48 protein-coding genes and 5 pseudogenes (2 of these 53 only partly in view) are annotated in these 57,671 nt (G+C 56.7%); 24 read left to right on the top strand and 29 right to left on the bottom strand.

Annotated elements, in window-relative coordinates:
* The 8 genes in view from C4J86_RS13505 to arnC are tightly spaced (at most 3 nt apart) and all read right to left on the bottom strand, a layout consistent with a single transcriptional unit that may run on beyond the window.
* Positions 1-1,387, bottom strand: the 5' portion of a protein-coding gene (locus C4J86_RS13505; protein ID WP_124370762.1) for a glycosyltransferase family 39 protein. The gene continues 236 nt to the left of window position 1, outside the view; only the first 1,387 of its 1,623 coding nucleotides appear in the window; its start codon is at positions 1,385-1,387; the stop codon falls past the left edge of the window.
* Positions 1,388-1,390: 3 nt separating this feature from the next.
* Positions 1,391-2,770, bottom strand: coding sequence for a UDP-glucose/GDP-mannose dehydrogenase family protein (locus tag C4J86_RS13500; protein ID WP_124370761.1), 1,380 nt, complete (start codon positions 2,768-2,770; stop codon positions 1,391-1,393).
* Positions 2,767-3,180: a 4-amino-4-deoxy-L-arabinose-phosphoundecaprenol flippase subunit ArnF gene (gene arnF, locus C4J86_RS13495; protein WP_124370760.1), complete on the bottom strand. Its 414-nt coding sequence runs from the start codon at positions 3,178-3,180 to the stop codon at positions 2,767-2,769. Before arnF ends, C4J86_RS13500 begins: the two co-directional genes overlap by 4 nt.
* Positions 3,177-3,524 (bottom strand): 4-amino-4-deoxy-L-arabinose-phosphoundecaprenol flippase subunit ArnE, encoded by a 348-nt coding sequence (arnE, locus tag C4J86_RS13490; protein WP_124370759.1) that lies wholly within the window; start codon positions 3,522-3,524, stop codon positions 3,177-3,179. The genes arnF and arnE overlap by 4 nt, the downstream gene beginning before the upstream one ends.
* Complete coding sequence (gene arnT, locus C4J86_RS13485; protein WP_124370758.1) at positions 3,521-5,176, bottom strand: lipid IV(A) 4-amino-4-deoxy-L-arabinosyltransferase; 1,656 nt, start codon at positions 5,174-5,176, stop codon at positions 3,521-3,523. Before arnT ends, arnE begins: the two co-directional genes overlap by 4 nt.
* A complete protein-coding gene (gene arnD / locus C4J86_RS13480) occupies positions 5,173-6,057 on the bottom strand; it encodes a 4-deoxy-4-formamido-L-arabinose-phosphoundecaprenol deformylase (RefSeq protein ID WP_124370757.1) in 885 nt (294 codons plus the stop codon). Before arnD ends, arnT begins: the two co-directional genes overlap by 4 nt.
* Complete coding sequence (gene arnA / locus C4J86_RS13475; protein ID WP_124370756.1) at positions 6,057-8,048, bottom strand: bifunctional UDP-4-amino-4-deoxy-L-arabinose formyltransferase/UDP-glucuronic acid oxidase ArnA; 1,992 nt, start codon at positions 8,046-8,048, stop codon at positions 6,057-6,059. The genes arnD and arnA overlap by 1 nt, the downstream gene beginning before the upstream one ends.
* Positions 8,045-9,079: an undecaprenyl-phosphate 4-deoxy-4-formamido-L-arabinose transferase gene (gene arnC, locus C4J86_RS13470; RefSeq protein ID WP_124362926.1), complete on the bottom strand. Its 1,035-nt coding sequence runs from the start codon at positions 9,077-9,079 to the stop codon at positions 8,045-8,047. Before arnC ends, arnA begins: the two co-directional genes overlap by 4 nt.
* Before the next feature lie 412 nt (positions 9,080-9,491).
* Between arnC and C4J86_RS13465 the strand changes: the two genes are divergently transcribed.
* Together C4J86_RS13465 and xerC are read left to right on the top strand one after the other, a co-directional pair.
* On the top strand, positions 9,492-10,304 hold the full coding sequence (locus C4J86_RS13465) for a M949_RS01915 family surface polysaccharide biosynthesis protein (RefSeq protein ID WP_124370755.1): 813 nt from the start codon (positions 9,492-9,494) through the stop codon (positions 10,302-10,304).
* 108 nt (positions 10,305-10,412) lie between these two features.
* On the top strand, positions 10,413-11,327 hold the full coding sequence (xerC, locus tag C4J86_RS13460) for a tyrosine recombinase XerC (protein WP_124370754.1): 915 nt from the start codon (positions 10,413-10,415) through the stop codon (positions 11,325-11,327).
* Between the two features lie 3 nt (positions 11,328-11,330).
* Here the strand turns inward: xerC and C4J86_RS13455 are convergent, their stop codons facing one another.
* On the bottom strand, positions 11,331-12,527 hold the full coding sequence (locus C4J86_RS13455) for a multidrug effflux MFS transporter (protein WP_124370753.1): 1,197 nt from the start codon (positions 12,525-12,527) through the stop codon (positions 11,331-11,333).
* A 134-nt stretch (positions 12,528-12,661) separates the two neighbouring features.
* On the opposite strand from C4J86_RS13455, the pseudogene C4J86_RS27410 reads away from it, so the two are divergent.
* From C4J86_RS27410 to C4J86_RS13435, 5 genes and pseudogenes are all read left to right on the top strand, one after another.
* A pseudogene (locus tag C4J86_RS27410) lies at positions 12,662-13,417 on the top strand (HAMP domain-containing protein); the annotation flags it as partial.
* Positions 13,412-14,275: a methyl-accepting chemotaxis protein gene (locus C4J86_RS27405; protein ID WP_372238019.1), complete on the top strand. Its 864-nt coding sequence runs from the start codon at positions 13,412-13,414 to the stop codon at positions 14,273-14,275. The pseudogene C4J86_RS27410 and the gene C4J86_RS27405, both read left to right, overlap by 6 nt.
* 191 nt (positions 14,276-14,466) lie before the next feature.
* Entirely contained in the window at positions 14,467-15,387 is a 921-nt protein-coding gene (rbsK, locus tag C4J86_RS13445) for a ribokinase (RefSeq protein ID WP_124370751.1), read from the top strand.
* A gap of 26 nt (positions 15,388-15,413) precedes the next feature.
* Positions 15,414-16,745: an L-fucose:H+ symporter permease gene (fucP, locus tag C4J86_RS13440; RefSeq protein WP_124370750.1), complete on the top strand. Its 1,332-nt coding sequence runs from the start codon at positions 15,414-15,416 to the stop codon at positions 16,743-16,745.
* Positions 16,742-17,788: an aldose 1-epimerase family protein gene (locus C4J86_RS13435; RefSeq protein WP_124370749.1), complete on the top strand. Its 1,047-nt coding sequence runs from the start codon at positions 16,742-16,744 to the stop codon at positions 17,786-17,788. Before fucP ends, C4J86_RS13435 begins: the two co-directional genes overlap by 4 nt.
* Here C4J86_RS13435 and deoR read toward each other — a convergent pair.
* Positions 17,785-18,543, bottom strand: coding sequence for a DNA-binding transcriptional repressor DeoR (deoR, locus tag C4J86_RS13430; protein WP_124362918.1), 759 nt, complete (start codon positions 18,541-18,543; stop codon positions 17,785-17,787). The genes C4J86_RS13435 and deoR overlap by 4 nt on opposite strands.
* Positions 18,544-18,671: 128 nt before the next feature.
* Here deoR and deoC point away from each other — a divergent pair, with 128 nt between their 5' ends.
* Entirely contained in the window at positions 18,672-19,355 is a 684-nt protein-coding gene (deoC, locus tag C4J86_RS13425; protein WP_124367085.1) for a deoxyribose-phosphate aldolase, read from the top strand.
* A gap of 105 nt (positions 19,356-19,460) precedes the next feature.
* On the opposite strand, the gene C4J86_RS13420 is transcribed toward deoC, so the two are convergent.
* Positions 19,461-19,949 carry a trans-aconitate 2-methyltransferase gene (locus C4J86_RS13420; RefSeq protein ID WP_372239239.1) on the bottom strand — a complete coding sequence of 163 codons (489 nt, stop codon included), beginning with the start codon at positions 19,947-19,949 and terminating at the stop codon, positions 19,461-19,463.
* A gap of 359 nt (positions 19,950-20,308) precedes the next feature.
* Between C4J86_RS13420 and C4J86_RS13415 the strand changes: the two genes are divergently transcribed.
* From C4J86_RS13415 to C4J86_RS13405, 4 genes are read left to right on the top strand one after another with little or no spacing between them, the layout of a single operon-like run.
* On the top strand, positions 20,309-21,562 hold the full coding sequence (locus tag C4J86_RS13415) for a site-specific integrase (protein WP_124370748.1): 1,254 nt from the start codon (positions 20,309-20,311) through the stop codon (positions 21,560-21,562).
* Positions 21,563-21,573: 11 nt separating this feature from the next.
* A complete protein-coding gene (locus tag C4J86_RS27060) occupies positions 21,574-21,963 on the top strand; it encodes a hypothetical protein (RefSeq protein WP_164487775.1) in 390 nt (129 codons plus the stop codon).
* A gap of 26 nt (positions 21,964-21,989) precedes the next feature.
* Positions 21,990-23,093, top strand: coding sequence for a tyrosine-type recombinase/integrase (locus C4J86_RS26915; protein ID WP_256681700.1), 1,104 nt, complete (start codon positions 21,990-21,992; stop codon positions 23,091-23,093).
* Complete coding sequence (locus C4J86_RS13405; RefSeq protein ID WP_124370747.1) at positions 23,080-25,194, top strand: hypothetical protein; 2,115 nt, start codon at positions 23,080-23,082, stop codon at positions 25,192-25,194. Before C4J86_RS26915 ends, C4J86_RS13405 begins: the two co-directional genes overlap by 14 nt.
* A gap of 667 nt (positions 25,195-25,861) precedes the next feature.
* On the opposite strand, the gene C4J86_RS13395 is transcribed toward C4J86_RS13405, so the two are convergent.
* Complete coding sequence (locus tag C4J86_RS13395) at positions 25,862-27,016, bottom strand: Shedu immune nuclease family protein (protein ID WP_124370745.1); 1,155 nt, start codon at positions 27,014-27,016, stop codon at positions 25,862-25,864.
* A gap of 337 nt (positions 27,017-27,353) precedes the next feature.
* Entirely contained in the window at positions 27,354-28,889 is a 1,536-nt protein-coding gene (locus C4J86_RS13390; RefSeq protein WP_124370744.1) for a hypothetical protein, read from the bottom strand.
* A 261-nt stretch (positions 28,890-29,150) separates the two neighbouring features.
* Between C4J86_RS13390 and C4J86_RS13385 the strand changes: the two are divergent.
* Positions 29,151-29,918, top strand: a pseudogene (locus C4J86_RS13385) (IS3 family transposase); the annotation flags it as partial.
* A 152-nt stretch (positions 29,919-30,070) separates the two neighbouring features.
* On the opposite strand, the gene C4J86_RS13380 reads toward C4J86_RS13385, so the two are convergent.
* The 5 genes and pseudogenes from C4J86_RS13380 to C4J86_RS13355 all read right to left on the bottom strand — a co-directional run.
* Complete coding sequence (locus tag C4J86_RS13380) at positions 30,071-30,541, bottom strand: Mov34/MPN/PAD-1 family protein (RefSeq protein ID WP_124370743.1); 471 nt, start codon at positions 30,539-30,541, stop codon at positions 30,071-30,073.
* Positions 30,532-32,130, bottom strand: coding sequence for a ThiF family adenylyltransferase (locus C4J86_RS13375; protein ID WP_164487774.1), 1,599 nt, complete (start codon positions 32,128-32,130; stop codon positions 30,532-30,534). Before C4J86_RS13375 ends, C4J86_RS13380 begins: the two co-directional genes overlap by 10 nt.
* 4 nt (positions 32,131-32,134) lie before the next feature.
* Positions 32,135-33,280 (bottom strand): cyclic GMP-AMP synthase DncV-like nucleotidyltransferase, encoded by a 1,146-nt coding sequence (locus tag C4J86_RS13370; protein ID WP_124370741.1) that lies wholly within the window; start codon positions 33,278-33,280, stop codon positions 32,135-32,137.
* 256 nt (positions 33,281-33,536) lie between these two features.
* Positions 33,537-34,229, bottom strand: coding sequence for a hypothetical protein (locus C4J86_RS13365; RefSeq protein ID WP_124370740.1), 693 nt, complete (start codon positions 34,227-34,229; stop codon positions 33,537-33,539).
* Between the two features lie 740 nt (positions 34,230-34,969).
* A pseudogene (locus tag C4J86_RS13355) lies at positions 34,970-35,238 on the bottom strand (integrase core domain-containing protein); the annotation flags it as partial.
* 626 nt (positions 35,239-35,864) lie between these two features.
* Between C4J86_RS13355 and C4J86_RS13350 the strand changes: the two are divergent.
* Positions 35,865-36,983 (top strand): hypothetical protein, encoded by a 1,119-nt coding sequence (locus C4J86_RS13350; RefSeq protein WP_256681699.1) that lies wholly within the window; start codon positions 35,865-35,867, stop codon positions 36,981-36,983.
* Positions 36,984-37,910, top strand: a complete 927-nt coding sequence (locus tag C4J86_RS13345) for an HNH endonuclease (RefSeq protein WP_124370738.1) — start codon at positions 36,984-36,986, stop codon at positions 37,908-37,910.
* Between the two features lie 426 nt (positions 37,911-38,336).
* Here the strand turns inward: C4J86_RS13345 and C4J86_RS13340 are convergent, their stop codons facing one another.
* Together C4J86_RS13340 and C4J86_RS13335 are read right to left on the bottom strand one after the other, a co-directional pair.
* Entirely contained in the window at positions 38,337-38,702 is a 366-nt protein-coding gene (locus C4J86_RS13340; protein WP_124370737.1) for a hypothetical protein, read from the bottom strand.
* An 819-nt stretch (positions 38,703-39,521) separates the two neighbouring features.
* The gene (locus C4J86_RS13335) at positions 39,522-40,616 is read right to left on the bottom strand and encodes a hypothetical protein (protein ID WP_124370736.1); all 1,095 of its coding nucleotides are present in this window, start codon (positions 40,614-40,616) and stop codon (positions 39,522-39,524) included.
* 100 nt (positions 40,617-40,716) lie between these two features.
* On the opposite strand from C4J86_RS13335, the gene C4J86_RS13330 reads away from it, so the two are divergent.
* Positions 40,717-41,211 carry a hypothetical protein gene (locus C4J86_RS13330; protein WP_124370735.1) on the top strand — a complete coding sequence of 165 codons (495 nt, stop codon included), beginning with the start codon at positions 40,717-40,719 and terminating at the stop codon, positions 41,209-41,211.
* A gap of 297 nt (positions 41,212-41,508) precedes the next feature.
* Here the strand turns inward: C4J86_RS13330 and C4J86_RS13325 are convergent, their stop codons facing one another.
* The 6 genes and pseudogenes from C4J86_RS13325 to C4J86_RS13305 form a co-directional block, all read right to left on the bottom strand.
* A complete protein-coding gene (locus C4J86_RS13325) occupies positions 41,509-42,627 on the bottom strand; it encodes an HNH endonuclease (RefSeq protein WP_124370734.1) in 1,119 nt (372 codons plus the stop codon).
* A gap of 124 nt (positions 42,628-42,751) precedes the next feature.
* A complete protein-coding gene (locus C4J86_RS13320; protein ID WP_124370733.1) occupies positions 42,752-43,930 on the bottom strand; it encodes a PD-(D/E)XK nuclease family protein in 1,179 nt (392 codons plus the stop codon).
* Between the two features lie 436 nt (positions 43,931-44,366).
* A pseudogene (locus tag C4J86_RS27400) lies at positions 44,367-44,843 on the bottom strand (methyl-accepting chemotaxis protein); the annotation flags it as partial.
* A gap of 111 nt (positions 44,844-44,954) precedes the next feature.
* Positions 44,955-45,632: pseudogene (locus tag C4J86_RS27395) on the bottom strand (PAS domain-containing protein); the annotation flags it as partial.
* 207 nt (positions 45,633-45,839) lie between these two features.
* On the bottom strand, positions 45,840-46,205 hold the full coding sequence (locus tag C4J86_RS13310; protein WP_124367081.1) for a response regulator: 366 nt from the start codon (positions 46,203-46,205) through the stop codon (positions 45,840-45,842).
* Positions 46,202-48,385: a PAS domain S-box protein gene (locus C4J86_RS13305; protein WP_124370731.1), complete on the bottom strand. Its 2,184-nt coding sequence runs from the start codon at positions 48,383-48,385 to the stop codon at positions 46,202-46,204. The genes C4J86_RS13310 and C4J86_RS13305 overlap by 4 nt, the downstream gene beginning before the upstream one ends.
* A 267-nt stretch (positions 48,386-48,652) precedes the next feature.
* On the opposite strand from C4J86_RS13305, the gene C4J86_RS13300 reads away from it, so the two are divergent.
* Positions 48,653-49,243, top strand: coding sequence for an acyl-homoserine-lactone synthase (locus tag C4J86_RS13300; RefSeq protein WP_124370730.1), 591 nt, complete (start codon positions 48,653-48,655; stop codon positions 49,241-49,243).
* A 47-nt stretch (positions 49,244-49,290) separates the two neighbouring features.
* Here the strand turns inward: C4J86_RS13300 and C4J86_RS13295 are convergent, their stop codons facing one another.
* Positions 49,291-50,016, bottom strand: a complete 726-nt coding sequence (locus C4J86_RS13295; protein ID WP_124372428.1) for an autoinducer binding domain-containing protein — start codon at positions 50,014-50,016, stop codon at positions 49,291-49,293.
* A 402-nt stretch (positions 50,017-50,418) separates the two neighbouring features.
* Between C4J86_RS13295 and C4J86_RS13290 the strand changes: the two genes are divergently transcribed.
* From C4J86_RS13290 to phzG, 7 genes are read left to right on the top strand one after another with little or no spacing between them, the layout of a single operon-like run.
* On the top strand, positions 50,419-50,910 hold the full coding sequence (locus C4J86_RS13290) for a PhzA/PhzB family protein (RefSeq protein ID WP_124362895.1): 492 nt from the start codon (positions 50,419-50,421) through the stop codon (positions 50,908-50,910).
* A 25-nt stretch (positions 50,911-50,935) separates the two neighbouring features.
* A complete protein-coding gene (locus tag C4J86_RS13285) occupies positions 50,936-51,424 on the top strand; it encodes a PhzA/PhzB family protein (RefSeq protein WP_124370729.1) in 489 nt (162 codons plus the stop codon).
* Between the two features lie 23 nt (positions 51,425-51,447).
* Positions 51,448-52,668 (top strand): 3-deoxy-7-phosphoheptulonate synthase, encoded by a 1,221-nt coding sequence (locus tag C4J86_RS13280; protein WP_124370728.1) that lies wholly within the window; start codon positions 51,448-51,450, stop codon positions 52,666-52,668.
* The gene (locus C4J86_RS13275; protein WP_124367074.1) at positions 52,665-53,288 is read left to right on the top strand and encodes an isochorismatase family protein; all 624 of its coding nucleotides are present in this window, start codon (positions 52,665-52,667) and stop codon (positions 53,286-53,288) included. Before C4J86_RS13280 ends, C4J86_RS13275 begins: the two co-directional genes overlap by 4 nt.
* A 20-nt stretch (positions 53,289-53,308) precedes the next feature.
* Positions 53,309-55,198, top strand: a complete 1,890-nt coding sequence (locus C4J86_RS13270; protein ID WP_372239269.1) for an anthranilate synthase family protein — start codon at positions 53,309-53,311, stop codon at positions 55,196-55,198.
* A gap of 2 nt (positions 55,199-55,200) precedes the next feature.
* Entirely contained in the window at positions 55,201-56,037 is an 837-nt protein-coding gene (locus tag C4J86_RS13265; protein WP_124367072.1) for a PhzF family phenazine biosynthesis protein, read from the top strand.
* Positions 56,034-56,702, top strand: coding sequence for a phenazine biosynthesis FMN-dependent oxidase PhzG (phzG, locus tag C4J86_RS13260; protein WP_124370726.1), 669 nt, complete (start codon positions 56,034-56,036; stop codon positions 56,700-56,702). The genes C4J86_RS13265 and phzG overlap by 4 nt, the downstream gene beginning before the upstream one ends.
* Positions 56,703-56,748: 46 nt before the next feature.
* On the opposite strand, the gene C4J86_RS13255 is transcribed toward phzG, so the two are convergent.
* On the bottom strand, positions 56,749-56,964 hold the full coding sequence (locus C4J86_RS13255; protein ID WP_124367070.1) for a 4-oxalocrotonate tautomerase family protein: 216 nt from the start codon (positions 56,962-56,964) through the stop codon (positions 56,749-56,751).
* Positions 56,965-56,983: 19 nt separating this feature from the next.
* A protein-coding gene (locus C4J86_RS13250; protein ID WP_124370725.1) for an SDR family NAD(P)-dependent oxidoreductase crosses the window boundary here: on the bottom strand, positions 56,984-57,671 show its 3' portion. 53 nt of this gene lie beyond the right edge of the window; only the last 688 of its 741 coding nucleotides appear in the window; its start codon lies beyond the right edge, outside the window; the stop codon is at positions 56,984-56,986.

Genomic DNA, 57,671 nt, shown 5'->3' with positions numbered 1-57,671 from the left:
TGCCCAACGCATGCAAGACCAATGGCGCCGGTTGTTGCAGGATCTGCTCCTTGGCCGCCAGGGTGAACGTACGGGTGTCGTAAAGGCTGCGCTCCAAGGGTTCGACCACCATGATGTAAGTCGTCCAGAGTGCCATGACTGCGGCGAATGCCGGACCGACCGGGCGCAGTCGAGCCTGGAACAGTGCCAGCAATGCCAATACCTGCAGCACCGCCAGTACGCCAAACATGAGCCCGAGATCGGCCAGCAGTTGCGGGTAACGCCGTCGCGCAACGATCAGGCCCACCGCCAACAGCGCCGGCAGCAGCGTCCACAGCGCCAGCATCAAACCGCGCAACCCGCTGAACAGCCGGCCTTGGGCGACCTGAAACGGATACGCGGCAATGATCGCCGCCATCGGCAGCATCGGCAGGATATACCGCGCCTTTTTTGCCTGGGGTACCGACAAGCCAAGCATCACCAGCACACCCGCCGCCGCGCAGTACAGCACCAGCTTCAACGCCGGGTCTGGCGCTCGGCGGCCGCCGCTCAGCACGGCCAGCAGCACCAGCAGCGCCACCGGATAGGCCAGGGCGTAGTTGCCGAGGGAACTGGTGAAGTAATACAGCACGCCGCCAGAGCCTTCGCTGCCATCCATGCGCCCCAGAAACTGCATGCGAATCACCTCACGCATGAAGTCTTCGCCACCGCTGAGCTTGGCCAGCAGCAACAGCAGACCGATACACGCCGCCAGCAACGCCAGCGCCAACAGCCCGAAGCTGAACAACTGACGCCATTGACGGTTGATCAGGTAATAGCTGCACAGCACCCCGGTAGGAATCACCAGGCCGATCGGCCCGCGAATCGCAAACCCCAGCATCAACAGCGCAAACACCCAGTGCAGGCGTTTGGCCGCAGCAAAATGCTCATGGGCATAACCCAGGTAGAACACCGCCAGGGTCACGGCCGCGAGCATCTGGTCCAGAGAGACGGCGCGGGTTTGGCTGATAAAGGTGCTACTGAGCAGCAACATTGCGATGCTCAGCAGACCCCAGCGCGGGGAGTAGGGCGCGGTGAGCCGATAGACCAGCACCACGATGGACGCCGAAGCCACAGCGCTGGGCAGCCACGCGGTGAAGCTGGTGACCTGGCCGATAGGCAGGGAGAGCAGCCAGGTCAGCAGGGTCGAGGTGGCCAGGTAATCGGCATACGGCTGGCCGTAAGTGGTGGGAAAGAAGCCCGGCCCATGGCGCAGCATCTCCTGGGCAAATACCACGAAGCGCGAGTCGAAGCCGATAATCGCCTGGTGCCAGCTGCCCGCGATGAACAGCAGCAGCGCCAACAGCCCCAAACCCAGTGACTGTCGACGGAGCGTTAGCGTGAGCAGGGGCGGGTGAACCTTGTGCACTGATCAGCCTGCCTTGGCCTGTTGCACCCAGTTTTGCTGGGGGATCGGCAACTCGCACGAGTCACCACGGCCAATCGGGAAGTATTTGAAGCCTTTGCGCGTCAGGCGCTCACCGTCGTACAGGTTGCGGCCGTCGAAGATCACCGGGGTTTTCAGGCGCTGGTGGATCAGGTCGAAATCCGGCGCCTTGAATTGCTGCCACTCGGTGCAGACGACCAGCGCATCGGCGCCGCCCAGGGTGGACTCCGGCGTGCCCATCAGCATCAGTCGTGGGTCGTCACCATAGATGCGCTGGGTTTCCTGCATGGCTTCGGGGTCGAACGCACGTACATTGGCGCCGGCGGCCCACAAGGCTTCCATCAGTACGCGGCTCGGCGCGTCACGCATGTCGTCGGTGTTGGGCTTGAAGGCCAGGCCCCACAGGGCGAAGGTCTTGCCGCGCAGGTCGCCTTTGAAGAACGCGTTGATGCGCTCGAACAATTTGCTTTTCTGGCGCTGGTTGATCGCTTCCACGGCTTCCAGCAGGTCGCTGGAACAGTTGGCCTGCTTGGCGCTGTGGATCAGGGCGCGCATGTCTTTGGGGAAACAGGAGCCGCCGTAGCCGCAACCGGGATAAATGAAGTGGTAGCCGATGCGCGAGTCGGCGCCAATACCCAGGCGCACGGCTTCGATGTCGGCGCCCAGGTGTTCGGCCAGCTCGGCGATCTGGTTGATAAAGCTGATCTTGGTGGCGAGCATGCAGTTGGCGGCGTACTTGGTCAGTTCGGCGCTGCGCACATCCATGAAGATGATGCGGTCATGGTTGCGGTTGAACGGCGCGTACAGGTCACGCATGATCTCCCGCACTTCTTCGCGCTCGCAGCCAATGATGATGCGATCCGGGCGACGGCAGTCGGCCACGGCAGAGCCTTCCTTGAGAAACTCCGGGTTGGAGACGATATCGAACTGCAGCTCACGGCCCGCTGCGTGCAGCTTTTTGTGCATATGATCGCGCAGGGTGTCGCCGGTCCCCACTGGCACGGTGGACTTTTCCACCAGGATCACCGGCGCCACGCGATGGCGCGCCACTGCGTCACCCACCGACAACACGTATTTCAGGTCGGCCGAACCGTCCTCATCCGACGGCGTACCCACCGCAATGAACAGCACCTCACCATGCTCGACGGCGAGTTTTTCGTCGTAGGTAAAACGCAGGCGTCCGCTTTCCAGGTTTTCCTTGACCATGGCCGCCAGGCCCGGCTCGAAGATCGTCACATGGCCCTTCTGCAGCGACTCGACCTTGCTCCGGTCAACGTCCATGCAAATAACATCGTGACCGACTTCGGCTAATACGGTGGCCTGTACCAAGCCGACGTAACCACTACCAAATACACTGATTTTCATGGGGTATTCCTGGGACTTGAGGTGCTAGCACGACGAGAGTTGATAACCAGTACGCCGAGGATGACCAAGGCCACCCCCAGGGTTTTTGCAAGCGAAAAGTGTTCGTTGAATACCGGCAGGCAGGCGGCCAGCAGGTACACCAGCGCGTAGCTGATGCTCAGCAGCGAGTAAGCGCGCCCGAGGGGCAAGTGCTTCAGCGCGCCGAGCCAGCAGAGCATCGACAGTGCATAGGCGATGATCGCCAGGACCACCACGCCCAGGGCGTTCAGGTCGAGGCTGGCGTTGTTCAAGGCGCTCAACCACGCCTCCGGCAACGGCAGGCGCGTCATGCTCCAGCGCATGCCCAATTGGGCCGCGCTGACCAGGCCGACACTGCCCAGGGCCAGGGCGAAACCGCGCATCCTGCTCATACCTGGCGCCCCAGCAGCACAACACCGGCAATGATCAGCACCACGCCCAGCCAGTGGCGGCCATCAATCTGTTCAGCAAACACAAAGCGCGCCATCAGCGTGACCACTACAAAATTCAGGCTGAGCATGGGGTACGCAATCCCGACTTCCAGGCGCTGCAACACCAGCAGCCACACCAGCAAACCGAGGCCCAGGCACACCAGCGCCGACCACAACCACGGTGAGCGCAGCTTCAGCGCCCAACCGTCGGGCAATTCACGCCAGCTTTCCACGGCAAATTTCTGCGAGACCTGGCCCGCGCACGTGAGCAGGCAGGCGCTGAGTAACAGAAGCAGGGTGATCATTGCGCGACCTGCGGGAAAATCAGGATTACGATGTTGCCCTGCGCATAGCGCTTGCCGTCCGCGGGCAGCAGGGCGAGTTCTTCCTTTTCGCCCTGGCTGTTGACGCGCATCACCACGCCGACGGCGCCGCTGCGGCGGGTTTCGGCCATCCAGGCCTGGATTCGATTGCGGTCGACCAGACGCTGGGCGGTGTCCGCATAAGCCAGGCCGTATTTCACCTCGCCAGAGGTGTTGTAGAGCGTGATGTCGGGCCGTTTCAGGCGCCACGACAGCGCAGCGGAGGCGCCCAGGTCGTTGCTCAACAGCGCAATGGAAGGCTTGAGTTCTTCGGCATGATCGATGATGAACTGGTCCGGGGTCTTGTTATAAACCACCGAATGGGGCAGCGCGGCGGGCACCAGGGCAACCAGCAAGGCACTGCCGATCAGCGGCGCGGCCCACAGTTTCAGCGGGCGGGCTGCCTGCAGCAGATTGACCAGGATCCAGCCGGCCAGGCAGGTGAATATCAGCATCAGGCTGAGGGTTTCCTCACCCGGTACGTACACCGTTTTCTTCAGTTGGAACCAACCGAGTGCCAGCAGGGCGAGTACGCCAATCACCAGGTTCAGCCAACCGTTGATGCGCAACACGCGGCCACGGCCTTGAACGAGTTTGTCACTCAAGGTCGACCCCATCAGCAAGGCCAGGGGCAGCAGGCACGGCATGATGTAGGCGGGCAGTTTGCCTTTGGCCAGGCTGAAAAATGCCAGGGGCATCAGCAGCCACAGCAACAGGAACGCGGTGTTCGGCAGGCGCCGGTCCAGCCACGCATGTTTGAGGCTGGACGGCAACAGCGCAACCCAGGGCAGCGTGAACGCCACCAGCAACGGCAGGTAATACCAGAACGGCTCGGCGTGCTGCGCGTCTTCACCGGCAAAGCGCTGGATATGCTCATGCCAGAAGAAGAAGTGCCAGTAATCCGGCTCTTGCAGGTGCACGGCCAGGGCCCATGGCAAGCTGACCAGGATCGCCGCAGCCACCGCCACCGGGCCGTACTTGAACAGTTCCATCGAGCGTTTCTGCCAGAGGGCGTAGGGCAGGGCGATCAACACCGGCAGCAACCACGCCAGGAAGCCTTTGGTCATGAAGCCCATGCCACAGGCCAGGCCGAGCAAGGCCCAGGACCAAAACCTGGCGCGCTGCGTGCGGCTGTCGAAGCAAAACCACAGGGCAACGCCTGTGAGGTTGACCCAGAAGGTGAACTGCGGGTCCAGGTTGGCGTAGCCACCGAGCATCGCCACGCTGACGAAACTCATGTACAGCACGCTGCTGATCAGGCTTTTCTGCGGGTCGTTCCACAACCGGCGCGACATCAGGTAAACCAGCAGGATGCTCAAGCCGGTGCTCAAGGCCGACGCAAAGCGCACGCCGAACAGGTTCTGGCCGAAGATCGCCTGGCCCAGCGCGATCATCCAGTAGCCCGCCGCCGGTTTCTCGAAGTAGCGAATGCCCATGAAGTGCGGCGCGGCCCACTTGCCGGTCAGCAGCATTTCCTGGCTGATCTGCGCATAGCGGGTTTCATCCGGAATCCACAGGCCGTGGGTGGCCAGTGGTAACAGGTAAAACACGCCAAACGCCAACAGGAGCAAGGGCAATGCCCAGCGGCGGATCATGCCTGCTGCACTCCGAGCCAACCTTCGCGGCCGCTCAATACGCCGCGCACCAGCTGTTGCTGGGGCAGGGTGGTCACATCTGCGGGCAATAACGCGCTCAGGGGTTGGAAATCAATGCCGCGCTGCCCCGCCTGGGCGAGCAACTGGCGAAAATCCTGGGCCATCAGAATCCCTTCTACTTCTGCGTGAATGGTGTAGACGTTCAGCTTTGACGCGTTGAACCGGTCAAGGATGAACGTGTTGAAGTCCTTGGCAGCCACTACCGGCCCGACGACTTCGTCGAAGGTCGGCAGGTCTACCGGAATTTGTGGGGTGCCCGCGCTGCCATCGGCCAGGGTCGGTCGAAACAGGCTGGTGCCCCGGCAATCACTGTTGTAGCGAAAGTTGAAGGCTTGTTTGGCTTGCACCACACGCTCGTCGGCGCGCCAACCGGCGGCCGCTGAACAGTCGATCCGCTCACCGAGGATGTCGCTCAAGGTATCCACGCCGCGTCGGATCTGCTCGACCAGCTGCGCGTCGCTCCAACGCCCGGTATTGGCCTGCCAGCCGTGGTGGTCCCACGCGTGCAAACCGACTTCATGCCCGGCGGCCTTGGCCTGGCGCATCAAGTGCCCCAGGTCACGGCCAATCGGCTTGCCCGGCCAGGCGGTGCCGGCCAGCAGGATGTCCCAGCCATACAGGCCGGCGGCATTGGAACGCAGCATTTTCCACAGGAACTGCGGGCGGATCAGGCGCCACAAGTGGCGCCCCATGTTGTCCGGCCCGACGCTGAAGAAGAACGTCGCTTTAATCCCGGCTTCGTCCAGGGACTCGAGCAGCCGTGGCACGCCTTCACGGGTGCCACGGTAGGTGTCTACGTCGATGCGCAGGCCTGCCTTCATTACTTTTTGTCCGCTATTTCAAGCATTGCTTCACGCAGGAAGAAGTCCAGCGTGTTGCCGATAGTCTCGCTCATCGCCACGGTCGGCTCCCAGTTCAGCAGGCGCTTGGCGTTCTCGATGCTCGGCTTGCGGTGTGCCACGTCCTGGTAACCGGTGCCGTAGAACGCCTTGCTTTCCACGTCGCGAAAACCGGCGAACGGCGGGAAGTTGCCGCGCAGCGGGTGCGCTTCGAACTGACGCAGCAGCTCTTCGCCCAACTGACGGATGCTGGCTTCGTTTTCCGGGTTGCCGATGTTGATGATCTGGCCGTCGCAGACGCCCTTGTCGTTATCGATGATGCGCGCCAGGGCTTCGATGCCGTCGGCAATGTCGGTGAAGCAACGCTTCTGCTCGCCACCGTCGAACAGGCGGATCGGCGTGCCTTCCACCAGGTTCAGGATCAGCTGGGTGATGGCGCGGGAACTGCCGATACGCGCCGAGTCCAGGCGGTCCAGGCGCGGGCCCATCCAGTTGAACGGACGGAACAGGGTGAATTTGAGGCCCTTGTCGCCGTAGGCCCAGATCACGCGGTCGAGCAGTTGCTTGGAGACCGAGTAGATCCAGCGTTGCTTGTTGACCGGGCCCACCACCAGGTTGGAGGTGTCTTCGTCGAAGTACTGGTCCTGGCACATGCCATAGACTTCGGACGTGGAGGGGAAGATCACGCGCTTGTTGTACCTGACGCAGTAGCGCACCAGCTTGAGGTTTTCTTCGAAGTCCAGCTCGAACACGCGCAGCGGGTTGCGGGTGTATTCGATCGGCGTGGCGATGGCCACCAGCGGCAGCACCACGTCGCACTTCTTGATGTGGTACTCGATCCACTCGGTGTGAATGCTGATGTCGCCTTCCACATAGTGGAAGTTGGGGTGGCTGCGCAGGCGCTCGATGGCGTCGGAGCCGATGTCCAGGCCGTAGACTTCATAGCGGTCGTCACGCAACAGGCGCTCGGACAGGTGGTTACCGATAAAGCCGTTCACCCCCAGGATCAGCACGCGGGTGCGGCGTGGCTTGCGGCCCGACTCGGCGCCGCGCAGCACGGAGCCGTCCACCAGGCCCAGTTCATCGGCCAGGGACGGGCCGGCCAGGTACAGGCCGTTGTCGTTGCGCTGGCCGAACTTGATCACCAGCGAGTCTTCACCACAGGCGATGCGCAGCGGATTGACGCTGATCACGCGGCCCGGCGCCAGGCCTTCGTTGCCTTTGGCCACGTCGGCCTGCCAGACGATGAGTTTGTGCTCGCCCACGGCGCAGAAGGCGCCAGGGTAAGGCTGAGTCACGGCACGCACCAGGTTGAACAATTGTTCGGCGGGCTTGTTCCAGTCGATCTTGCCATCGGCGGCGGTACGGCGGCCGAAGCAGGTCGCCTGGCTTTCGTCCTGGGCGGTTTCAGCCAGTGTGCCCTGGGCCAGTTGCGGCAGGGCGTCGCGCAGCAGGTGGCTGGCGGCCTCACGCAATTTGGCGTGCAGGCTCAGGCCGGTGTCGCTGCGCTCGATGCTGACTTTGTGTTGGGCCAGGATCGCGCCGGCATCGGCACGCTTGACCATGCGGTGCAGGGTCACGCCGGTTTCGGTTTCACCGTTGACCAGCACCCAGTTGGCTGGCGCGCGGCCACGGTATTTGGGCAGCAGCGAACCATGCAGGTTGAACGCGCCTTGGCGGGCGAGGGCCAGCAGCGGTTCGCTGAGCAGGTTGCGGTAGTAGAACGAGAAGATGAAATCCGGGTTCAGCTTGGCGATGCGCTCGACCCACAGCGGATGGTTGGCGTCTTCCGGGGCGTGCACCGGGATACCGTTGCGGGCGCACAGCTGGGCGACGGAGCCGTAGAAATTGTTTTCCTTGGGGTCGTCGGCATGGGTGAACACGGCGGCAATGTCGTAGCCCGCAGCGAGCAGGGCTTCGATACCCGCACAGCCAATATCGTGGTAGGCGAATACAACGGCTTTTGAACTCATGACTGGACCTGATCGGAAGAAGAAGTAGAAGTATGGGAAGACACCAGGCCATCGACGACGACCACGGGAGCCGGTGCTGCCGGTTGGTTGCGCAGCACTTTTTCAATGAAGAAACGCGGGCGGGCGCGCACATCGCTGTACATGCGCCCCAGGTATTCACCCAGCAGGCCCATGCCGATGAACTGGCCACCGGTGAACACGAACAGCACCGCAAACAGCACGAACAGACCGTCGCCCGCCCAAGTGGCGCCGAAGGCCAGGCGCATGACGATCAGCGCGAAGGCAAACAGCACGCCCAGCGCCGCCAGGCTGAACCCGACGATGGACAGCAGGCGCAACGGCGTGGTGGTCATGCAGGTGAGCAGGTCGAACATCAGGCTGATCAGGCGCATGGCGCTGTATTTGGATTCGCCGTGTTCACGCTCGGCGTGGTGCACCAGGATCTCCGTGGTGTGACGGGCGAAGCCGTTGGCCAGGATCGGGATAAAGGTGCTGCGTTCGCGGCAGGCCAGCATCGCGTCGACGATGGTGCGGCGGTAGGCGCGCAGCATGCAGCCGTAATCGGTCATGGCCACGCCGGTGGAGCGCTGCACGGCCAGGTTGATCAAGCGCGAAGGCCAGCGGCGGAAGGCCGAATCCTGGCGATTGTTGCGCACCGTGGCGACCACGTCGTAGCCCAGCGCGGCTTGTTCCACCAGGCGCGGGATTTCTTCCGGCGGGTTTTGCAGGTCGGCGTCGAGGGTAATCACCACTTCGCCGCGGCACTGTTCGAAACCCGCCATGATCGCGGCGTGCTGGCCATAGTTACGGTTGAGAATCACCGCCACTACCTTGCTGCCATCTTCGGCGGCGGCGTCTTCAAGCAATTGCGCCGAATTGTCGCGACTACCGTCATCCACCAGGATGATTTCGTAGTCGTAGGCCAGCTGTTGGCAGGCGGCGGTGGTGCGGCGCAGCAACTCAGGCAGGCTCTCTTGTTCGTTGTAGACCGGGATAACGATCGATACGCAATGAATGGGGTAGGGTTTCAAAGATTAATAACCTCGGCTGGAGCAACTTGGAGCGCGAAAACAGCAGCGATTAGTGGGCGAAATTACGGCCCGCAGATGACAAAACGGCGCTAAAGATAAAGTGTAATCAACAGCTTAGTCGATAAACCCCGGATTGTTCTGAAGTGATGCCTATAAGGTTAAGCGCAAAAATGTTCAACGAATATGAAAGGCTGATGAAAAACTCGTTTATTTGACAGGTAGACAGCCAGGGTTCAGCTATGTGGCCAAGGTGTTAAACCTTGTGAATGTTCAGCCGAATAGGAACGGGCTGACACGTATTTGGTTCAGGTGATCGGCGCCCGTGATGGCTGCACTGCCTGTATTCAACAATCTTCTCTGCATTGCCCTTCAAGTGCCGGTAAAGTAAGCCATCTCTTGCCAGGGTACTCGGATGAATAGCGTGCAGCTTTTACGCGGCCAGTTGCGGCCGGTGTTGATCGGATTGTTAGTGTGCGTCGCCTGTGTCACCACAGTGCGGGCCGATGAGGGCGTGGCCCTGGCGAGCATTGACCAGGTGCCGGAAGGCGTCGAAGTACGTGGCAAGCAGGTCGCTGCCTATACCTGGGACGACCGCCAGGGCAAGAACCTGCTGGTGCTGGCCGAACAGGTCAGCGAGCGGGACGACGATGGCACCCAGTCGGCCTTTGCCTACGCGGCCCAGTACCTGCTGACCGGCGAGCATCCCAAGCGCGTGTGGATGCTTTACGACGATGTGCGCCAGTGCGAATTCGACGCCGGGCTGCACTTCGACACGGCAGCCACCCGAGTCACCGACCTTATGGGCGATGGCACGACCCAGGCGACTGTGGGCTACTCGCGCACCTGTACCAGCGACGTGAGCCCCAATGAATTCAAGCTGATCATGCACGCCGGCAAGTCCGAGAAGTATCGCCTGCGCGGCGTCGACCGTTACGGCGCAGCCTGGTGGGACGAAGACGCCGGCGCCCTGCGCGGCATGCCGTTGCCGACCGATTGCAGCGTTGCCGCGCAGCAGGCGCTGGTCAGCCAGTACAAAGAGCAGGGCACCGAGCTACCGCTGCCCGGCTGCTACGGCGACGAGAAGGATTTTGCCAAGGCGCCGGACAGCTACCTGGCGTTCATGCGTCAGCACTGGTTTGCGCTGATGAAAAAACAGGATGCCGACTGGAGCCAGTCCCAGACCCAACCCCAGCAGCCCACGGAAGAGGATGACGTGGCGCCGTGATTTGATGGCAGTGCCCGGATTGCGCTAGACTCGGCCCTCGCCAATTCAATAAATATCGCGATTAATCAATAGATTGCTCGTGATATTTAATCCAAAGGCTGATCTACCTTGACTGAGTCCATCCGCAACCCGCTGACCCTCTACCTCACCCGCCTGGCGCCCTCCAGCCAGCTGACCATGCGCTACGTGCTGCAGGACGCCGCCGACCGCCTGGGCTTTGAAGACGCCAACCTTGAAGAAATCGACTGGCACCTGCTGCAGCCCGAACAGGTGATCGCCCTGGTCGCCGCGTTGCGCGAGGACGGCTATGCGCCGAACACCTCGTCGCTGTATGTGAATGCCGTTCGCGGGGTGATGAACGAAGCGTGGCGGATGAGTCTGATCAGCCAAGAGCACTTGTTGAAGATGCGTTCGGTCAAGGCCGCGTCCGGTACGCGCCTGGGGCAGGGGCGTAACCTGCGCCGCACGTTGATCCGCGAAATGATGGAGGTCTGCGCCGCCGACCCGCGCCCGCAAGGCCTGCGCGATGCCGCCGTGATCGGCATCCTGTACGGCTCGGGCATGCGCAAGTCGGAGTCGGTCAACCTTGATCTGGCGCAGGTCGATTTTGAGCAGCGCAGCTTGCGCGTGATCGGCAAGGGCAATAAAGAGCTGATCAAATACGCGCCGGACTGGGCCTTCGCCAAGCTGCAGGCCTGGCTGGAGTTTCGTCGCGGACAACTCAAGGAAGGCGAACAGGACGACCCGTTCCTGTTCAACCGAATCCGTCGCGGCAGCCATATCACCCGGGAACGCATCACTAAACACGCGATTTACTACATCGCTCGCCAGCGCGGGGACCAGGTGGGCGTGAAGATCATGCCCCATGATTTTCGCCGCTCGTTCATTACCCGGGTGATCGAGGAGCATGACCTGTCGATCGCGCAGAAGCTGGCCCATCACACCAACATCCAGACCACCGCCAGCTATGACGTGCGTGACGACAATGAGCGGCGGCGCGCGGTGGATCGCTTCGATTTGTAAGGCTCAAGCACTCGCCAGGTGCGGCGGCAAGCGGCGCAGCGTCCATATCACCGTGAGCAGGGCGGCGGCGGCGCACAGCGCGATGCCCACCAACATTGGCGCGGGCGTATGGTCGGCGAACAGCCCCACCAGTGTCATCGACACAGCGGCGGTGACCATCTGAATCGCGCCCAGCAACGCCGACGCCGACCCTGCCACCGCACCGTGATCCTCCAGCGACAACACCCCTGCGGCCGGCAACAACAGGCCGAGAAAACCGAAGCCGACAAACAGCAGGGTCATCATCAACGCCAGGCTATCGCCCCACAGCGTGGTGACCGCCAGCAGCGCCATCACGGCCGCCACGGCAATTACCGACCAGCGAATCAGCGGCGCCAGGCCAAAGCGCGCGCTCAGGCGGGCTGTCAGCTGGCTCATGGCGAAAAACGAGGCGGCGTTGACGGCAAAGCACAGGCTGAACTGGGTGGGCGTCAGGCCGAAATACTGGATATACACGAACGGCGCACTGCCGATAAACACGAAGAACGTGGCCAGGCCAAAGCCACTGACCACTGCCAGGCCGATAAACACCGGATCGCGCAGCAGCGCGCCGTAGCTGCGGATCGCACCGCCCAGGGTTTTGCCCAGGCGCCGCTCGGCCGGGTGGGTTTCGGGCAGTTGTACAACGGTCATCACCAGGCACAGCACGGCCACCACCGCCAGCACGGCGAACACCTCGCGCCAGCTCCAGAGTGAAATCACCACACTGCCGGCCAGAGGCGCAAGGATCGGCGACACACTCATCACCAGCATCAGCAACGCCATCAAGCGCGCGGCTTGATGGCCGGTATAGAGGTCGCGCACGATCGCCCGTGGGATGACCATGCCGGCGCACGCGCCAAACGCTTGCAGGGCGCGAAACCCGATCAGCACTTCAATGGTCGGCGCCAATGCGCAACCGACGCTGGCCACGGCAAAAATCACCAGGCCGGCGTAGATCGGCGGCTTGCGCCCATACACATCGCTGAGCGGCCCATAGAACAGCTGGCAGACGCCGATGATCATGAAAAATACCGTGAGGCTCATCTGCACGGCGGCGGGCGACGCCTGCAGGCTGGCACCCAGGGTGGGGAGGGCGGGGAGGTAGCTGTCGATGGCGAACGGGCCGATGGCGGTGATCAACCCCAGCAGCAGGGCGAGGTGGGCGATACGTTGAGGCATGGGTGTCCCGGGGCAAGCAAAAGACGCCCAGCTTAAGGTATCCGCGCAGATCCGCAAACTTGAGCTTCACTAACAGCCAGTGATGCCGATAACGCTAGTAACGACGCATCGGCGCTTGGGTGAGGGATATCCGCATGACGATCAAATTACGCTTGACGCTGTTGATTGCGACCGGGTTGCTGACCGCCCTGGTCATGAGCCTGGCCGGTTACCTTGGAAACCGACAGATGAGCGCTGCCGTGCAGGAAAACGAGGTCAGCATGACCGTTTTGCGCAACCACATGGAAGCCGACATGATGCATGACGCGCTGCGCGCCGATGTGTTGTCCGCCATGCTGGTGGGCCTGGGCAAAAGCACCACCACCGCCGCAGAGGTCAATAGTTCGCTCAAGGAGCACGCCGAGAACTTTCGCAAGGTACTGGGGGACAACCTCAAGTTGCCGTTGGAAGCCACGCTCAAAACCAACCTCGACAACATCAAGCCCAGCCTGGACACCTACATCGGCGCCGCCGAGCGTATCGTCGCGCTGGCCTTGGGCAACCCCGAAGGCGCTCGCGGGGAGCTTGAAACTTTCAATAAAGCCTTCAGCCAGCTCGAAGATCAAATGGGCGCCTTCAGTGAGTTGATCGAAAGCCATACCGAACGCACCGGCGAGGCTACCCAACGCACCATCCATAACGCCAATCTGATCCTGGGCGCGGTACTGATCGCCAGCCTGTTGCTGCTGCTGGCCCAGGGACGCTGGGTAATCCTCAGCATCATGGGGCCTCTGCAGGCTGCCAGCCGCATCGCCGCGAGTATCGCCAGCGGCAACTTGAGCGAACCGATTGTCGAGCCCAGCCGCAAGGACGAAGCCAGTTCATTGATTCGTAGCCTCGCCACCATGCAGCGCGACCTGCGCGGCATGATCGACGTGGTGCGCAGCAATGCCCACGGCGTCAATGGCGTGAGCGAACGACTGAGCCAGGGCTGCCATGAAGTCGCCGGCAGCAGCCAGCAACAAAGCGCCGCCGCCAGCACCATGGCCGCCGCCGCCAGCGAAATGACCGCCAGCATCGAAGAAATCACCCGCCACGCCGGGCGCGCGCTGGACATGGCCAACCAGGCCGAAGCCCTGGCCAAGGACGGCGGCCGGGTGATTCACCAAGTGGTCAGCGACATGGACGGCATTGCCCGTTCCGCCCAGCAATCGGCTCTGGTCATTCGCACCCTGGACAAGGAATCCGAGGCCATCTACAGCATCATCCAAGTGATCAAGGGCATTGCCGACCAAACCAACCTGCTGGCCCTCAACGCCGCCATCGAAGCCGCTCGCGCCGGTGAACAAGGGCGCGGTTTTGCCGTTGTTGCCGACGAAGTACGCAGCCTGGCCGGCCGCACCAGCGCCTCCACCCAGGAAATCGCCAGCATGGTCGGGCGTATCCAGCAAAGCACCCGGGAAGCGGTGACCAGCATGGAGGAGGGCGTCGCCCAGGTGGACAAAGGCATGGCCGTGACCGCCGATGTGGAGCGCGCCATTCGCGAGATTCTGCAGGCCACCTTGAGCACCACGGAGTTGGTCAACGACATCTCCCGGACCATCGGCGAGCAGAGCCTGGCCAGCAATGAAATCGCCCACCAGGTGGAGATGATCGCCGGTATGTCGCAAAACAATAGCCGCGTCATCGGTGAGACAGCCGCGACCACCGATGAGCTGGCCGGCCTGGCCGGGAAATTGTCGCAGTCGGTGGATCGGTTCAGCGTGTAGACCTGTTGATTAACGGCCGGCCTCTGAGGCCGGTTTTTTTTGTCCGGAGAAAGGGGAACCGGGTAAGACCATCCGGCAAAATTGATCCGACCCCACAAAAAAAGATTGAATATTCACACCTAATGTTATTTAAATAACAAAACAAGAGCGGCACGCTTTGCCTCGTCGTGCCGTAACAAGGTGGAATAGCAATGAGCAAGATCGCAGTCATCGGCAGCAATATGGTTGATCTGATTACCTACATCGACCGCATGCCGGCCCAGGGCGAGACCCTCGAAGCGCCGGGTTTTGCCCTCGGTTGCGGCGGCAAGGGGGCCAACCAGGCCGTCGCGGCCGCCAAGTTGGGGGCTGATGTCCTGATGCTGAGCAAGGTCGGCGACGACATGTTTGCCGACAACACCGTGGCCAACTTCCAACGCTTTGGCATCGACACCCGTTACGTGCAGCGCGTGCCGGGTGTTTCCAGCGGCGTCGCGCCGATCTTCGTGCGAACTGACTCGCACAACAGCATATTGATCGTCAAAGGAGCCAATGCGCATCTGTCGCCGGCGGACATCGATGCCGCTGCAGCGGACCTGCGTGAATGCACGCTGATCGTGCTGCAATTGGAAATCAACCTGGAGACGGTCTACCACGCCATCGAATTCGCTCACCGACACGCTATCGCGGTGCTGCTCAACCCGGCACCGGCGTTGACCGGGTTAAGCGCCGAGCATTTGGCGCAGCTGGACTTCCTGATCCCCAACGAATCGGAACTGGCGCTGATCACCGGCCACGTCGTGAACTCGCCGGCCTCGGCCCAGGCCGCCGCGCGCAGCCTGGTCACCAGCGGCATTCGCCACGTAATCGTCACCCTTGGCGAGCACGGTGCGTTGTACGTGGGCGAAGAGGGCGAATTCCATGTGCCCGGCGTACAGGTGGTGGCCCGTGATACCACGGGGGCCGGCGATGCCTTTATCGGATGCTTCATTCACCACTGGAACCGCGACGGCCATATCCGTCAGGCCATTGAACAGGCGGTAGCGTATTCCGCGTGCTCGGTCATGGCGCTGGGTACGCAAACGTCTTATCCCGACCACGAAACGTTCACGCGTTTCCAGCAACAGCGGTAACACCCCACCCAGCCCGGAGAACAATAATGAACAAACCTGCGCTGCAACCGACTCCCGATGGCTTCTACCTGAACCGCACGCCCTGGTTCGCCTTTATCCTGCTGTGCAGCATCTTTGCGCTGTGGGCGGCGGCGGCGAGCATGAACGACGTGCTCATCGCCCATTTCAAGAAAGCGTTTCTGCTCAGTGATTTCCAGACCGCCTTTGTGCAGTCGGCGTTTTATCTGGGCTACTTTTTCGTGGCGATCCCGGCCGCGATGGTGGTGCGTCGCTTCAGCTACAAGAGCACGATTCTGATCGGCCTCCTGCTGTATATGTTCGGCTGCCTATTGTTTTTTCCGGCGGCGTCCACGGCCAAGTACGGCATGTTCCTGTTGGCGCTGTTTGTGATAGCCGCCGGGCTGTCGTTCCTTGAAACCGCGTGCAACACCTATTCGACACTGATGGGGCCACGGGAAACCGGGACCCGACGCTTGAACATTTCGCAAACCTTCCACCCATTCGGCGCAATGGCCGGGGTGTACGTAGGCAGCTTTGTGATGTTCAAGGACACGGACGCCACCACGGAACAACTGACGCAGATGAGCGCTTCCGAGGCGGCGGTTGCGCAGTTGCAAATGATCCAGTCCACGCTCTTGCCCTACAAGTGGATGATTGCCGTGCTGGTGCTGATCTTTATCCTGATCGCCATTACGCGATTTCCCGCCTGCAAGGGCAATAAGCCCGCTGGCAGCAAGCCCGGCAGTCTGCGTCAGAGCCTGGGCCGCCTGTGGCGCAACCCACGCTTTACCTTTGGCGTATTGGCGCAGTTTCTTTACGTGGGCGCCCAGGTCGGCGTGTGGAGTTTCACCATTCGCCTGGCCATGCAAATGGGCGGTATGAACGAGCGCAGCGCCTCCTGGTTTTTGCTGACCACCTTTGCCGCGTATTTTGTCGGCAAGCTGATCGCCAACCTGTTGATGCGGCGGCTGCACCCCGCCAAGGTCCTGGCGATCTACGGGGTGCTGTGTATCGTGCTGCTGGCCTATACCATTCTGGTGCCGAACATTTCGGCGGTGTATGCAGCAGTCGGCGTGAGCATTTTCCTCGGCCCCTGCTGGCCGACCATCTACGGCCTGACCATCGATGGCCTGGGTGAAGACACCGGTGTCGGTGGCTCTTTGCTGGTGATGAGCATCGTAGGCGGCGGGGTGATCCCGATCTTCCAGGGCCTGCTGTCCGACGCCAGCGGCGGCAACATGCAGCTGGCTTACAGCGTGCCGTTACTGTGCTTTATCGTGATCGTGATGTATGCGCTCAAGTGCATGCGCCAACCCGGCACCTTACCGGCGGGCGCCACCGGGGCGGTGGCCTCATGAATACACGTATCCCACTGTACCGAGCGGTGTTTGGCGAGCAGGAAAAGATCCTCCTGCAATCCCCTGCATTCAAGGTCAGTGCCTGGACCTATGCGTCGGGTGTGTTGGCCCTGAGCCTGGAGAACAGCCGTGGCAAGCTGGTGGTACTGCCTTATCAAGGACAGATGGTCTGGTCAGCCGAGTTCGACGGTTGCAACCTGACCATGAACAACCTGTTCGAGCAACCTCGGCCCAGCACCACGGTCATCGACACCTATGGCTGCTTCATGTTTCACAGTGGCCTGCTGCGCAATGGTTGCCCGACGCCGGACGACACGCACGCCTTGCACGGCGAAATGCCCTGCGCGCCCCTGGACACGGCCTGGCTGGAAGTGGGCGAGGGCTTTTTGCGCCTGGGCGGCTCGTATCAGTACGCCAAGGGGTTCGGCGATCGTTACCTGGCTTGCCCCAGCGTCACATTGCGCGCCGATTCGGCCTTGTTCGATATCGATATGGACGTGACGAACCTGGCCAGAAAGCCCATGGACCTGATGTACATGGCCCACATGAACTACGCGTTTGTGACCGGTGCGCGGTTTGTCGAACCGTTGGGCGTGCAACGCCTGCGCCTGCGTACCAGCGTGCCGGACCACGTCAAGCCGACGCCAGCCTGGAGCGCCTACATGGCCCGACTGGCCGAGCACCCGACTCAGTTGGCCTGCCTTGAACAGCCGTCACTGTACGACCCCGAGATCGTGTTTTTCTTTGATGGTGTTGCCACTGACGCCGCGGGCCAGGCGCATTTTCTACTCGATCATCCCGATGGCGCGGCGTTTTACACCCGTTACCGTCCCGAACAGTTCGAGCACGCCGCGCGTTGGATCCTGTACACGCCGGATCAGCAAGTGGCGGCGTTCGTTCTGCCGTCCACCTGTGAACCCGAGGGCTATAACGCCGAGAAAGCCAAAGGTCACGTGCGTGTGCTGGCGGCTGGAGCCAGCGCTTCGTTCAGTGTCACCACCGGTTACTTGAGTGCGCAGGAGCGGCGGAAGCTGTTGGGTTAGACCAGCAATTGCGTGCCGTTGGCCTGGATGACTTCCTTGTAGCCACGGGGGATTTTCTTGTCGCTGACCACGTAATGAAAGTCTTCCAGGGCGGCGAAGTGAGCGGTGCGCACCGTGTCGAACTTGCTGAAATCGGCGAGCAGCACGCGCTGCTGGGCCTGGCGTATGACCTTTTGCTTGACCTCGACTTCGTTGAAGTTGAAGCACGTCACGCCGAATTCCTGGCTGACGCCGGCGGCGGTCACAAAGGCCCATGTCAGGCGCACGCTGTCGAGGATGCTGCTTTCGGCGCGGCTTTCAAAAACCTGGTTCTTGCGGTGAAAGGTGCCACCGCACAACACGATGTGGCAATTGGGCTTGTTCTGCAGTTTGAGCAGCACGTTCAGCGAACTGCACACCGCCGTGAACTCCAGCGCATCGGGAATGAAATCAACCACAAAAGGCGAGGTGGTGCCGCAGTCAAAAAATACCGTGTCACCGGCCTGGATCAACTGGGCAGCGAGCTTTCCGATGCGGCGTTTTTCCTCAACGTGACGCGTGTCCTGCTCCGCCACGCGATAATCGCCGGCCTCGTTGCCGACTCGCGTGATGTAGCCGCCCAGCAGGCGCAAATGATCGCTGAAGTGGTTGAGATCGCGGCGCAGGGTCATTTCGGAAACCTCCAGCAGCGCGGCCATTTCCTTCAAGTGAATGGCATTCTGGTCCTGCAAGGCTTGTTGAATGAGCTTCAGTCGCTCGGCTTTTCTACTGTCCACGAGTATTCCAGGGGTTGATTGTTGTTGTTAAATAAGTAACATTAAATGTTATTATTGTAACTATTTTATATGCGCACCGTGACACGCGCGCCACGATCATTGGCAACATACAGGCAAGGGCTCGTTAAATGAACAATCTTCCACCCGCAGCATTGGCCAAGTACATCGATCACACCCTGCTGGCTCCCGACGCCTCCCGTGAACAGATCCGAACCTTGTGCGAAGAGGCCCGCGAACACGGCTTTTACTCCGTGTGCCTGAACTCGGGTCAAGTACCTTACGCCGCGTCATGCCTGACCGATAAAAGCGTAGTGATTTGTGCTGTTGTGGGCTTTCCATTGGGGGCCGGTCTGAGTGACACCAAGGCTTTCGAAGCCCAACGGGCAATTGCCGCCGGGGCAGGGGAGATCGATATGGTGCTCAATATCGGATGGTTGAAAGACGGGCTGCTGGACGCCGTGCGCGAAGACATCGCCCTGGTCCACGAGGCCTGCGGCGCCGTGCCGTTGAAGGTCATACTGGAAACCTGTCTGCTCGACGACAAGCAGAAGGTCCAGGCCTGCGAAATCTGCCGCGACTTGGGTGTGGCGTTCGTCAAGACCTCCACCGGCTTCAGCCGAAGCGGCGCGACAGTCGAAGATGTGGCACTGATGCGCCAGACCGTGGGCGCAGGGGTTGGTGTAAAGGCGTCCGGCGGTGTGCGCGATTATCCGACGGCTTTAAAGATGATTGAAGCCGGGGCGACACGTTTGGGCAGTAGTTCAGGAATTGCGATCGTGGGCGGAGCGATGACGGCGGCGGGTGGTTATTGAAGATTTTTTTGCTGATTAGTGATCGGTAGATATAACTATACTAAATAGTCATTTAGTTGAGTTATACGATATATCTATATAAACGGGCAGGGCAACAGGTCGATTTCAGCCGAAAACAGCCAGCCAGATCGTATGCCCGCCACATTCCGGATCTTCTGTTATTTGCTCAACGACGCTGAAACCGTGGGCATTGAGCAGCGCAATATATTCACCATGGTCCAGGCTGGCATGATAAAGCGTTTCGCCCTCAAAGCTGCCCAGCGCAATGCCATGTGCCGTGCCACTGGTAAACATCAGTGCGGCACCAGGCTGGGCATGGGCCTGGAAAATCGGGAACATTCGACGCTGATCATCAGGCGTCAGGTGAAAGAAACTGTCCCACGCCAGAATGCCAGCGTAACGCCGATTCAACGCCAACTGGCGCATGTCGGCCACATGCCAAGCGTGCTGCGGGAAACGTTGCCGACACAAGGTGATCATGGCCGTGGAAGAATCAACGCCACATACAGCGTGACCCGCGTTGATCAAATAAGCTGCCATGGGTTCGGCGCAGCCACAGCCGACATCGAGGACATCACCAGCCGCAACCGGCATGGCCTGACGAAAACGATCCAGCCAGGATTGTTCAACGAGGCGCCGTGAGCGAATTCGATCTCATGTTTGAGCGTGACGTTCGTAGAGATCGATGATCTGACGGGCTGCTTCATGCATGGGGGAAATCCTGAGGGGATGTGGTCAAGAGACGTGGCTGAGGTTTGAAATGTACCTGGGAGACGGCCTGTGTGGAATACCAATGGGTTCGCATAATGTATATTATGTTAAACGACAGGCCATGTCATAAATGTTCATGAGCTGCCTAAGTGACTGATTCGACGAATTCGTTTTGACGCCTACTCTCTCAACGGGCTATGTCCATAGTGTTCATGACGAATCCTTGAATGAGGTGGCTGCCGATGAGACTGATTCAGTGCCGTTTCTCTTCAGGTCAACGACTACCGCTGCTTGTACAAGCTGGTGATGCGACTCCGTTGCCCATACTCACTCCGTTCATCTACGTCCAACTCAAACTCAGGCACCGCGCTTACAATACGGCTGCGGCGCACCTGCGCGCGATCCAGGCTTTCTACGCCTATGCCAAAAGCCGAGATCGGGATATCGATGAGGCCATTTTGGCCTGCCACTTTGAGGCGATTCTGGCTTTGCTGGATGGTTACGCTATTTGGCTCCAAAGTGGCCGTCATGCCGATAATCTGATTGCCCGAATCGGCAAACCGGGCACTGTACTTTTTCAGCAGATCAGTTCACGAACACGTGACCAGTACCTGCGCCTGCTGAAGAAATACCTATCTTGGTGCGTCACCCGTTACATCCCGCGCGCCCGTCAGAATTCAGCCGCACAGGCTGACATCAACGTGGTATTTGCCGATGTTGCTGACGTCATTGAGCGGCGCTTTGAGGGCCACATCATCAATGCTCGTCCCGACCGCACTCGTTACCGCAGCCTGACAGATACGCAACTACAGATCGTTCGCACACTGATTCGCTCTGGCGCTGCGGAGAATCCGTTCCCGGAACGTTTGCAGCTGCATAACTGGCTAATGATTGAATTGCTCTTGGAGACCGGCATCCGTCGTGGAGAGCTTCTGAAGCTCTACACCACGGATATCAATAAAGGTTCTCAGCACGCCTATGTCAGCATCAATGATCGCGAACATGATCCCCGCGACCCGCGCGTTGAAGAGCCTGCGCTCAAAACACATGGGCGGACCGTAGGCATCTCCGCACAGTTGTATGAGGTCTACGAGCGCTATATCCAGCGCGACCGGCGCCCTCTGCGTGACGGTAAACCGATGAAATTGCTGTATCGCTATTTGTTCATCTCGGATCGTGGCCGCCCGCTGTCGATCCGCGCGTTGTCTAACGTTCTTGATCGGCTGTTTCTGACCATTGAGCTGGCTCATCCAGGATTGTTGCCTACACTTTCTGCGCATGACTTTCGCCACACCTTTGCAGACCACTTTTTGGCTTACCTGGTCGAAAAGCGTGGGCATGACCTCGAGCGGGCCACGGACGAACTACGGCGAGTCTGCGGTTGGTCTGAGACCTCGACTATGCCACGCCGTTACGCAGGTCGTTATCTAGCCGAGTCGGCCAACCTCCACAATGCTCAGCGCACCTCGGCAGCCTGGAGCCGACTTGACAGTTAAGGAGGTTCGCCGTGACCAAGTCAGCCGATCAAGAACACGCGTCACCGCCCTCCTCTTTGCCAGCTTACGTGTTCAGGGGGCCCGCTCACGTTGCGATTCGGACTCGCACTAATGACCAGCCAAAGTATGTCGATACTCAACTGAAGGTGTGGACCTGGTACGACGGTGGAATTGCACTGAAAATTGATTGGAGTGCGATCCAGTTGAATTCAGAGCTAATCGAAATAGGCAAAGGCTTTATGGCTTATGCGCTTGAGAAATATGCACCTCGAACTGCGGTAATGTTCGCGGATACCCTTCGTTTTTTACCTGATACAAATCTCGCGGCCGGACTTCCTTGGGCCACACATCAACTAATCACTGCTCTCGAAGAGATAAAAAAACGAGGGCAGTACTTGTAGGATTTCGAAGGTTTTATCGTTGGGCAATGGATAGAGGAATCAATGGCTTCGATCCAGCCACATATTTAAAAATCAAGGAGGTAAAGTCAGATCGGGTTGACCCGTATGCTCGAATTTTTCTCTCGCAGTCTGGCTTAGAACTTGATGAAGAAATTCGATTGCTCAAACGCATTGAGCGAGAACTTAAATGTGACTCTTGGGTGGATGTTCAGTTTAATATAGTGCTTCACTTGGGTTTCGAGATCGCACCTCGATCGATTCAATTTCATTCGCTTGATATTGCTGATTTTGAGTTTATTGAGAGCACTGATCACGAAAAGTACTACACCCTGTGGTTACCCATGGCCAAAAAAGTCGGCCAGCGCAGACCTGAGCGGCGCCCCCGCAAAATAACCACCCGCCTGGGTGAGAAAATCTCACGGCACGTTTCAGAAATTCAACGCCGTTTTGGTAGCGACTGTGAACCATTATTTGTCAATCCTTGTGGAAGGCGTCTCTCGGTTATTGAGGTCGGTTCAGGCCTCAAACACGAGCTGCGTGAAGCTGGGATAGATAGGCCGAATCAGGTAACCATGTTGTTGCGTCATCACCTGGGGCAAGGTTTGGCGGATCAGGGGACTCCGGCAGACAGGATTGCCGAACTGCTCGGACACAACAGCACGGTTGCAGCGCGTGCTTACGTAACGGCCACCCCAAACATTGCCCGGATCAAAGAGAAAGCTCTGGGTAAGAGCCCGGCCTATCAGCGCATCATGCGCAGCTTATTAACTGGGAAAATCGTCAAACGCCGCGATACGGCTCCTGAAGCAGCCGTCCGCGGCGTCATTGATACGCAGTACATAGGCGATATTGGTGCCTGCGCCTTACCCGTCCATACCCACTGTCCCTACAACCCTATATACGCGTGCTACACCTGCAAGAAGTTCCACCCCTTTGCTGACGGCCGCCATGAGCAGGTAAAGGATGCGCTCCAGCGGGAGGCCCAACGGTTCATTGATATGGCAGAACAAGCCGGTGATCTCAGTCACAATCGGCCCCTCGCCCAGCATCAGAAAACCATCCTGGCAGTAAGCACTACGATCGAACGCTGCCGGCAGCACACGGAGGGTGCCGCAGATGACGCTGTCTAGGGCAAGGCAGAGCCTCGAAGGCTTTATTAAACAGGAAAAAGTGATTTTTCAGTCTTTATCGATTCCAACCCCTTGGGAGTCAGCGCTATGGTCGGTCCAGCATTGGTTACCGCAGCGCTTAAAGCAGCAGACTATAACCTTTGAAACTCAACGACAATCACTTGAAGAGAATGGCTATTCTGTTCCTCCTAAAGCTGCCCTTCCCTCGGATTTCCAGGATTTTTGCAAGGCATTAATCGTATATCTACAACGCACCCGAAGCCTGAAGTTTTCGATGGTCGCCGCCTACAATATTGCGGTACGCCGACTTTACAATCCGTTGTTTGAACGACGTGTATCCGACCCTACACAGTTGACGCGGGGCGATTTTGACCGTGTCGTAGAATTTCTCAAAGGGAGTGGCTACAAGAACCTTTACGACGCGATATCTCATCTTCAGGTAATTGCGGATACGATCGATAAACTACAATTAACCGACACCGCCATCCACTTTACACATGATGCAAAACCAGAAAAAAGCCGCCACGAGTTCATCTCATTGCACGATCCTGATCGTGCGGTAAAACAGCGTAAGTCTGATGAGAGATTACCTTCTCGTGAGGCGATGGAGGCATATGCCATATGTTCGAACAACCCACTCAGTGACGGCGAAGAAATTTTGCTGCGAGTGATCGACTTATTGATAGCGACTGGGCAACGAGGTAACGAAGTAGCAGTAATACCTTATGATTGTTGGGTCGAAAGGCCGATCAAAGGGACGACAGGAGAAGTAGTTGTCGATGCCCATGGCAAGCCTCTCGTCGAATGCGGAATTAGGTACTTCGCGGAAAAGCAATTTCAATCCCGTGTTCATTGGCTGGCTGAAAGCGACATTCCTCTAGCCAGGCGCGCAGTAGAGCGATTAAAAACGCTAACCAATGAACAACGAGAAATTGCCGCCTGGCAAGAACTCCACCCAGGACGTATTTGGAGCTACCCCCCTCAGTCAGTGATATCCGATGCAAAGGTCTTGGACTGGCTAGGTTTTAGCGAAGCAAGAAGCGCAAGCAGAAATCTATACCTTTTCCTCACACGTAACGGTGTCCATCCGTTTGACGATGAACCAGATGAAAAGCGAGGAAGGTCGTTAAGGCGACGCTACGTCGCCGGGGAGATTGAGCGACTGATCGTCCCGAGCCTCCGTGGGCACGCGGCATTGACAGAAAATGTTGGGGGACGGGTTCGTATCGTACTTAGAACCAGCGAAACGCTTGCCATCGCTTTCGACGGCCAATTTCGTTTCGGTGGACGTGAGGCAAATGTGTTTCGTGCTGTCCCGCGTCGGGTCACCCTCGAGGATATCAATCACGCATTAGGTGACGATGAAAAATATACGTCAATTTTTTCGCGTCGTTCATTAACCGAATCCGATGGAACTCCGATTAGGCTAACAAGCCACCAACCTAGACACTGGCGGAACACAATTTACCACTTGACCGGTATGAGCGATGTTCAGCAAGCGTTGGCTCTGGGTCGAAAACGCCTCGACCAGAATGTTTATTACCAACACACGAGCATTGAAGAAAACATCGCTGCCCATCATGAGTTCCTGGCGTTCAATAGCTATCACGAACGCATCGAATTTCTCCATACAGGCATAAGAGATAAGCGTATTCATGGCGCTTTGACCGACAGTTACCATGCTTTGCTATCAGATAAAGGTACAACAACTGCGGAAGCATTCCTCACCGTACACGCCACGGCGCTGCATGTGACCCCTTTCGGAGGTTGTATCCACGATTTCTCCCAGGCCCCCTGCCCTAAGCATCTTCAGTGCTGGAATGGCTGCTCGCATCTACATCTGATGGGCACTCCATCGGAACGGGTCAACCTTGAAAAACAAGCCAAGAATCTGACGAAGGCAATATCCATCATGCGCGACGCAGGCACCGGAGAGGCAGGCAGCGATGTATGGCTAGCAGACCAGGAAAACAAGCTCAACAATTTAAAATCTGTCCTTGCACGTGATACCAATGGAGGTGTGCAACGCGTGTTTCCAAACGGGCATCCAATCACGGTTATGGACTCGGACAAACGACACAGTTCGGTATCAGATGACTAGGGGCAACTATGGCACGACGACAGACATTGAGGGGGGGCATTCTTGACGAAGCAATAGATGCTCTCCTCGCCCAGATGATTAGCTCAGGAGTGGAGCTCGCTCCCATTTCCCGACCGGAGGTGCAGCGCCGCCTGGGCCTGACAAGCCGAGCTACGCTGGGAGGTGACCGTGGAGACAGAATTGAGGCCGCCCGTATTGTTCAAATGAGGGAAAGCGGGAGAGATCCGGATGGTGCCCGCCGGCGCAGAAGTCTCGAAGAGCGTATTGCAAGTCTTCAAGCGGAGAACGCTGCGTTGGCAATACAGCGAGACAAGCTTTTCGATGCTCTGTCAGTAATAGCACACAACTGCCTTATTAACGGTTTGGACGTAGAGTCAGTAATGGCGCCGTTGAGAAACACCCAATAAATCAGCTTAGTAGTCTTCGTATCGACTACAGATTGCGGCATGGTAATCTGCCCACAGTGCTAGACAGGACTGCGTCAGCTCTGACGACTACACATTACGGTACACGTAACTAACTACTTAGTCCCACACGCAAAGCGTTGACATGCGCGCCAACCGCTCGTAGAGTTTGGCTGGTAGCCCTTGAGGCACTTGAGCTTTATCTCCCCTAGAGGGATCTGCAAAGCCCGGTAACGACCGGGCTTTTGCCTTGCATGCGAACGCTAAGCTTCATTCGCTGCGATGATGTGTTTTGCTCGTTCAAAAAGCTCATCGTAAGTCACTATCTCGGGTTGGATGGTATTTCGACGAAATAATTCGAAGCTCCTGAGATGCTCCCGATTAACCCCGTGCTCGCCAACAAACTGCTCTAGGGAACCAACCACCACAAATGCTCTCGGGGAATAGTTGAAGACCTCTTCAGCGGTGGGGTATCCATTGTCGTCAGTAAGCCGCACTGATTCCTTCAGAGTTTCTGCTGCGAGGGCCACAGTTCCCTGCACTTGAGCGACCGCGCCTGCAAGCTCATCCGAGGGGGCCCAGCAACCTTCACGATAACTCTTGTTTTTTAACAGGCGTGTCTTGTGAGTTTTGATTTCGACAAAACAGAGGCTAGACGCCCAAGCCTTTGTTTTCAGAAGCGCATCCACTCTCTTCCCTGGCTGAGCGACATCATTACCTCTGACCGCTTGCTCTAGCTTCTTCCCATCGAGGCCGGACGCATATATGTAGCTAAGGCCATAGCCGAATATCCAAGGATTTTTTTCAAAGAATTTTTGCCATAGGGCTTCCGGTGTACAGCCTTTCCTTGATTGTAATTTTTGGAAGTAGTCTTCATCCTCTAATAGGGACTTGAAGACTTCAAGCTGCTTTTTTCGGTATCCGATTGCGACTACGTCCTGCTTTGTTAGTGAGTTTTTCACGACCTCAGCAATTAAATCTTCGTTTTCCGTTACTAGTTGTTTTGCTTGGAGAGACGTTAGAGCGATTCGTCTCAGCTCTGAGTCGGAAATATTGATTTGGCTCCCGCCTTCAAATGTTACCGCATGGATATTGGCAAGAAACTCACAAAACCTACCAATCTCCTCTCCGACAAACGAGAAACCACTGCCGTACGGCTGCCCGCTTTCCGAACTGAATTTTTGAACAGTCAGAACCTGAATCCTTCGAGTGTCCTCGAGAAACTTTGCCGATATATAGGTCGCCGCTTCCGGTTTGTGCCGGAGCACAGTTTCGTCACGCTCGCGACCGTACTCATAGCCGTCTACCGACGGCAACACTTTGGACGCGATACGGATAAGCCGCGATTTATCACCAAAGGAGGGAAGCGCGGGGCTGATATATGTTTTTCCTGGCTTTGGATTCTGATAGTTATCCATGATCGAAACTCCTCCTGACCTACGCTTGATCGTAAGCCGATCAGACCCTGTCAACAAGTGGACGCTTATCCTCTATACCGTATGCCGGGTAAAGCACACCCTAGACCTGAGCGCTAATGCACGCAACTAAGGTCGGCTGTTGATTGCGCCTGATTCTCTACCTTCAGATGTTTACAACTAATCGATCTGACAGTTGTCCAGTCGCCAATCGCCGCCGATATAGCGACAGCAGCATGGTGGATATGGGAGCGGTTTCGCAGTAGCGTGATGAGGCATTCAGAATCGTTATCTCACGGCCATCACATTTCATGCCTGCGCCAAGTGTGATGTGAGAGCCCTAGTTCAACTTTTTGCGCTTGGCCTTCTTTTTAGCCTTACGCTGGGCGCTTGCCTGAGCTCTCCTGTCGGCTCTATTTCCCGAGAAGCCCGTGTCAGCACCAAACTGGCCAGGATCTCGCGGGTATTCGAAGGCGTGAAATGCGTGAGGGACCATCGAGTACTCCTGCAGAATGCCAAGTTCATCGCACTGTTCACGCAGGATGTGAAGCTCTTCGACAGTGGCTGGCTCTGGGAACGCCATGTATAACACATCCTGCGAAGAGGCCTTGGATGAAAATGGTTCGGACGCAAGCCCGACCGCTTCAATCATATCGGGATATTTAAGTCTAAGACCGTGGCAATACGTGGCGAGGAACTCAGCACGATCTTCCCTGTAGACTTGGTAATCAACCGCCTGATCGCGGGGTACCACAGTGAATACATAATAGCGCCCGTCTACCGTCGGGCTCGGCATGATGCGGGTCGACTGAGTTCCCGAGGGCACAGGCCGTCGTAGTACATCGTGAAGCGAGTCCCCTAGCACACGTCGCGCGAAACGGGTCTCCATAGCGAGAGCCCTGACCAACTGCTCTTTCTCATCGTTCGTGTAGTTCTCGCCATTGATCGCAACGGCCTCATCAGAGCGGATAAATTTGGACTGGAACTCGATGATCTCGTCCCAGAAGTAACTGAGACGGTTGGCTTCGTTACGGGCGCGCCGTTGCCCGCTCGAATCGAATTTTTCCCAATCACCCTCTGCGAGCATGATCATGTTTGATTCGGGAAAATCACGAGGCAGGACATGTCTTCCACCGTCCATGCTGGTCTGGTAGAGCGTAATGAGCTCTTCCTCTCCCGCAACGCTCACATACTCCGCACTGCTGATGAAGCGTTCTTTCTCAGAAAAATAGCCAACCAGATCGGGTACTGTGTCCAGCTCCGAAAGGAGTACGTCCAGGGTCAATTCATCCAGCACATGGACGAAGCGATCTTTCCCCGCCGGCCATCCCACAGTGAAAGGCGTTTCCAGGTGCTGCTTCTTGTCAGTCAGCGTAGAGTCGATCATCAGACTACCGCTGCTTTTCCCACCCCAGTGGGACAACGCCGCCTCGAAGGATCCCCGTGTCACGGCAATACGATGGAAGACAGCCTTATCCATATCAGGCAGACGGTATGGAAAAGGCACAGTGCATTGCTTGTCCAGGTACAGCCGATCAGGATGCTCCCGGATGAATTTTTCAGCGCCGATCAGCTGCGCCACTGATCCGTGAATTGCCCGTTTGTACCACCGACCCCATGAGACCAAGGGGTTTGAGTGCGCGGGATATTCGCAATGTTTGTCGGAGAAAATCAGGATGTGATCGCCGAATACGACGAACAGATCGCAGAGCTCCTTGCCATCACCTGACGCAGACTTTTTCCCTTCATCGGTGTGGACGTTTCCATAGCACCAGAGGCTGAGAAAAGCCTTGCGCGCTAGCTTGCTAAGATAGCGCTCGGACTCGGTTTTGGGCTCAACCTCAATCGCAGCTTCCCACGGTGTTTTTACGGACATTATAGGGCTCCGGGTGTAGAGAGGTGAGCATAGCGCTTGGTTTGCTCTTGTACCCAATGGTTCAAGTCGCTCCTGTAGTCGTCAACTCATCCGGACACTGCGTTAAGTTTTTCCTCGGCCACTGCGGTTGCGGTTTCTTTTACAGGGGCCAATAGTTGACGGAGCAGATGTTGCTGGCCTTCCAGTCAGTCATTTGCGTGATTCCGAAACCCTGGCTCTATCGTTTGAATGTCACTTGTTCATGGCCTATCAGCCCCACACAAATCTGCACGCGCCAAAGACGACCAGCGACTGCTGGGTTTGATCAAGCATTCATGGCTGGAAAGTGGCGGCGTTTATGGCTATCGCAAAATCCATGACGATCTGCGCGAGGTCGGTGAAGTTTGCGGGCGCCATCGTGTGGCAAGGCTGATGCGTCTTGAAGGGCTGCGGTCTCAGACAGGTTATAGACGCCGCCCTGGAAAGTACGGCGGTAAGCCAGCGGTCGCCTCACCCAATTTGTTGAAACGCCAGTTCGATGTCGTGGAACCCAACAATGTTTGGGTCACCGGCATCACCTACATTCGTACGTATGAAGGCTGGTTGTATTTGGCGGTGGTGCTGGATCTGTTTTCTCGTCAGGTCGTTGGCTGGTCAATGAAGTCGCAGATGACCAGTGATTTGGCTATTGATGCATTGTTGATGGCGGTTTGGAGACGTAAACCGAAGCAAGAGGTGATGGTTCATTCCGACCAAGGCAGCCAGTACAGCAGCTCCGATTGGCGCAGCTTTTTGAAGGCAAACAATTTGGTTGCCAGCATGAGTCGCCGAGGCAACTGTCATGACAACGCCGTGGCCGAGAGCTTTTTCCAGCTTCTGAAACGTGAACGGATCTAGCGAAAAATCTACACCTCGCGGCAAGATGCTCGTAGTGATGTATTTGATTACATCGAAATGTTCTACAACGCAAAACGCCGCCATGGTTTCAACAATCAGCTGTCACCGGTAGAGTTTGAAAAGCGTTACGCAATGAGCTTGCAAGGTGTCTAGAGAATCCGGGGCGATTCACTTTATAGCTCGCCGCCTCATCCAGAAAAACTGGCGGAGAATTGATTTGAGTAATCAGATTCCACCATTCGATTCGCAGCATCTGGAACCACAGAGCCAGGATCGCGAGCAGAACGATGCACGCCGTACTCATGTCATCCCATCAGGAATTCATGACGATTCCCGCCAGCATGCATCAGCTCTACGTGCAGGTTCTGACGGCCCACGATGACCGCCAACATCGGTCGGCGATCACTGCGATCCCTCGCCAATATCTGCCACTCGCGAAGGTCTGTACCAGATGGGCTGGGCACGTCCTGGGGATGGGTATGCCACTCGCCCACATACCTCACCAAACCGTTACTCTCTTGCCAGCGCCTATCAGCTAGCCCCTTGTGACCGTGGATCATTCGCTCGAAGAAATAGCGTAACCGGCGATCGTGAGGAGTCGGCTCGCTTGCCTCAAGCACCTCAAGGTGCTTGCCACGCACGTGGCCCAGGAGAATCCCACCCGCTTCGGTTCTAGAGTCGCTTTGGATATGGCGCTCGAAAACATCCAGGACGCTTTGGTGGAAGTACACCCATTGATCCCCTGCTGGGACGCGCCAGGTCGTCACTAACTGCATGCTGGACACCCTGGTCGCTTGAGAACTGTGCAATCCGCATTTTCAGCCTCATGGGTTCTGCTTAGCACTCTAGTGGTCAACCCCGGCCACGCTTTTTGTCCAACCCAAGCCATGACGGAGTCAAGGCCAAGCGCCGCAGCCTGTATAGACGCCGAGGCGGAGAAAGGTACGTAAGGCCCTTCGCAACCTTGACCAGCAAACAGCGGCTCAACCCCACCCTCAACAGCCGCGAAGTCGCCTTGACGTTCATAATCGCACAGACAGCGATAGCAGCCTTCAGAGACGTGCCTCGACATATAAGATCGCACCGCCACTCCAGTGCCCTCGATCCAGACATGCACAAGTGGTGCACTTCGCGAATGCTTTGCAGCCAACCACTGCCCTAGCGCTTGCTCCCCGGTGGCATCAATCAGCAGATCAAATCCTTCCAGATTGACCTCCCTCGCGTCATGGGTGATGGGCCTCACATTCAAGCCTGGCATCACGCGCTTGATCTCGTCAGCAAGAGAAGTCGCTTTAGGCAGGAAGCTGTGGTTTGCCCCAAGCCGATGCCTACCAAGGTTACCGGGTTCAAGGTGCTGATTATCGACCAACATGAGCTCGCCACCCGCAGTGCCAGCGCCTGCCTTAGCCAGCATCTCACCAAGGTATCCACCAATTGTACCGACGCCGATCATGGCTATCCGCAAACCCGAGAGCGTAGTCTGGCCGGGGATGTTGCGCTGGGTGACGAAAGCGTCATCGATGCGGATCAAGCTGAGCCGAATAATCTCGACGTCGTAAATCGGTAAGCGCTGATCGAGTGACGAGTTGCGCGGAATCTTCAAGAGGTCGACTGTCGCGAAAGCATACGGCATTGTGGGCGACTCAATAACCACCACCGCAAACTGCCATTTCTTGCGATACGCCTCAGCCACCCGTGCTTCGATCTTTCGTCGGCAAGCGTCATCTAGCCCACTCTGCCACGTAAGCAGTTCTCCTACCGTTTTAGGGGGCCACGCGTCTGACCTCGGTCTGGGTACTTCTCGGGTGGTGACTCGGTCAACTGCCAGGGGTAGTTCTCGCAGCTTGCCTGGCAGGTGCGCAAGTTTGGCTAATGTTCGCTTGGGATTGTCGCTTACAGCGAACGTTCCTCCGCCCTCTAGCAAAACGCCTGCGCCGGACGTTCTTGAATCCACGTCCTCATAAAACTGCGGGCCTGACCAGAAAGCGTAAAACTCCTCCGCGAGGTCATTTACACGCTCGTCAGCCATGATCTGATCCAGAACGCGCGCTGCCTGCTCAAGGGCCGCCAAGGTCTGGCCGATGGGGTCGAAGATGTCAACGACAGCGGTTGCTTCTGCGATGTAGCACAACGAGCCCCCAGGCCCTATGTGCGGGGCCACAGGACGCAAACGCTCAGGCACCGGCGTCAATTGCACAAGCGGTAACGTCTGGAACGACCTGTCGATTCTCGCCAAGCACGGCACATCACCGAAGCGGGTACTCAGGCTACCCTCGATAACCAGGTGTGAGGTCCTCGGCTGCGCCTCGTAACGCCGAAAACCCATCGATTTCAGCGCTGCAAGCAGTTGAGGGATGACACTCATGGCGCTAGCCCGCTTTCGTTCGTTTGACGATCTCGGACGGCCCCTGCTCAGGTGGGATAGCAGCCATTGCCGCAGGCATCGGCTTAGAAACCGCATCGGTGATGAGATCAGGGCGGTTAGGGAAGCGCTCTCCCAGCATGGCGCGCATCCACAAGCACGCCATCTCTTTCTGAGCACTGTCCTCGATCGAGGCGACCAGGTGTTTTTCGAAGTCCTCGAACTTTTCTGCAGCCTCCTCAACACCTTCCTCTCCCAGCGCATCCGTGAGAAAGACTTTAGAGTCAACGGGACTCTTCACGCCCTCTCGCAGGGCGTTCGGCAGGCCGGAAACCACCGTCAGAAGTGCCAGGTCATCTCGTTTGTAGTGGAATTCGAAAATTGGACAGGCTGCAGCCATCAACAGGATCGAGCTAGGCCCACCTTTGTCCCACTGCTTGTCACGAAACGCTTTGATGTACCGAATCACTCGGCGCAGCTGCTCTTCCTTGTCCGAAATCTCAAGTTCGAACCACTCCTTCATCTTCAGCGGATCAGACACGATCCACTCGTCTTCACAAGCAAGCAGAATCTTGTCGGAAGGGAGTTTTTTCCAGGAGTCCTGCTCCGAATTGATGGCAAGACCCTTCATCACTTCGTAGTTACGCGCCTCCAGACCTTCGACGATCAGTGCGTACTGGTCATCGGGAATAGCATAGAGCGGCAGGTCGATGTGGGCAATAGTCGAGACTTCCACACGCATGCAGGTCTTTTTAGAGCTTAACGTCCAGCCCTTCTCTGTACACAGAGGTTTCAAAACATCCTGCACTGCAGCGCGGAAGTCCTGAATCGCCATGATGGGGCGATTTTCCTCTGTGATGATGCTCATCGGCAGATAGACGCCATCATCAACATCCGATTGCTGAGGAGGGGTCTGGCACGGTCTATTCAGGGTCTTATAAGCCCACGACCCCTGGATAAAGAATTTGGGCTTTCGCTCTTTACCCTTGTAACCCCGGGCTTTCATGGCGTCGGGCAGCTTCTTGCGCAGTTCATCACGCACATCTGCCCGGGCAGAATTGATTTTCTGTTTCTCGGTCTCGCCCAGGTCGAGCTCTTTCAAAAATGTCGTGTGCTCGTTCGAGCTGTACAGCAGCGGACTCAGGTTTGGCATGGACGCCACTCCCCCATTCGGTTAAGGCCTTCAATGGTCAGCAAGCCCCTAAAAGCTTGCAGGGCACCTGGCGTCCAGCTGACATCACGCCAAGCTAAATCAAACTCCGCCCCACCGACCGGCCAACCTAGGCAGGCGTCGATCTTGCACAAGAGACAGCGAAGCGGTCGCAGCTTGGATTCAATAATGCCACCGCACCATATGTAGTGCAAGACGAAAAGATAAGCACAATATATAGTATCATTATACATTGCCACTACACTGCGTCTTTTGCTCCCCAGAACCGCCACCAAGGCCGTGTTTTCTCGCGTTCGAATGAGATGTACCCCGCTGTATTCATGCCTTGGTTCCAATTGCGATCCGTAAAATAGACGCCCTCCATCGTCACCATACTGCCTTCATCTCGTACTTGAATCCGGGCCGCACCGTTGTGCCGACTGCAGTCCGAAATCTTCGGGTTGCTCGTCAGGTTCTCGTAGATGTAGTTGAGTTCCACCGTGCCGTGCTGAGCATCGCGCTGAACGCTGACGCAGACGGTGCTGGACTTCGAATAGCGGTCGTCGGCTTCGAATTGCATACGGACGCGGAAAAAGCGAGAGAAAATCTTGATTTTCCCCTGCTTGATGAGCTTGTCCTCTACCGATTGATTTCCTTTCAAACGCTCGATAGCGCCCCAGTTTGACTGAAGCAAGACGTTCCACGTGCCTTCGATAGGAGGGAAGAAGCTTCTGACAATGGGAAGCTTGCAAAGCAGTGGGAAGATGAAGGTCTCCCCTACGATCAGAAATGCAAAGCTGGCCAAGCTTGACGCACTTGAAAGGGCTCGCAGCAGCTTCAGTGGCTCGCCTATCAAAGCTAGAAGGTCGTTGTGGTGTAGCCCAGCAAAAATCGCAAGGGTAACGACCAGAAAGGCCAGTGCCGTATTTTTAATTCCTATCACTTGATACATGCGTGCTCCTTTAGCAAGGCCCCTGCCAGCAAGGTGTTTGACCTGCTGCTCACTGCATACGGTACGAACACTACACTCAGATGGCCCAGGCTGCTGGACATTCTGGGTACGGCCTTGTTTCCACGCTGCGACTACAGTGCCCAGACCGAACCACCCCCTTCAGCACGGCTCTCAGGCGGGAGCCTGGCCACGGCATCCTCAGTTTGATTCACGCGTGCCGCAGGCCCATCATTCAGGGTCACGAAGCGAGATGGCTCAGCCTTCATGGCCGCGGAGGTTGTCCAGGTGCAGAGCTTTAATTTCCAGCCAGGTCTCGACTGAATGGTCGGCGTAGCTGAGGCCTACCTCGACCTAGAGATGTAAACGCACGAGTTGCTGGTAGTACCCAGGTGTTCGTTCCGGCGATACCTCCAGGAGGCCTCCCACAACGGGTGGCTTTTGCTGGCCCTGTGCATACTCGGACGCATACATTCGAGCGGGATTACCAGCCTAGTACATCCGCTCATAGTCCCCTCGGAGGTCACCCAAATCTACAAGGTGCTCCAGTACAGCTGGCTGTTGGTAATGAGAAAGCGCATCCACTCGACATCGTCCCAGCCTGCTGCGTCATGCTTCCCGCCATGGAAAAGGTTGTTTCGGACAGTCTTCACTGACCGCACCACCCTCTCAAGATCAGACCTGCAATTGTCCAGTCCAAGCTTCCTCCATGCGAGGGTGTCGTTGGCGCCGACCTGTAGTGGTCAACTGATCCCGGACACGACGTTAAGTCTTTTTCGGACTGAGCTGGTGCCAGTCCGTTATTGAACTGGTGTAGCCGAATCAAGTTATAGCGATGCATCAGATAATGACTGATATCGTGCTGAGCCTCTTGGGCCGCCATGAAGCCCACGGTCGGTATCCACTCAGTTTTCAGACTCCGGAAAACACATTCCATTGGCGAGTTGTCGTAGCAATTACCTCGGCGACTCATGCTCTGATGGATGCCGTATCGCCAGAGCCGCTGGCGATACGGCGCAGTTTGGTCATCAGACATCCAGTTAGGCGAGCATTCTCGCTTAACTGGGTGTCCTGTTTCATTAGACCACTACAGTAGCCAATGGCTGCGAAGAGGACGACTCTTCGTTGCCCCACGGCACTGACCTGGTGCCAGCCGCAGATCGGAGACCGGCAGCCTGCCCTTCACTGGCGAAGGCTTCCCCGGCGGCATGATCCCCAAAGGTTGTTATACTCTTGTATTTTCAAATGCACACTCAAGGAGAGAACGTGCTTACATCATTCAAAGTTAAAGGCATTACTGTTCCGCTCCTTCCATCCCCGAACCTTGGGCCGAAGAGCAGCAGCTTATTCGCTGCTGATTCAATGACGTTACTCGTTGGCCCAAATGGGAGCGGAAAGACTAGGGTAATGATGGGGCTAGCATCAATATTAGCGAGGAAAGGCGCAGCCGGTAGATCTACCTCAGGCGCTTCTTGGAGTAATGAGGCGGATCCGGATTCGACATGCGCGGTTTATTACACTCCTGTGCCGTACCACATAGTCTCTCCCCGGAATGGAGATCGCTTTCGCTTTATCCAGACAAGTCTAAGCTCTACATCGCAACCAATGTCTTCAGAACACGAGGAAGTTATAGGTCGATTGAAACAAGAGTTTGAGCTGGAGGCCCCAAAAGCATTATCGCTTCCGGAGATTGACGAAAATGTATTTAATAAACTAATGGCACATGTTCTAGCAAGTCGCAAAGAAATTCTGGATCAGTGGGTTGAACCGTTTCAAGCAGCTGTAAAGGAGTTGCGGCTAGATGTGAGACTACCAGGTGGCGGCAGGGATTGGGAGCAAATTGAGAAGAACAGAAAGAAAACGGAAGTACTGGCTGGCGAGTTTGCAAAACAACTCCGTGGAAAGATCGGCCCTGAATTCCTACTCGCAATTCGGGCATATGCTTTTGCTATCGCGCCGCGCCAGATTTCAGATACTGCTAAAAGCCAGCTACTGGCAGCGTTGGGATTTTCCGTTAACACATCAGCAGTAAAGCAAGCGACAGTGACAAAGAAAAATTTTGATAGCGCTCTCGCTAAGCTCAGAACTGTAGCCAATATAGTTAACGACCCACAGCTATCCAAAAACACCTACCTACTTGATGGTCAGCAAAGTGATCAACTAAATTTGTTGAATCTAGGAAAAATCGGCCGAGTAAGTCTCACCCAGTTAAGCTCGGGTGCCGCAACCTTGATACATCAGTTTGCTAGCATTGATATGGCATGCGGGCAGCTCTTAGCAGACAAAAAATTTACCAATCTAGTGCTTATAGTGGATGAGGGTGATGCATTCCTCCATCTGGCGTGGCAGCAACGATATATAGATTACTTAGACAAGACCGTCGCGCGCTTGAAGAAGAGATTTGAAGTTGTACAGGTTTTAGTAGCCACCCACTCACCAGTTCTTATGTCTGATTTTCCACGCGACTGCATCTATCTATTAGACGGAAAGAGCTGGATAGAGGATTTGCTGGAAGATTCGACTCTGCCAAAACCACCTGAATCGTTCGGCGCCCCTTTAGACACTGTAGTCCAGAATGTTGGACAAGCAGGGACGATGGGGGTGTTTTCAGCTCGCATAATTAAGCGAACAGTAGAAGAAATTCTTGCAGGGCGCTCAGTCTCCCGCGAGCGGATAGAGATGATTGGCGACCCTGTTATTCGTCGGCAGTTGGATAAGAAACTACAAGAAAACATACTGTCAGAGGCATCGATATAAATGCAAATTAACATATCTGATATATGGCCAAATACCACTAAAGATTTACATGACTCTTATTTTAAGGGTGTAGTATCCAAAAAATTTTCAAATCGAAACCCCTTAATGAATTTTCTTTTGCTGAAGTATGGAGGACTGTTGGCAACCTCAAGTCCCAGCAACCTGAGGAGCGTAGTTAAGGACATAGAAAATGCTAAGGCTGCGCTACCCGAGGCTGTGTGTCACGAGTTTCACGAAGCATGTAAGAAATTGTTTGATTATGATTGCTTCGCACAAAAAGATTCAAAATCTTGGAATGCATATAAATTATGCATGACATCTAAATACACTATGTGTCCTTACTGCCAGCAAAGTCTGGCTGTAACAATTTATAAAGATAAAAAAAGTAAGTCCTTGCGTCCCACCCTTGATCATTTTTATCCAAAGCACAAATATCCATACCTCGCACTGTCACTCTACAATCTGATTCCTAGCTGCCACCCTTGCAATAGCTCCCTGAAGAGCACTGCAAATTTTTATGAAAAGGAACATCTCCATCCATACGAAGATGCCGAGGCAATCCAGTACAGCTTAGACCTGAGCGCATATATTAAGCACCGCGAACAGGGCTTGGCTGTGCCTCTACCAAAAGTCACAATAAACAAGCCACTTAAAAATCATCCGCTTTATGGCAAAGTTCAGCATTCAATGCAAACGTTCCTTACGGAAGAGCGCTTATCTATATCCGAGGGAGAACTGAATAGATTTATTGATACCTTAATGATCTACAGTCCTGGAAAGCTTAATGAGATTAATAGTTCAATTCTCTCCAAAACTGCATGGTTGCTTACGCCTGAAGTCGCGCTGAACTTCAATCGCGTTAATTATAAAAACGAATGGCTAGGTGCGATAAAGAGAGACCTATATGATCTCGGCTGGAAGATATGATAATATCCTAAAATCATGTTCTAGCCCTTTAGCGTAAGTTGTATTTTTTTGTACTACAAAGAACGCTACCTCGACAACCAAGAGAGCCGTACCCTGAACTCGCTGCGGTGGGATTTTGTCCTAGAGACCTCTGAGCGGCTGGCTACGCTGAAAAGGAACCCGCCTATGCGGGGTTCTTTATTGACTCATGACGACCCAGCGACACCCTCATCCAGAGCGATTACCTATAAGAGCCATTAACAAAATATGCTTAAACGAGAGCCCCAGTCGGCGAGTTTGAACAAGAAAGTGGCTCTGCCTGCAGCTCTTTGTACCTTGACCAGATGTCCTTGAGGTTAGGCAGACCAACCATCGCTAGAACACAACCCAGCGCGCCTAAGGCCACATTTCCTGTCAGTGCCCCCGCTACTTCGATTGCTCCAGCAGCTAGGCATGATGCAACGTCGACTCCGTAAAGCTTAATTTTTTATTGCGCGCGTCTTTCAGCAACGTTTGGTGCGCCGCAAGAGCTCGATCCAGGTCATCGACGCCTTGGTCAGCCGTTCGAAAGTAGTTCTCTGGTCGCACTTTGATCAGCTCAGAAACACCATGACCAAGTAGATATCTCAGCTCTTCAGCCAAACCAGCCCTCCGGATATTCAGCACTGTTTCAGCAGGAACATTGCCGAGCCACTCTAGGTTTTCATCTACCTCAGCGCTCAACGCGCGCATCACATGCATGCTTTTTCTATCATCCGATGGGCGGTCTACCACTCCACCTTGGTAGCCCAACATCCAATTGAAGTACTTCAATGAAGTCTGCGCTCCTACAAATGGCGCTCCACCAAAATGATTAGCGCACTGCTGAGAGGCCAATGCTTGGGGCATACGCCTTAAGCAAGCGTGCAACACATGATTTCCTGCTATCGGGGGGGGGGCCAAGCCCGGAGTGGCTCCTTCTTTCAGAGGCGTAGTTAGTGCGCACGTGCATTCCCGCCCCACTCTGCACAAACGACAGCAGCAGCCATCCCCAAGCTGCAGCAAGGTCATGGCGCGGTTCGATCGCCCGGGGCCTACGATCCATTAGCTGTGGTGCTTCGGAATAGTCAGTCTAAATGGCTGCAAAACGCGGTTGATTGAATCTCACCGTCGGCCAGCATCAATCTCTCCACCGCGCCTTTCTGTCCAGCTACTGCGGCGTCCCTGGACGCCAAAGGTCGGATCAATCAGACACTCGGAACGCCTCGTCAGTGAACATAGAGCGGTGAACAAACCCATTCATCATCGGCCTACATGACCTATGCCATATAGGCTTTCTTGCGGCTTATGAACATGTGACATCGCCCACTTGTTAAATCATGTGTTATGTCAGATATGTTCATGAGCCTGTTAAACAGCTGGACCGAAAAAAGCCGCTTCTGACGTCCACTCTCTTAACGGGCCATACGGTTCATGTTCATGGCGAGTCATTGAATAACGTGGCTGCTCCGGTCAGCGCTTGTCGCTTGTCGCTTGTCGCTTGTCGCTTGTTGTGTAGGATAATTAAGCAGCTTTATTGCTCAAACTCTTTTCATTCATCTACGTCAGCTCAATCTCAGCATCGTGCTCACGACATGCTAGCGGTCATTATTCTCAGACCCTTCGGGGCCGCACCAGCGTCAACTCTTCCTCAGAAAGCCCCTCCTTCAAATGGAGTTCGGGAATATCGGCCTGGGAAAGGTCCTCCATCATCAGCGCAGATCTGGCTTGCGCGAACGCCTTAGGAATTGAGTGTCCGAAACCGATACCTGAGTAAAACTGCGAAGAGAAGACACGAGCACCATCGTCGCCAATCTCCCGCCTCATGCCGATTGCAGCGTCCACATTTTCAATACAGCTCTGCGCTTGATTGAAGGAGAAACACGTATTGAAGAACACGAGTTTCACGCTTTCAGAACCGAATGCGATTGCACTAACAATCCCCTCTTTGGACACATGTTCTGGCCTTCCGGAATCATCTTGAAGCACCAGCGCATCAGCAGACGTTCCATGGCCGCTGAAATGCACAACCGTGGGCTTAAGCTCGTTGATAGCCTGAAGGATATCCATCGGTCGGACTGCCCAACGCGTCTGAAAATTTACGGCATCCCGATGCTCTGAGGCCCGAAGCTTTTCCCCAATAGATCGTGCTTCCTCGTCAAGCGCAAGCTTATTGGTTCCTGGATCTGACGCCATAAAAAGTACAGTGATCTGCTCTGGTAATGCCTTTAGCATTTTAATCTGCGAAGCAGTTTCTGCGTGCAAACCCTCATGTCTAGCCAACCCCGCCCCAATCTCACGCATACGACGCTCCTGAGCCTGCTCCGCACGTTTCTGTTCGGTCTGTTGTTTTTTCAGATCGGCCTCGCGCTTTTTCTTTACCTCATCGTGCTTTTTCTGTTCGCGGGCCACTTCCTGGTCAAACTTGTGTTGAGCAGCAGCAAGCTTCTTATGCTCATCGGCAATCTTACTATCAAGCTTAGCCATGTCGACCTGGGCCTTGCTCTGGTCGGAGGCATGGCGCTCTGCCTCCCGTTCCCTCAAATTGATTATGGAAGCGCTTGTCGACCGGCGTGCAGCAGTCAAAGCATCTTGCTTTTTTTTCGACGCCGCTGCGGCTTTAACGGCCACCTTCCCCTTGTCAGACTGCAGCTTGGCAATATTTTGCTGGCAGGTGGTTACCTGCTTTCGGTAAGTTTCGATGCTCATTTACCACCCCCCGACTGAACACTGATCATACCAATCCCTGTAGAGTAGTTAGCCCGAATATTTGCTCGACCTCATGAATTTTCAACGGGTACACAATTGTATGAACGAGACAATCAGTTACTTGAAGGACCGTTTTAAAGAAGAACATGACCGCTTCGATCATTTTGAAAACAAATGCGCAAAATTCCTGACTGCCGTTTCGATTGTGATTGCAGCAGTAAGTGCGTTGGCTGGACTGAAAAACGGAATACTTTCCCAGGTTTCATCCCCGTTGGGCTTGATGATATTTTTATCTTTTGCCGCCGCCGCTTTCTGCGTGACCTGCTCATGGGGGCATGCGCTAAGCGCCCTGCGCATCAGCGAATGTCCAAGTCTTCCTTCAAGTCGCCGCACGGCTGACTATTTGCTGGTCGTTGACGCTGAGCAGCAAAAGCTCCACATCTATAATTGCTACATCGACACCTTGGAAAAACTCAAAACCGCCATTGATGAAAAATCCAGACCCTTGGAATTGGCTTACAAAGAGCTTGTTTGGGGCGCCGGTTTTTTCATGCTACTCGCGATACTCACAACCATCAGAGTGCTCACGGAATGACTGATAAAAAAGTACACAACAACGAAAACAAGACGCCTCCGCCGCCGCCTACCACGGAATATCAGCGAAGATCCGAAGAGCCGGTCGTAAACCGGCAGACGCCACCTGACAAGCGCTGATATACAATCGCCAGTCCTGCTAAGGGACTGGCGTTGGCGTTACTCAGCAAGGGGGATACGGAAGGATTGGCACCTGGAAAGCGGAAAGACAGCATAAACATTCATCGTTAGGCTGCCCGGACGGCGCAAAATGACTGAAGCCAAGAATCCACTCGGCACTAACGACAATCCGCTCCGATCAGAGTGTGATGCCGCTTCTGCTGTCTTGGAAGACCTCTTTCTCATGGTATTCAAGGTAAGGAACAAGTTCCTTTGGGACAAAACGAAGCGGTTTAGGTAGACCTAAAGTCTGCCTGTGTTTGTCATTAAGGCGTTTCGAAATCTGCATTTGGCCCAAGCTATCGAACGTGATAAGCCCTTTATCGAACAAGGCATCTAAATTCGCCGACAATAGAAGGCCGTTATGACGGTCGAGGCGTTGTTTAGCATTAGAGTCCACCCAAGGCTTCACATGAGACGCGCGAAGAATCTCTTTGCACGCCAACGCCGTTACTGAACAGGCTCCCCCCCAAACCTGCATCAGATCCTCGCGAAATTTACCCTGGCCCCGACGTGCGTTAACTCTAGTCAGCACCTCTGTGATGGGTTCATTTCCCCCGTCAATCTCCCCGGGTGGCAATGGTTCGGCAGGGGCACATTGAATAGCGTCGATCAGGCGATTCCATTTTTCATTTCGCTGCCCCCCTGGAATGGCATCCATAATTCGACCCACTGTGGGCAGATCCAAATAGGTGTATCTACTGTACATTCCAAGCATCCTTTTCTTCCCCGTAATCGTCCGTGGGTCTAAAGTGATCGGTTTATCAAACCACCAAAAAAAATCTTCGGGACAAATCCAGTTTGGAATCCAATGCAGGTCCTTTTTCCACGCTTTCAGAAATTTCCTTTGGTTCCCTTCAAACTGCTTTTGGACATTCTCAATCCGCCAAGCATCTTCCCAAAGACCGCTCAGCGATAACTCGCGAACAATGTCTTCACGTTGCGCCCGATGGTGCTCATCGAACAGACCAAATGCGTTACCTGCTATGCCAACTAGCTGCTGAATACCATCGTGCGATGCCGTCAAGAATACAAATGTCTGCCCCGCATTTTCGTCTATTGGTGCTACGCCCAATCCTTCAGTGTGAAACACCCGAAAACGATTATTTCCACGCGACAGGACCATTTTTGGAGAGTTGTTCCACTCTTCATGGCCATATCCGTTTGCTTCAGGGAACCCACTTGATCCGAAGACTCCCGAAGGCGCTAGGTAGTCGCCCGTATTCCAAAAAATCGGTTTCTGAATAAATAGCGCCATTGATTTTTTCGTCCTTGGTAAATTAGAAATTATTGACCTGCGTCACCTCACGGCGGCTCGCCCCTCTGGCGGACATCTGCGTCGAACACCTGATGCCGGTAATCCGCCACGGAGCCTTTGGTGACTATTTCTCGCTGCTACTGGAACACGACTTTTCCAGCGTTACACTGATTTCAATTATGCAGTCATGCACACGCGTCAGCGCGTCATCAAGATAGGCCTCCGTCAGCTTGTCACCCTGCTCCAGCACGCAACGATCCTCCTTGATCAAAAAGCGAGTCGAGGCGAAGTACAAATCTTTCCAGTCCGGAACGGCATGTGCAGGTTTCGTGAACGAGGGTAGCCGAGGGATCAGCGATTCAAGATCCTTTGCGTGAAAGAATGGAAATACCCCAAACCAACTGTGTTTGTAGATCTTGACCCCTACGCCCTCAGGCCAGCTTCGCAGGCGAATATCCAAATCGTATTTTTGTTTGTCTGGATTAGATGAGAACATAGTTTCCATCTCGGCCTCAAAATGCTCAAACAGGCGATCACTAGCCAAACGCTCACGCAGACGGTTAAACAATTCAGTCATCTTGCGCGTCTTGCAGTATTTGTAGTGCTTGACGAGGTGGGCGTAAGCCTCTTCGTTCTTTTGGAATACCTCCCAACAAAGGCGGCTCAACTCAGTGTTACCTGACATCGTCTTCTCTACATGAGTTACGAACTGGTCAATAAAATAGCCGGCAGCTTGGGTAGCCATGGGTTGATACTGATGTAAAAGGGCCGCCAACTCACCATAGGATTGGTAATACACAGGCACGCTGGAGTGGACGTCGACAGTGGGCGATTCCCTCCCCGTCGGGGTGAGGTAGACCAACGCGCGTGACTCATAGTGTGGGTAAAGTTCGCACAACGCCTCCTGATAACTGGCGACCTGGTTGTGCTGGTCCGCCGCCCATATCTTGTTTTCAACCGCAATGACGAGGCGCAGGCAGGGGAAGTCGAGCAAAATATCAATGTGAGCTAGTTCCCTGGCAATCTTTGCCTTTGCCCCGGCCGTGCTTTCTCGTACTTGTTGTGACAAAGGCGTTCCGATACAAGGCAATTGTCCAAGTGACACCACATAAGCATCTCTGAACAACGCGCCCATACCATGAGCATCATGCTCATCCATGAGGGCGGCGAGAATGTTCGAATGAACGAGCTCTTTGGAGCTCACGCCCATCACTCTGAAAAGATCAAATGCCTTCGTGTAACGGCTAAGAGAGGCAAAACCAGAACCGGCGCGCAGTGCATTCAGTTGCGAGAAGGTGTCCATACCGTATGCCCTATTGAGCGAACGAAATGCCCGCTAGTCGTTTGATGTTAATAGAAAACGGGGGCATAGTGCCAGTATCTATTATTCCTACCGAAATGCCGAATGAAAGGTCGGATGTGAACCTATTGTAGCGAACCTACGAGTCGATTTTTTTAGTTTAGGTTTTTGTTTTTGAACGAATTATGCTCTCGATAAAACATCCGACATAGTTCACTTGTTAAATTGAGTATTAATGCAGGCATGTCCCAATCCACCGCTGACTCTACGCCATGCAACGTGCCTGGCTGTTTTGGATGGCCAGTGCAGCATCAATGGCGCCGGTTTGTACCGAGCTGATAATTTCCGGCGGCAGCCATCACGCGCGTGATCCAGTCTGCACGCATGAATGGGCACGATCCGCACCCTCACAATTTAAGTAAGCACCTGCTCTAACCTTTCACCCAACCCAACTCACAGCAGTTTTGGGAATTACTTCTGACTCGTCGAGTTTGGAGGCGAACATGCTCACCGCCGCGACGGCGTCGCTGGTGCCGCTGCGAATCTGCAATATCACCGAGCCGGCCTGATCGGCCAGGCCTACGCCGCGTTGCGCACCCTCTTGAGTAGCGTTCATGCTGGCGACGGCATCACGGGTTTCAGAAAGGATCTTGCCGATCATTTCGGCAATTTCCGCAGTCGAGCGACTGGTGCGCCCTGCCAGTTGCCGGACTTCGTCGGCCACTACCGCAAAGCCTCGGCCCTGATCGCCCGCTCGGGCTGCTTCAATGGCGGCGTTGAGGGCCAGCAGGTTGGTCTGATCAGCGATACCGCGAATAGTATTGACGATGGCCGTGATCTGTTCGGAACGGTCACCCAGCTGACCGACCAGCCGCGCCGACGCACCAATGTTTTCGGCTATCTGGCGCATCTCTCTGGCTGTTTCCTGGATGACTTGGGCGCCCTGTTCGGCGACTTTCTCGGTCTCGGCGGAAATATGGTACGCCCGGGAAGCGCCGCGCGAGTCCTCTTCAAAGCGCTCGATGCGCGTGGTGATATCACTGGCGAACTTGACGATCTTCGATAATTTGCCGTCAGCGTCATACACCGGGTTATAGGTCGCTTCCAGCCAGACTACCCGTCCGTTTTTGCCGATACGTTTGAACTGGCCACTGAAAAACTCGCCGGCATTCAATCGACGCCAGAAGTCGCTGTATTCGCTGCTATTAATCAAGCTTGGCTCGCAAAACAGCCGGTGGTGCTTACCCTTGAGCTCGTTCAGGCCGTAGCCCATGGTGTGTAGAAAGTTGTCGTTGGCCGAGAGGATATTGCCAGTGAGATCAAACTCAATCACAGCCATGGCGCGATCCAGCGCGGCCAGTTTGCCCCGCGCCAGCGCTTCTTGAGCGACTTTTTCAGTCACGTCCAGTGCATACTTGACGATCCTGTTCACTTGACCGCGCTCGTCGAGCACCGGGTTGTAACTGGCTTCAAGCCAGACATTCTGCCCCATCGCGTTAATTCGCTGGAAAGTACCCGACACGAATGTACCGGCACGCAGTTGCGCCCAAAACTGACCGTAATCCGCGCTGCGGGTTAACGCAGGGGTGCAGAAGTCCCGATGCGACTTACCAAGCAATTGGTCGGCGCGATAGCCCATGGTGGCGAGAAAATTATCGTTGGCTCGCAGCACTTTTCCGTCCAGGTCAAACTCGACCACCGCCATGGAGCGGCCCAGTGCTTCGAACAATCCCTTGTAACCCACTACTTCAGCCTTCCTGGCCTCCAGTTCATCTTTTATAGTTTTATTGAACATGGACTGACCCTCGGTTTAGCGCCAACGGATACGACTTGAATAGATATCGGCGGTCAGTCTGGCAACTGAATGGCGCCCTACACAATTATGATTTGACGTCAATAAACAGTGCTCTGATCACGCCTCATTCAACGCCAGCGCCATCTTCAACCGAAGATCGTCTTCCGCAAACGGCTTATGCAAAACCGGACAGCCAGCAAACTCCTTCGGCAGGCCGCTGGCTCCATACCCCGTGCTGAATAAAAACGGAATATTGCGCGCACGCAAAACACTGGCAACCGGAAACACGCGTTCTCCCGCCAGGTTCACGTCCAGAATCGCCAGGTCTACGTCGAGCACACTGGCCTTTTCGAGTGCCTTCGCGAGTCGGGCCACGGAGGCGACTACCGTGCATCCCATGTCTTCGAGCATTTCCTCGATCAACATCGCGATGGCGCCTTCGTCTTCAACCAGCAGCACCCTGATCCCTGGGAACACGGTCATGGTGTGTTCTCAACGACCATAAACGAGAAGCGGCAATGAACGCCCTCATGGGCATAGTCGAGTTCAAAAGAACCGTCTAGATCACGCTCGATGCAGCGCTGCATCAAACGCGAACCCAACCCTTTGCGTTCTGGCGTGATCACTGCAGGGCCGCCCTCCTCGCGCCAGTCCAGGGTGAGTAGCGCGCCGTCCGGCTGGGGTTGAACGCTCCAGTTCACGTAAAGTGTCCCGGTCTCGTTCGACATCGAACCGTATTTCAGGGCGTTGATTGCCAGCTCATTGAGGGTCATGGTGAGGCTCAGGGCGACGCGGGTGTCCACATCAATGGCATCACCGGCGATCATGATGCGCCCAGGTTCATCGCCGAATACCGGCATTAGCACTTCATGGGCGAGCACGCTCAGTGGAGTGTGGCCCCAATGCCGCTTCGTCAGCAGGTCGTGGGCACGCGACAGCGCGAGCAGCCGGGCTTCGAAGCGGACATAGCCTTCGTTGGCGTCCCGCGCGCTGCGCGCTGTTTGCGCCGCCAGGGACTGGACCGTAGCCAAGGTGTTCTTGACCCTGTGATTGAGTTCATCGATCAGGTTTTTCTGTCGGTCTTCTGCCTGCTTTCGCTCAGTAATGTCCACGAGCATGTTGATCGCACCGATCAGGTTTCCGTCGGCATCGTGCAGAGGGGTCGGATACGGCGCAAAGGACACGCGAGTGCCGTCCGGGCGTTCCGCAATGGCCTCGACGCCCCGCACCGGCCGATTTTCCCTGAGCGCCACGGCCATCGGGCATTGGTCGTGAGGCAGATACGTGCCATCGGTGTTGAACAGTTTCCAGGTGACGCACCACAGGTCGCCCAGTTGCGGTGTGCGCCCCGACAACTCGACGGCCGCGCCGTTATAGAAGTTGATACGCCCTTCGGCGTCGGTGGTGTAGACGGCCGCCGGCAGCGCCTCCAGCAGGTTGCGCATGTGTCGCTCGCTTTCGCGCACGCGGTGTTCCATCTCTCGGGCCAGCGTCACGTCCTGGATGACCCGTACGCCGTAGCGGAACCGGCCATCGGCAGCCCTGACCGATGAGCTGTGAATATCCAGATAGATCGGCTGGCCATCGAGCTTTACGGCACGTTTGCGTAACACGTAATTGTCCAGTTCGCCCGCCACCTGCCGTGCGTATAACGCCGCGTCCTGCTCGACACTGTCTGGATGGGTGTAGTCCAGGAAGGTCATCGCCAGCAGTTGTTCGCGAGACCGACCGAGCATGGTGCACAGGGCATCGTTCACCCGCAGCAGGCGACCGTCCTCCCCTGCTTCCGCAATGCCGATGGTCGCCGCCTCGTAAGTCGCCGCCAAGCGGTCATCGCTCTCCTGGCGCTCGGTTTCGGCGTCGTGCACGCGGGTCACGTCGATAGTGAAACAACGGGTATTGAAGAATTTGCCGTTTTCAAAGCGCCCATTGGAGGTAATCGCGACATGCTTGATGGTGCCGTTCTTGGCTTTAAGGCGCGCCGGATAGCTGTTCAGGCAATCGCCGCTGCCAAGCTTGGTGAGGATGTCACCGATAACCGGCTCATCCACATGGAATTCGGTGATGTGACGGCCGATGTACTCGTCCGCTGAATAGCCCAGCAGCGACAACTCGGCTTTGTTGGCCCGCAGAATAATGCCTTCGCCGCTGACAATATGCAGGCCCACGGCGCTGTTTTCGAAAAAGTCTTCAAGGTCGGAGCTTTTGCGCCGCAGTTCCTCGGCGATGGCGTGGTGCGTCGAGATATCCTGAAAGCAGTTGATTGCGCCCTGGATGTGTCCCTCCCGGTCTCTGAGCGTGCGGATACTCATGAGTGCCACGAATCGCGATCCGTCAGGGCGCTCGATCAAGACTTCCTGGTTACGCGCGCACTGGCCCGCGTTGAGGGTTGAGGCCATCGGGCATTCGTCAACGGCCAACGGCGTGCCATCTGTGGAATAAAGGCGATACGAACCGCAGAAGCGGTCTGCGCCCTCCCCCAGCGCCGGTGTCCTGCCCCACAGCTCGACCGCTTCGCTGTTGAATCGGACGAGCCACCCGTTGTGGTCACAGAGATAGATAGCCCCGGGAATGGCATCGAGCGTTTGAGTTCCCATCGCGACCAGCTTCTCGTACTCACTGGGCTCGCGCGCGTCCCTGGGGCGCTCATCAAAATTCAACATCGTTCATTCCTCAAACACCTGATTGGAACGCATCTGTTTTTACCGTCTTGGGGCCTACTCTGCCTGAGACGGCGTCCCACTTCAGATAAATCTCGTTTCACCCGGAAAGATCTTTTCTGAGCCTGCAATAGACGCTAGATCGTTATGGGTTTCGGTAGTTCAGTAAAAATGGAGCATAGAACGCACTACAAGATCTTGTAGGTGCCAAGCCTCTACAAGTCCTCTATAAAAACCCGCACTTCCCCCCTCCCCTAGGAACACCCTGCCATGCACATGGAAGAGCACACGCTGAGCGAAATGAGTGACCAGCTCAAACTCATGTTAGGTCGCTTTCGTCACGAACAATTCGTCGAGAAACTTGGATGGCGATTGCCCATCCAGCCGCATCAGGCCGGTTGTGAGTGGGACCAATACGACACGGAGCACGCCCGCTACCTCCTGGCGTTCAATGAGCACCATTGCATTGTAGGCTGCGCCCGCCTGATACCCACAATATTCCCCAACCTGCTGGAGGGCGTCTTCAGCCATACCTGCGCAGGCACACCGCCCAAACATACCGCCATCTGGGAAATGACACGTTTCACCACCCGCGAACCGCAATTGGCCATGCCTTTGTTCTGGAAAAGCCTCAAGATCGCCAGCCTGGCGGGCGCCGATGCCATCGTCGGCATCGTCAACAGCACGATGGAGCGCTATTACAAAATCAATGGGGTCAACTACGAACGTCTGGGGCCGGTCACCCTGCACCAGGACGAAAAGATCCTCGCGATCAAACTTTCGGCTCACCGTGAACACCACCGTGGTGCGCGCATGCCTTCAGCCTTCACGTCCGGGGCGTTTCTGGAAGAGACCGCATGATACCGGCCGAGTCGTCCTGCTGGACGACTCGGCGCAGTCGATGAACCTCAGATATAGCCCAGCGCGACCGCGTAAGACACGGCCTGCACGCGGTTGCTGGCACCGAGTTTGCGTTGGATGTTGCGGTGATGGTAATTCACGGTGTCGGTGCACACGCCCATGATCACGCCAATTTCTTCCGAGGTCTTGCCGTCTGCGGTCCAGCGCAACACATCACATTCCCGCTCGCTGAACTCCACATCGGTGTTGAACGCACGAACGTCGCTTTCCAACTCGGAAATCTTCGCCAGGGCCACCGCGGCAAACGCTTTGGTCACCGGCTTCAATGCTTCGAACTCCTGAAGACTGATGACATTGTCCTTGCGTGCCAGGCTCAACACCCCGACACGCCCCTGTGTGTTGAACGAAGGTTGTGCCAGGCCGTGGCACAGATTCGAATCGTTGGCTTCAGACCACAGCTGCGGGCAGCCTCGGAACAGCTCATTGCTCCACAAAATGGGGGCCGACGAGACTTTGCTGTGTTTCACCGTAGGGTCGATCGTTGCGTAGTTAGCTGCCTGATAGCGCTGTATCCAGTCTTCGGGATAATTGCTGTACATATGGGTTCTGGGCCGCATGAACGGCGTCACACTGCACATGCCATAAGCAAAGAAATCAAACCGCAGTTCACGCAAGACCCTCAATGAAACCGCCGTGAATTCCTCCATGTTCATGGTTTGCGCAAAGATACTGTAAAAATAAGCATCCCATCCCAACAGCTGTCCTAATTCCATTTTGAACACCTATAAAGCTCCAAAGGAGATGTGAGACTAAACCAACCTGAACTCATGTCAAACACAAAATCCCAGCGCCATAGACTGCTTCGCACTAGCACTAGATTTCTTATGACTAACCCAACTAACTAGCCATAGGCCACTGTTTCTCGGCCGACGAATGAACCTGCCCATTCATAATAATGCAACAACCTGTCCGACAGCCCGCACCGCCCCACTCAGGCTTGAGCCACTACAAGATCTGGTAGTTCCAAGCCCAGGAAATGCGGGTGTATAAACAACACCGCTCGGAACAGCCGCGAAGGTGCGACAGTTAAAACAACTGTTAGATACGGCCATGCGTAATTAACTAAATATTTACTTGATTTTTTAAACCTTAATCAACTAAGGAGAACGCTGCCCATGCCTGCTTCGCTTATCACTGGCGGTTTTAATGATCAGCTTGAACTTCGCCAAAAGAATCGCGCCACGGTTGAACAGTACATGCGCACTAACGGCGCAGATCGCCTGCGCCGGCATGAGCTGTTCACGCCGGATGGCAGTGGCGGCTCCTGGAACACCGAAACCGGTGAGCCCCTTGTGTTTAAAGGCCACGCGAAACTCGCCGCCCTCGGCGTGTGGCTGGACAAGTGCTTTCCAGACTGGCAGTGGCACAACGTCCGGGTGTTTGAAACCGACAATCCCAACCATTTCTGGGTGGAAAGCGACGGTCGCGGCAAGTCCCTGGTGCCCGGTTACCCGGAGGGGTATTGCGAAAACCATTACATCCATTCCTTCGAGCTGGACAACGGCAAGATCACGCAAAACCGTGAATTCATGAACCCCTTCGAACAACTTCGCGCCTTGGGCATCCCGATTCCAAGCATCAAGCGTGAAGGGATCCCCGCCTCATAAGCCCTTTATCCATTGGAGATTGAGCATGTCTACCAGCGCAGCACAACAACTGACAACTAATGACACTGAACTACGTCGCAAGAACCGCGCCACGGTCGAGCAATACATGCGCACCAAAGGCCAGGATCGCCTGCGCCGGCATGAACTATTCACTGAAGACGGTTCCGGCGGCTTATGGACCACGGATACCGGCGCCCCGATTGTAATCAGTGGCAAAGCCAAGTTGGCCGAACACGCTATTTGGTCACTCAAGTGCTTCCCGGATTGGGAATGGTACAACGTCAAGGTGTTTGAAACCGATGACCCTAACCATATTTGGGTCGAGTGCGATGGTCACGGCAAGATTCTCTTTCCCGGTTACCCGGAAGGTTATTACGAGAATCACTTCCTGCACTCCTTCGAACTGGAGGACGGCAAAGTAAAACGCAATCGTGAATTCATGAACGTCTTTCAACAACTTCGCGCCCTGGGTATTGCGGTACCGCACATCAAGCGTGAAGGCATCCCTACTTAATCCTTTGGGAGAGTGATCGCATCATGGAAGACTTACTGAAACGGGTTCTAAATTGTGAAGCGTTCCAGCAGCCTCAATGGAGCGAACCCTCGCAATTGCATGACGCGCAGGCCTACCTCAGGGACAGCGCGTCACTGATTCGCGTCGAAGATATTCTGGTCCTGCGTGCCACCCTGGCGAGGGTCGCGGCTGGCGAAGCGATGGTCATCCAGTGCGGCGACTGCGCCGAGGACATGGATGAAAGCGCGCCCAGCCATGTGACGCGCAAAGCCGCGGTGCTGGACATCCTGGCCGGTGCGTTGCGGCTGGTAACCCAGCAACCGGTGGTGCGGGTGGGGCGGATTGCCGGGCAGTTTGCCAAGCCGCGTTCCAACCACAGCGAACGCATCGGCGATGTCGAGTTGCCGGTGTATCGCGGTGACATGGTCAACGGTCGCGAGGCAGTCAGCGGCCATCGCCAGCATGATGCGCAACGCCTGGTGCGCGGCTATCGCGCGGCGCAGGACATCATGCAGCACCTGGGGTGGAAGGACCCGGCCGGCAAGGAGCCGCTCAGCGCTTCTCCCGCCTGGACCAGCCACGAAATGCTGGTGCTCGACTACGAACTGCCGCAAGTGCGCCAGGACGAGCAGGGCCGGGTATTTCTCGGTTCAACCCACTGGCCGTGGATTGGCGAGCGTACCCGCCAGTTGACCGGCGCTCACGTCGCCTTGCTCAGCGAAGTGCTCAACCCGGTGGCCTGCAAGGTCGGCCCGGACATCACCCAGGACCAGCTGCTGAGCCTGTGCGAGCGCCTGGACCCCAGGCGCGAACCCGGCCGGCTGACGCTGATCGCCCGCATGGGCGCCCACAAGGTCGCCGACCGCCTGCCACCGCTGGTTGAAGCGGTGCGCCGTGCCGGCCACCAGATCATCTGGCTCAGCGACCCGATGCACGGCAACACCATCGTCGCGCCGTGCGGCAACAAGACCCGCATGGTGCAGACCATCACCGAGGAAATCACTGCCTTCAAACATGCCGTGATCTCCGCTGGTGGCGTGGCCGGCGGACTGCACCTGGAAACCACCCCGGATGACGTCAGCGAGTGCGCCTCCGATGCCGCCGGCCTGAGCCAGGTTGCCAGCCACTACACAAGCCTGTGCGACCCGCGCCTGAACCCCAGGCAAGCCATTGCTGCGGTGATGGCCTGGCAAACCTGCCCTCTTCCACCCCTGGTTCCCTCTGACTGGAGTTTGTCGCCATGACCGGCATTCCATCGATCGTCCCTTACGCCCTGCCCACCTCCCGCGACCTGCCCTCCAACCTCGCGCAGTGGCGTATCGACCCCGAGCGCGCCGTGCTGTTGGTGCATGACATGCAGCGCTACTTCCTGCGGCCCTTGCCCCAGGCCCTGCGTGAAGAAGTGGTCAGCAATGCCGCGCGCATTCGCCAGTGGGCCGCCGACAACGACGTGCCAGTGGCCTACACCGCCCAACCGGGCAGCATGAACGCGGAGCAACGCGGGCTGCTCAAGGATTTCTGGGGCCCAGGCATGCAGGCCAGCCCGGCCGACCGCGAGGTGGTCGACGCCCTCACGCCCAAACCGGGTGACTGGCTGCTGACCAAGTGGCGCTACAGCGCCTTCTTCAATTCCGACTTGCTGCAACGCATGCACGCCGGCGAGCGCGATCAGTTGATCCTGTGTGGGGTATATGCGCATGTCGGGGTACTGATTTCCAGCGTGGATGCCTACTCCAACGACATCCAACCCTTCCTCGTTGCCGACGCGATCGCCGACTTCAGCAAGGAGCATCACTGGATGGCCATGGAATACGCCGCCAGCCGTTGCGCCATGGTCATCACCACCGACGAGGTGGTGCTATGAGCCAAGCCGCCGCAAGCCTTATGGAACGCATCCTGCAATCGGCGCCCGAACCGTTTGCCCTCTTGTACCGTCCGGAATCCAGCGGCCCCGGGCTGCTGAACGTGCTGATTGGCGAGATGTCGCAGCCGCAGGTACTCGCCGATATCGACTTGCCTGCCCCCTCGATCGGTGCCCCGCGCCTGGATGTACTGACGCTGATTCCCTACCGCCAGATTGCAGAACGCGGCTTCGAGGCGGTGGACGATGGGTCACCGTTGCTGGCGATGAACATCACCGAGCAGCAGTCCATCGGCATTGAGCAGTTGCTGGCGTTGCTGCCCAACGTGCCGATTCAATTGAACAACGAACGCTTCGACCTCAGCGACGCCACCTATGCCGAGATCGTCAGCCAAGTGATCGCCAACGAAATCGGCTCCGGGGAAGGCGCCAACTTCGTGATCAAGCGCACCTTTCTGGCCGAGATCAGTGAGTACGGCCCGGCCAGTGCGCTGTCGTTCTTTCGTCATCTGCTGGAGCGGGAAAAAGGCGTCTATTGGACATTCATCATCCACACCGGCAGTCGCACCTTTGTCGGCGCGTCCCCCGAGCGCCACATCAGCGTCAAGGATGGGCTCGCGGTGATGAACCCCATCAGCGGCACCTATCGCTACCCGCCCGCCGGCCCCAGCCTGACCGACGTCATGGACTTCCTGGCTGATCGCAAGGAGGCCGATGAGCTGTACATGGTGGTCGACGAAGAGCTGAAAATGATGGCGCGCATCTGTGAAGACGGCGGGCACGTGCTCGGTCCTTACCTCAAGGAAATGACGCACCTGGCCCACACCGAGTACTTCATCGAAGGCAAGACCCGCCGCGATGTGCGCGAGATCCTGCACGAAACCCTGTTCGCCCCGACGGTTACCGGCAGCCCGCTGGAAAGCGCCTGCCGGGTGATCCAGCGCTATGAGCCGCAAGGCCGTGCGTACTACAGCGGCATGGCCGCGCTGATCGGCAGCGATGGTAAGGGCGGACGCTCCCTGGATTCGGCAATCCTGATTCGCACCGCCGACATCGATAACAGCGGGCAGGTACGCATCAGCGTGGGTTCGACCATCGTGCGCCACTCCGAGCCGCTGACCGAAGCCGCCGAAAGCCGGGCCAAGGCCGCCGGCCTGATCGCCGCACTGAAAAACCAGGCACCTTCGCGCTTCGGTGGCCATCTGCAGGTGCGCGCAGCATTGGCCAGCCGCAATGCCTACGTCTCGGATTTCTGGTTGATGGACAGCCAGCAGCGCCAACAGACCCAGGCCGACTTCAACGGGCGGCATGTGCTGATCGTCGATGCCGAAGACACGTTCACCTCGATGATCGCCAAACAGCTGCGGGCGCTGGGCCTGGTGGTGACGGTGTGCAGCTTCAGCGACGAGTACAGTTTTGACGGTTACGACCTGGTGATCATGGGCCCCGGTCCTGGCAACCCAAGCGATGTTCAGCTGCCGAAAATCGACCATCTGCACATGGCCATCCGTTCCTTGCTCAGCCAGCAGCGGCCGTTCCTGGCGGTGTGCCTGAGTCATCAGGTGCTGAGCCTGTGCCTGGGCCTGCAGTTGCAACGCAAGGCCATTCCCAACCAGGGCGTGCAAAAACAGATCGACCTGTTCGGCAACGCCGAACGGGTGGGTTTCTACAACACCTTCGCGGCCCAAAGTTGCAGTGACCGCCTGCACATCGACGGCATCGGCACGGTCGAGATCAGCCGCGACAGCGAGACCGGCGAGGTCCATGCCCTGCGCGGGCCGTCGTTCGCCTCCATGCAGTTTCATGCCGAGTCGCTGCTGACCCAGGAAGGCCCGCGCATCATCGCCGACCTGCTGCGGCACGCCCTCATCCACGCACCTGTCGACAGCACCGTTTCGGCCGCCGGGAGATAACCATGCACAACTACGTCATCATCGACGCCTTTGCCAGCGTGCCGCTGGAAGGCAATCCGGTCGCGGTGTTCTTTGACGCCGACGACTTGCCGGCCCCGCAGATGCAACGCATCGCCCGAGAAATGAACCTGTCGGAGACCACCTTCGTGCTCAAGCCACGTAATGGTGGGGATGCGCTGATCCGAATTTTCACCCCGGTCAACGAACTGCCCTTCGCCGGCCACCCGTTGCTGGGTACGGCCATTGCCCTGGGCGCGCACACCGACAATCACCGGCTGTACCTGGAAACCCAAATGGGCACCATCGCGTTTGAACTCGAGCGCCAGAACGGCAGCGTGATCGCCGCCAGCATGGACCAGCCGATCCCGACCTGGACGGCCCTGGGCCGCGACGCTGAATTGCTCGAGGCCCTGGGCATCGGCGAGTCGACCTTTCCCATCGAGATCTATCACAACGGCCCGCGCCATGTGTTCGTCGGCCTGCCGAGCATTGAAGCCTTGTCGGCCCTGCACCCCGACCATCGCGCGCTGTCCAGCTTCCACGACATGGCCATCAACTGTTTTGCCGGCGCGGGACGCCATTGGCGCAGCCGGATGTTCTCGCCGGCCTACGGCGTGGTCGAGGATGCAGCCACCGGTTCTGCTGCCGGGCCGTTGGCGATTCACCTGGCGCGCCATGGCCAGATAGCGTTCGGCCAACCCGTGGAGATTTTGCAGGGCGTGGAAATCGGCCGCCCTTCACTGATGTTCGCCAAAGCCGAGGGCAGCGCCGACCAACTGACGCGAGTCGAAGTATCCGGTAATGGCGTCACGTTCGGACGCGGGAGCATCGTGTTATGAATCTTTCACTGCAAGGCAAGCCGCTGCTGGGTAAAGGCATGTCGGAATCCCTCAGCGGCACACTGGATGCGCCCTTTCCCGAATATCAGACGCTGCCCGCCGACCCCATGAGCGTGCTGCACAACTGGCTGGAGCGTGCACGCCGCGTGGGCATCCGCGAACCCAAGGCCCTCGCGCTGGCCACCGCCGACCGCCAGGGCCGGCCCTCCACGCGGATCGTGGTCATCAGTGAAATCAGCGACGCCGGACTGTTGTTCAGCACCCATGCTGGCAGCCAGAAAGGCCGTGAACTGACCGACAACCCGTGGGCGTCGGGTGTGCTGTATTGGCGCGAGACCAGCCAGCAGATCATCCTCAATGGCCAGGCCGTGCGCCTGCCAGATGCCAAGGCCGATGAAGCATGGCTCAAGCGCCCGTATGCGACGCATCCGATGTCATCGGTATCGCACCAGAGTGAAGATTTAGAGGACGTGCAAGCCATGCGCAACGCCGCCAGGCAATTGGCCGAGGCACAAGGCCCGCTGCCGCGTCCCGAGGGGTATTGCGTGTTCGAGTTGCGGCTTGAATCGCTGGAGTTCTGGGGGAATGGGCAGGAGCGCTTGCATGAGCGATTGCGCTACGACCGCAGCGATACGGGCTGGAGGGTGCGGCGTTTGCAGCCCTGAAGCGTGCGGCCAACTCACGCTCCGAACGCAGGCGCTGCTGGGAAGGCTATGGCTTAAGGGCGTTTTCCTTCACTCGCAGCGCCGTGATGGTCTCGCCGGCAACACCCCAGTTGTCGGTGGGCACCTCGTCAATCACCACGAAGGTCGATGCCGGCGGCTTGTTCAGCACGCTGTGCAACAACGCAGTCACACCTTCGATAAGTTGACGCTTATGCTCAGCGGTCACGCCTTCCTGAGTCACTTTGATGTTTACGTACGGCATGTGCCTGCTCTCCTATTGTTCACCAGGTTCCGGCTGTAGCGCCGCCATCCACGGGCAGGATCGCGCCGCTGACGAATGAGGAGTCGGTCAGATACAGCACCGCATCGACCACATCCTGAGGCGAGCCGATACGGCCACTCGGGCTCATGCCCTTGAGCGCAGCATGGAGTTGCTCGCTGTCGCCATGCATCGGCGTGTTGATAATGCCCGGCGCCACCGCATTGACCTTCACCTGCGCCGCCGCCAGCTCAAGGGCGAGCCCCTGCACGGCATGATTCAGGCCGCCCTTGATCAGCACTGGCAACAGTGCGGGAACCTTGATATTGGGCTGCATGGCTATGGATGCCGTAATCGCAATGATGTGACCGCTTTGGTTGGCGGCCATATGCCTGGCTGCCAGTTGGGCTGGGTAGAAAAAGCCCTTCAGGTTAGTGTTGATCATGGCGTCCACATCGGCCTCGGTGTATTCACCTACCGGCTTGGGGATGAAGATGCCGGCATTGCTGATCAGGATGTCGACCTTGCCGAAAGCAGCCACGGCCTGATCGAACAAGGTCTGTGCGGTTTCCGGCTTGGCGATATCGCCTGCCACGAGGATGAAATTGGAAGGATTGCCCAGACGAGCCGCGGCTTCCTGCAGCCGAGCGTGTGTGCGGGCGTTGCCGACTACGTTGTCACCGCGCTCAAGGTAGGCCTTGGCGATGGCA

The sequence above is a fragment of the Pseudomonas sp. R2-7-07 genome (assembly GCF_003852355.1).
Taxonomy (GTDB): Bacteria; Pseudomonadota; Gammaproteobacteria; order Pseudomonadales; family Pseudomonadaceae; genus Aquipseudomonas.
This window is presented reverse-complemented; position numbering and strand designations above follow the sequence as displayed.

What these genes read in the sequence shown, in the direction of transcription:
- C4J86_RS13500 (WP_124370761.1), bottom strand. Translation starts at nt 2,770, where the DNA reads ATGAAAATCAGTGTATTTGGTAGTGGTTACGTCGGCTTGGTACAGGCC.
- arnF (WP_124370760.1), bottom strand. Translation starts at nt 3,180, where the DNA reads ATGAGCAGGATGCGCGGTTTCGCCCTGGCCCTGGGCAGTGTCGGCCTG.
- arnE (WP_124370759.1), bottom strand. Translation starts at nt 3,524, where the DNA reads ATGATCACCCTGCTTCTGTTACTCAGCGCCTGCCTGCTCACGTGCGCG.
- arnT (WP_124370758.1), bottom strand. Translation starts at nt 5,176, where the DNA reads ATGATCCGCCGCTGGGCATTGCCCTTGCTCCTGTTGGCGTTTGGCGTG.
- arnD (WP_124370757.1), bottom strand. Translation starts at nt 6,057, where the DNA reads ATGAAGGCAGGCCTGCGCATCGACGTAGACACCTACCGTGGCACCCGT.
- arnA (WP_124370756.1), bottom strand. Translation starts at nt 8,048, where the DNA reads ATGAGTTCAAAAGCCGTTGTATTCGCCTACCACGATATTGGCTGTGCG.
- C4J86_RS13465 (WP_124370755.1), top strand. Translation starts at nt 9,492, where the DNA reads ATGAATAGCGTGCAGCTTTTACGCGGCCAGTTGCGGCCGGTGTTGATC.
- C4J86_RS13455 (WP_124370753.1), bottom strand. Translation starts at nt 12,527, where the DNA reads ATGCCTCAACGTATCGCCCACCTCGCCCTGCTGCTGGGGTTGATCACC.
- C4J86_RS27405 (WP_372238019.1), top strand. Translation starts at nt 13,412, where the DNA reads ATGCAGCGCGACCTGCGCGGCATGATCGACGTGGTGCGCAGCAATGCC.
- rbsK (WP_124370751.1), top strand. Translation starts at nt 14,467, where the DNA reads ATGAGCAAGATCGCAGTCATCGGCAGCAATATGGTTGATCTGATTACC.
- fucP (WP_124370750.1), top strand. Translation starts at nt 15,414, where the DNA reads ATGAACAAACCTGCGCTGCAACCGACTCCCGATGGCTTCTACCTGAAC.
- C4J86_RS13435 (WP_124370749.1), top strand. Translation starts at nt 16,742, where the DNA reads ATGAATACACGTATCCCACTGTACCGAGCGGTGTTTGGCGAGCAGGAA.
- deoC (WP_124367085.1), top strand. Translation starts at nt 18,672, where the DNA reads ATGAACAATCTTCCACCCGCAGCATTGGCCAAGTACATCGATCACACC.
- C4J86_RS13420 (WP_372239239.1), bottom strand. Translation starts at nt 19,949, where the DNA reads ATGCCGGTTGCGGCTGGTGATGTCCTCGATGTCGGCTGTGGCTGCGCC.
- C4J86_RS13415 (WP_124370748.1), top strand. Translation starts at nt 20,309, where the DNA reads ATGAGACTGATTCAGTGCCGTTTCTCTTCAGGTCAACGACTACCGCTG.
- C4J86_RS26915 (WP_256681700.1), top strand. Translation starts at nt 21,990, where the DNA reads ATGGATAGAGGAATCAATGGCTTCGATCCAGCCACATATTTAAAAATC.
- C4J86_RS13405 (WP_124370747.1), top strand. Translation starts at nt 23,080, where the DNA reads ATGACGCTGTCTAGGGCAAGGCAGAGCCTCGAAGGCTTTATTAAACAG.
- C4J86_RS13395 (WP_124370745.1), bottom strand. Translation starts at nt 27,016, where the DNA reads ATGGATAACTATCAGAATCCAAAGCCAGGAAAAACATATATCAGCCCC.
- C4J86_RS13390 (WP_124370744.1), bottom strand. Translation starts at nt 28,889, where the DNA reads ATGTCCGTAAAAACACCGTGGGAAGCTGCGATTGAGGTTGAGCCCAAA.
- C4J86_RS13380 (WP_124370743.1), bottom strand. Translation starts at nt 30,541, where the DNA reads ATGCAGTTAGTGACGACCTGGCGCGTCCCAGCAGGGGATCAATGGGTG.
- C4J86_RS13375 (WP_164487774.1), bottom strand. Translation starts at nt 32,130, where the DNA reads ATGAGTGTCATCCCTCAACTGCTTGCAGCGCTGAAATCGATGGGTTTT.
- C4J86_RS13370 (WP_124370741.1), bottom strand. Translation starts at nt 33,280, where the DNA reads ATGCCAAACCTGAGTCCGCTGCTGTACAGCTCGAACGAGCACACGACA.
- C4J86_RS13365 (WP_124370740.1), bottom strand. Translation starts at nt 34,229, where the DNA reads ATGTATCAAGTGATAGGAATTAAAAATACGGCACTGGCCTTTCTGGTC.
- C4J86_RS13345 (WP_124370738.1), top strand. Translation starts at nt 36,984, where the DNA reads ATGCAAATTAACATATCTGATATATGGCCAAATACCACTAAAGATTTA.
- C4J86_RS13335 (WP_124370736.1), bottom strand. Translation starts at nt 40,616, where the DNA reads ATGAGCATCGAAACTTACCGAAAGCAGGTAACCACCTGCCAGCAAAAT.
- C4J86_RS13330 (WP_124370735.1), top strand. Translation starts at nt 40,717, where the DNA reads ATGAACGAGACAATCAGTTACTTGAAGGACCGTTTTAAAGAAGAACAT.
- C4J86_RS13325 (WP_124370734.1), bottom strand. Translation starts at nt 42,627, where the DNA reads ATGGCGCTATTTATTCAGAAACCGATTTTTTGGAATACGGGCGACTAC.
- C4J86_RS13320 (WP_124370733.1), bottom strand. Translation starts at nt 43,930, where the DNA reads ATGGACACCTTCTCGCAACTGAATGCACTGCGCGCCGGTTCTGGTTTT.
- C4J86_RS13310 (WP_124367081.1), bottom strand. Translation starts at nt 46,205, where the DNA reads ATGACCGTGTTCCCAGGGATCAGGGTGCTGCTGGTTGAAGACGAAGGC.
- C4J86_RS13305 (WP_124370731.1), bottom strand. Translation starts at nt 48,385, where the DNA reads ATGTTGAATTTTGATGAGCGCCCCAGGGACGCGCGCGAGCCCAGTGAG.
- C4J86_RS13300 (WP_124370730.1), top strand. Translation starts at nt 48,653, where the DNA reads ATGCACATGGAAGAGCACACGCTGAGCGAAATGAGTGACCAGCTCAAA.
- C4J86_RS13295 (WP_124372428.1), bottom strand. Translation starts at nt 50,016, where the DNA reads ATGGAATTAGGACAGCTGTTGGGATGGGATGCTTATTTTTACAGTATC.
- C4J86_RS13290 (WP_124362895.1), top strand. Translation starts at nt 50,419, where the DNA reads ATGCCTGCTTCGCTTATCACTGGCGGTTTTAATGATCAGCTTGAACTT.
- C4J86_RS13285 (WP_124370729.1), top strand. Translation starts at nt 50,936, where the DNA reads ATGTCTACCAGCGCAGCACAACAACTGACAACTAATGACACTGAACTA.
- C4J86_RS13280 (WP_124370728.1), top strand. Translation starts at nt 51,448, where the DNA reads ATGGAAGACTTACTGAAACGGGTTCTAAATTGTGAAGCGTTCCAGCAG.
- C4J86_RS13275 (WP_124367074.1), top strand. Translation starts at nt 52,665, where the DNA reads ATGACCGGCATTCCATCGATCGTCCCTTACGCCCTGCCCACCTCCCGC.
- C4J86_RS13270 (WP_372239269.1), top strand. Translation starts at nt 53,309, where the DNA reads ATGGAACGCATCCTGCAATCGGCGCCCGAACCGTTTGCCCTCTTGTAC.
- C4J86_RS13265 (WP_124367072.1), top strand. Translation starts at nt 55,201, where the DNA reads ATGCACAACTACGTCATCATCGACGCCTTTGCCAGCGTGCCGCTGGAA.
- phzG (WP_124370726.1), top strand. Translation starts at nt 56,034, where the DNA reads ATGAATCTTTCACTGCAAGGCAAGCCGCTGCTGGGTAAAGGCATGTCG.
- C4J86_RS13255 (WP_124367070.1), bottom strand. Translation starts at nt 56,964, where the DNA reads ATGCCGTACGTAAACATCAAAGTGACTCAGGAAGGCGTGACCGCTGAG.